Raw genomic sequence first — 55,685 nt, 5'->3', positions numbered from 1 at the left:
AGTTCCGACCAACTGAAGGTGGTCATCATCGCCTCGGCTCTCGACTGTGCTGAGCTGCTCGGTGTCGCCGACGGCCGGCCCCGGGACATCGGTGACGCGCGGAGCGGGGTCGAGCCGGGCCAGGTGGGCCGGCACGGCGAAGGATACCAACCCGGCGACCGCCCGCCCCGACGTCGAGCGGCGTCGCGCCCCGGGGGCATCGCGCCCGCGCCCCGGGACCGTCGCGCCGGCCCTCGGCCCGTGCGGGTGACGGCCACGAGCCGCATGCCGGCGCACCGTGGGATCACCAAATCCGGGTCGACCACACCATCTCCGTACGTCGCCGCACGGAGCGGACCAATGGCGAGGCCAGCATTTTGAAAGAAATATGACGGGTTGTCGGACTCTACCGTGAAAACGGCACATGGGGGTCGAGGCAGACCCGCGCGGAAAGCGCGGTCCGGACCTGGGAGGAATCCAACCGTGACCCAGTACGTGGAGGAGGCCGGCAGCCCGACGCGGCAGGCCGAAGAGTCTCGACCGCCGGCGAGAAGGGCGGGTGCCGGAGGATCGTCCGTACGGTGGTGGAGACGACCGTGGATCGTGCCACTGGTCGCGCTGAACGGGGCCTTCCTGCTGTTCGTCCTGCCGCCGTACCTCGGTCTCGACCCGAGCCAGTCACGGGTGGTGCTGAACGACGGCTTCGCGTCGCACTACGCCGTCCTGGTGGTGCACATCCTCTTCGGCACCATCGCGCTGGTGACGTTGTGCCTCCAGGCCTGGCCGTGGCTGCGCCTGCGGTACCCGAGGGTGCACCGGCTCAGCGGGCGGCTGTACGTCTTCGCCGGCGCCATCCCGTCCGCGCTGCTCGCGCTCGTCCTCATGCCGTTCGCCGCGGCGCCGAACGGGCTGCTCGGCAGCGCGCTGGCCTCCGTGGGATGGATCGCCACGACGGTGCTCGGATTCCGCGCGGCCCGTCAGCGCCGCTACGCCGAGCACCGGAAGTGGATGGTCTACAGCTTCGCCTTCGCCCTGCAGACCATGTGGGGACGGGTGATCTTCCTGTTCAGCGCGCTGACCGGGCTGTCCATGAACCCGGTCGTCGCCGCCGAGGCGGGCGGGTGGCTCAGCGTGCTGGTGAACCTCGCCATCGCCTACTGGTGGCTGCACCGCACCCCCCGCCCGGCACGCCTCGGCGCTCAGCTGACACCCCCGGCCGGCGTGCTCAGTCGAACCGCCACCGGGTCGCGCTGAAGCCGGAACCCTTGTCCATGCCGATGACCTTGGCCGGGGTCACCTCGTACACGAGGTACGGCGATGGACCGATCCCGTCGCCGTCGATCCCACCGTCGACCGGAGTCACCTCCCAGCCGTACTTCTCCCCGTACGCCTCGGCGACGCGCTTGAGCGTCGCCGAGTCGCTGACCCGGGACGCCGTGCCCTCGATCGAGAGGTCCAGCTCCGGACTGGCGACGGTGAGGACGCAGTGCGGGTTGGTGGCCAGGTTGTCGACCTTGTGGGCGGTCTCGCTGGAGCAGAAGTACATGCTCTGGTCGAGCCACATGGCCAGCAGCGGCACGGCGTGCGGCCGGCCGTCCGGCCGGACCGTGCACAGGAAGAACTCTCCCGCCTCCGTCAGCCGCTCACGCGCCTGCGACCAGGGCATCGGCTTGGAGCCTTCGCTGGCAAAGGACGGTTCCGCGACCGGCTCACGGTTCACCATGGGTTCCCCTTCGAACGACGACATCGTGACTGAAGCAGCACGGAGAGTATCTCAGTGTGGCGGCGTCCGCGAGCGGACGGACACCGCCGCCGCGGAGTGTCGGAGGGACGCGCCCCTCCGACCGTCCCGCGCTCCCGCATTCCACAGGGGACGAATTCGCTTGACCTCAACCGCGCTGCAGGTCCTAGGTTCGCGGCATGAGCATGGAAGTCACCGCGTGGATGTCCCTGCACCACGCGATGCATCAGCGTGACCAGCGGCCCTTCTCCAAGGCGACCCTGAGGCGGATCTGCGGCTTCGCCCGCCCGCACCGCCGCCTGCTCGCGTGGTTCCTGGCGGGCAGCGTCGTGGCCGCGGTGCTGACCGTCGCGCCGGTGCTGGCCGGGCGGGTGGTCGACGCGATCGTCTCCGGCACCGATACGGCGACGGTGGTGCGGCTGGCCGTGGCGATCGCCCTGATCGCGCTCGCCGAGGCCGGGCTGGGGCTGCTCACCCGCTACCAGTCGGCGCGGATCGGCGAGGGCCTGATCCTCGACCTGCGGACCGCCGTCTTCGACCACGTGCAGCGGATGCCCGTCGCGTTCTTCACCCGGACCCGCACCGGCGCCCTGGTCTCGCGCCTCAACAACGACGTGATCGGGGCGCAGCAGGCGTTCAGCGACACGCTCTCGGGCGTGGTCGGCAACGCCGTGACGCTGCTGCTGACGCTCGCGGTGATGCTGACCTTCTCCTGGCAGATCACCCTGCTGGCGCTGGTGCTGCTGCCGATCTTCGTGCTGCCCGCGCGGCGGATGGGCCGGAAGCTCGCCCGGCTCGAACGGGAGGCGGCCGACCTGAACGCGGCGATGAGCACCCGGATGACCGAGAAGTTCTCGGCGCCCGGCGCCACCCTGGTGAAGCTCTACGGGCGGCCGGCGGAGGAGTCCGCCGAGTTCGCCGCCCGCGCCCGGCGCGTGCGCGACATCGGCGTGCGTACCGCCATGTTGCAGACCGTCTTCATCACGGCCCTCACGGTGGTCGGTTCCCTCGCGCTGGCCCTGGTGTACGGCCTGGGCGGCGTGTACGCCATCGGCGGGCAGCTCGACGCCGGCGCGGTCGTCGCGCTCGCCCTGCTGCTGTCGCGCCTGTACGCGCCGCTGACCTCGCTCGCCAGCGCGCGGGTGGAGATCATGAGCGCGCTGGTCAGCTTCGAGCGGGTCTTCGAGATCCTGGACCTCAAGCCGATGATCGAGGACAAGCCGGACGCCCGGCCGCTGCCCGACGGACCGGTGGCGGTGGAGTTCGACGACGTCCGCTTCGGGTACCCGTCGGCCGACAAGGTCTCCCTGGCCTCGCTCGAGGACGTGGCGAAGCTCGACACCCGCGGCGGCGAGGAGGTGCTGCACGGGATCTCGTTCCGCGCCGAGCCCGGACAGATGGTCGCCCTGGTCGGCTCGTCGGGCGCGGGCAAGTCCACCATCGCGCAACTGCTGCCGCGCCTGTACGACGTGGAGGACGGCGCCGTCCGGCTCGCCGGGCGCGACGTCCGCGACCTGACCGGCGACTCGGTAAGAGACGCCCTCGGGGTGGTCACCCAGGACGGTCACCTGCTGCACGACACGATCCGCGCCAACCTGCTCTATGCCCGACCGGACGCCAACGAGGACGACCTGTGGGACGTGCTGCGTCGCGCGCGGCTGGCCGACCTGATCCGCTCGCTGCCGGACGGCCTGGAGACGGTCGTGGGCGAGCGGGGATACCGCCTCTCCGGCGGCGAACGTCAGCGGCTCACCATCGCCCGGCTGCTGCTCTCCCGCCCGCGTGTGGTGATCCTCGACGAGGCCACCGCACACCTCGACTCGACGTCCGAGGCGGCGGTGCAGGCGGCGCTGGGTGAGGCGTTGACCGGGCGGACCAGCGTGGTCATCGCGCACCGGCTCTCCACGATCCGCTCCGCCGACCAGATCCTGGTGCTCGAACAGGGCCGGATCGTGGAACGCGGCCGGCACCCCGACCTGCTGGCCCGGGGCGGCCGGTACGCCGAGCTGTACCGCACCCAGTTCGATCAACCGGTGCCGGCCTGACGTGTCGCCCGTGGTCGCGCGACCGGCCCCCGCCCGGGTCTGGGTGTGCCGTCACCGGGCGGGGGCTGAGGCCGCCGCACCGCGTCGGGCCGCTCAGCGCCGGTCGCGCGACCGGCGGGTCGCCAGGATCCCGCCGACGATCGCCGCCACGGCCGGCAGGAGGCAGCAGATCGTCAGGACGAACACGTGCCACGGCTTGACAGCTCCCATGGCCGCGAGGATAGGCAGCGCGCGCCAGTGTCGTTACCCATGGTCACGCACCGTGGCACCCCTGAGGTCCGGGCGCGAGCGCGGCGCGTGCCGGGGGCGATGAGCGAGCGCGCGGACGGGCCGCCGGGGTGCGTGTCGCACCCCGACGGCCCGCCGTCAGTCGTCGTCAGCCGTTGTTGTCGATCAGGCTGGCGATCTGGTTGTAGATCAGGTGCGCCTTCGCGCCCTGGTTCGACGGGCAGCCGCCGAGGTGGTGCAGGGCGATCACCCGGTGGCTGGCGTTCAGCACCGGCGAGCCCGAGTTGCCGCCGGAGGTGTCGCAGCTGTAGCTGATGTTCGAGGCGTTGTAGTTCGCGTTCTTCACGGTGCAGTTCGCACCGTTCTGGGTGTCCTCGAAGATCGACAGTCGCTTCGGGCTGCCGTCGCCGTGCCCTGGGATGTACATCCGCGTGCCGGTGGTGGTGGCGGTCGTCGCCAGGTACAGCGTGCCGAAGCTCTGGATGCTGGTGAAGTTGTTCACCGAGTACAGGGCGTAGTCCAGTTCGCTGGAGCCGCCGCTGCTCACCTTGTAGAGGGTCGCCCCGCTCACCTTGGTGCCGGCGCCGGGGTTCGAGCCGCCGCAGGTGGCGCACTGGTAGTTGAACTGCATCTCGCTGCCGGTGACGGCGGCCTGCGTCGAGAAGCAGTGTTTGTTGGTCAGCATGCGGTTGGTGTTGCCGACCCGCCAGGTGGTGCACATACCGCCGCCGCTGATCAGCAGCCGCGCCACCGCCCTGCCGCGGGCGTACTCGGTGGGGTGGCTGTTCTGGTAGCAGACCACGTCGCGGCGGGCGTCGGTGCTGCACACGGACTGCGTGGAGAAGTTGTGCTGCGCGATCTCCGCGCGGTCGTAGCCGCGCCAGAACCGGTCGATGGTCGCGACGTTGCCACGGGAGGCGCGGCTGCTGTGCATCGTCACCACCGCGGTGTCGCCCTCCACCGACATCGCCCAGAAGCCCGGCTGTCCGTCGGTGGTGTAGTCCGCGCCGGTCGCTCGGTTCAGGTAGCGGTCGTACCGGTAGCTCTCCCGGCCGTCGGGGCTCGCCACGGTGACGTAGTCGCCGTGGGCCAGCCGCAGCGCGCTGAAGTGCACCTTGACGTACGACGCGCCGGGGTGCCGGATGACCTGCGTCCGGCCGTCGCCGGCGGAGGAGAGCGTGCCGGCGACGGTGCGGAGTTCACCGACCGTGGTGACGCCCTCGGCCGAGAACTGCTCCGATTCGGGTGCCCGTTCGGATTGCGGCGCGAGAGGTTGCACCGAGTACGCCTCGGCGGCGGGTGCCGACATCAGACTCAGCCCGAGTGTGCAGGCGCCCAGCGCGACCGCCGCCGTTCGTAGGCGGCGCATGGCATGTTTCATCGTCGCTCCTCCCGAGGAACCAGCACCCAGACGTGCTTGCAGCCTTCATACACGAATTGATGAAGGCATGTAAACATATCGATGCCTACCTACCGGCACGGTGTCGTCGGTCGCGCCGACGGGTTCCTGGCGGGGACCACCCGCACGACACACTCCCCCGGTCGAGCCCGGCCACGGCCGGGCCGCACCGGACGGAACGCCGGCGTCACCGCTGCGGTGACGCCGGCGTCGTACCGTTCGTTACGGCGTGACGACCCTGCCGCCGAAGGTCACCACGAGGCGACCGTCGGACGCGAAGGACCAGCCCAGGGCGCCGGAGTACTGGGCGCACCGGGATCCGTTGCTGCCGGACCAGAACTGGTTCGAGCTGTCGGAGTTGCCGACGATCTTGTCGTTCGAGCCGCTGTCGCACGAGGTGTTGTTCCGGAACACCGAGGAGCCGCCGTCGAAGGTGAAGTTGCGCTCGGTGTTGCCGATGCTGGCGTTGTTCGACACCTGCATGCTGCCCAGATTGCGGTTGTAGGTGAAACCGTGCTTGCCGTTGTCGTAGGCGATGTTGCCCCGGACGATGTGGTTCACCCCGATGTCCTCGCCACCGAGCTTGTAGCCGTTGCGGTCGCCGGCCCCGGCCTGGCCACCGTTGCTCAGGGTGCCGTTGTTGTAGGCGAGAGAGGACTCGATGGTCACCGCGCCGATGGCCCCGGTGTCGCTCTTCGTGTAGAGGTCGTAGCCGTCGTCGATGTTGTTGTGGGCCACGGTGTAGCGGAAGACGTTGCCGGGGCCGACGGTGAGCTTCGGGGCGAAACCGTCGGCGTCCTCACCGTCGGAGTCGACGTTGTCGTGCGACACGGTGCTGACCACGAGGTTGTTGGACGGCCACTGGTCGCGGGGCGCGTTGGCCACCAGCCGCGAGAGCTGGAGCCCCGAGTCCCGGTTGTGGCGGGTCACCGTACGCTCGATGATGTTGTTGTTTCCGGCGAGCAGGATGCCGTTGTCCCCGGCCCGCTCGACGACGATGCCGCGGATGTGCCAGTACGATCCGCCCAACGCGAGGCCACGGTTCGCCGGGTCCTCACTCTGGGCCGAGAAGTTCAGGATCGGGGTCTCGCCCGGGTAGGCGAAGATGTTCTTGCGCGCGCTCGACGTGCCGTTGTTGCCCTGGCCGATGGTGATGGTCTGCGAGTAGCGGTAGGTGCCGCCGCGCAGGTAGATCGTGCCGCCGGCGGCGATCCGGGTGATCGCGGAGGTGAGCGTCGTCGGGTTCGCCTCCGTGCCGGACGCGCTGTCGGTGCCGGTCGGTGCCACGTACAGCGTGCCGCTCGACGGCGGCGGGGTGGTCGGCGGGGGTGTGGTCGGCGGCGGCGTGGTCGGCGGGGGTGTGGTGGGCGGCGGCGTGGTCGGCGGCGGAGTCGTCGGCGGCGGGGTGGTCCCGCCCGAGGCGTACGTCTCGAACTCGGCGATCCTCGGCGTACCGGTCGCACCGGTGATCTCAAAATTGATCTTGCGCAGCGACGTGGCGGCGAAGTTGATGACCCCGGCCCCGTTGCCGCTGGCCAGGGTGGCGCCGGTGTCGTTGTTGACGACCCTCCAGGAGCCGATGACCCCGACGGCGCCGGCCGCCTCCCGAATGTTGATCGAGGCCACCGTGGTGGCGGTGCCCCACTTGATCGAGACGCGGCCGGTCGAGCCGGCAGGTGACCAGTAGGTGCTCATGCTGCCGTCGAGCACGTTGCCGTAGCTGGTGCCGCTGGCCTTGCTGGAGCCGTCGGAGCCGGCTCCGAGGCTGAGGTTGGTCGCGTTGGCGCCGACCGATGCGGGACTGGGGTCGCCAGTCGCACCCGACGCCTGGGTCATCGGCAGCGCCGCGGCGAGCGCGGCTGCGGCAGCCACGGCGGTGCCGCCGGCAAGAAGCTTGTGTCGCACTGTGGTTCGCACTGTTGGACTCCTCAGGAGTGAGCACGGTGCGGGGCACTGCCTGCACAGCCCGACACCGCATGCGGCTTCGTGTCCGTACCCTCAGCCCGGCCAGGGATCGAAACATCGATGAAACACAGGCTAGGAAAGCGCTTGCCCGCGAGGCAAGTGCGGAGACGTGCAGGTTTGTTGCATACGGCAACGCCGGACGCTGGCGGCCCCTACATCAAGAACGTGGATCGAACCGCGCACCAGCCCAGCATCGTCTGGCCTGCTAGAGCCTGGCGTCGAACCTCGGCCACCCTGGTTGCGCCCGGCTGATCGCCTGGGCCGTCGCGGCAGGCTCGGTGAACTGGTGCGTGTGCAGGCCGAGGCGTTCGGCGGCGGTGGCAGGCGATGACGCCGAACAGATCGAACAGGATGACGTCGGGCATGACGGTCACGCCTGGTGGACGATCGTGCCGGCGGCAACGAGTGCGTTCGCGTCGTCCTCGGCCACGTCGTCGGTGGTGACGACCATGCTGATCGCGGATATGGGCGCCACGAACGCCAGGGCCGTACGTGCGAACTTGGCGGGGTCGGCGACCACGATGACGCGATGGGCCGAGGCGATGATCGCCCGTTTCATGGCGGCGTCGGCGAGGTCGTAGGCGGTCAGCCCGTCGGCGGTCAGGCCGCAACAGCCGAGGATCGCGGTGTCGAGACGCAGCGCGGCCAGGGACGCCTCGGCGGACGCGACGGGGTAGGGATCGCTCGTCGGACGAGCAGACACCGAGCAGCCAAATGTCCGCGAAGGACAGACAAACAATTGACGTTCGTGAATTGTGGGTCAGTCGACGATACCGAATCCGCCGGACCAGGGGACCTTCTCATTTGACGCCAGGCCTATCTGCAGGAAGCCGAGAGCCTCCATCTCCCGAGCGCGCTTGAGCGAGCCGGCGTCGATCGCCTTCAGGCCACTGGCGGTGACCACGCCAGCGAGGGTCGCCTTGGCGTCTGCGTCGTCACCGGCGATCAGAACCGTGGTGGTCAGCGGGCCGACGGTTCCCTCGGCGAGGGTACCGGCGAACGTGGTGTTGAATGCCTTGAGCAGTCGGGAGTTCGGCAGCTTGGCGGCGATCTCCTCGGCCGCCGAGGAGTCGGCAGGGACGGTCAGGGAGTCGAAGGTTTCGAAGTTCAGCGGGTTGGTGATGTCGACGACGATCTTGTTGTCGAATTGGCCGGGGCGCTGGGCCAGCACCTGATCCACGGCTGGGTAGGGCACCGCGAGCACGACGATGTCGCCGTCGACCGGCTTGTCGGCATCCTCCTTGCCGAGCAGATCGACCACGTTGTCGTCCCTGGTGAGAGCGGCGGTGATGGCCTGTCCCATGTTGCCGGCACCGATGATCGAGATGTGCGCCATGAAGCTTCCTCAACAAATGGTCGGTGATTCAGAAAGAAGCTGCGCCCGCAGCGCATCGCGTCGCCATCCTCCCACGGCCCTCGCACGTGACGCGGCGAATTGGCGATCCGACGACGCTTTCCGTGGATCGCTGTAGCCTCGCCTGAAGACGTTATCGCCACTCGTGGAGGGGGTCGTGTCATGACCGACGACCAAGTCACCCGCAACCTGAAGGGAATGGACGATCTCGACTTCAAGGGTTGGAATTCGGCGGACTGGAACGGCGTTTTCGCCCACCATCACACTGACGACGTGCTGGTGGACATGAAAGGACAACCGCAGACCCGGGGCGTCCAGGAGCACATCGACGCGATGGTGGCGTTCACCCAGCAGAACGGTGGCGAGCCACCGCAGATCAAGTCGCACCCCATCGGTTTCGGATCGGGGGAGTGGACCTGCGTGGTGGGCGAGTTCGAAGACGGCGGCCGGATGGTGACGGTGGCAAAGTGGCGGGACGGGGCCATTGCTGAGGAGTACATCTGGATGTAGTGCCGTACGCGGCTCGCCACGCGCCACCGTCACCGTCGCCGATCCGCGTCCGTCGTTCGGAGCGGCATCAGGCCGAAGCGGTGGACGGGCACTTCTCCCGCGTCCCGGTGGCCTCCGGCCCGCGCGGCCGATCAGGCCGGTTCGCGGACCCCGCCGGACTGGTCACCGTCGTCCGGAAGCGGTTCGGCGGGTGCTTCCGGCAGCTCGTCGGGCGTATCGGGAAGTAGTTGCGCCGCGTCGTCGGGCACGGGCTCCCGAGGATCGAGCGGTGGATACAGCTCCGGGTCGAGATCAGGGTTGGTCATCGACCAAGTATCGGTCGCGACGGCCGTCACCGCCCGTCGACCGCTCATCGGGCGTACGCGGCACAGGGCCGCACCGGCCAACGACGGCCTACGACGAGAGGCTCCGGGGCGGCCACCCGAGACCTGCCCTGCTTCCTGCCGCCAGCCGCTGCGGATAATGCCGACGTGCGTTCGGACGTGGATCGTGGGGATGACGCGGCTGGAGTGGATGTCGCTGGTGGCGCCGCAGGCAAGCGGACGCTGATCCGCAGCCCACTGCGGTCCCGGACAGGTGTGGCCGCAGGCGACGGGTCGGCGTGGCGGGTCGTCGTCGGGTTCGGCGTGGTGAGCCTGGCCGCCGACATGGTGTACGAAGGCGCCCGCTCGGTGTACGGGCCGCTGCTGGCCTCACTGGGCGCGTCCGCTGTCGTCGTCGGGCTGGTCACCGGCGCCGGTGAGGCGGCGGCACTGCTGCTGCGGCTGGTGTCCGGGCCGCTTGCGGACCGGACCCGCCGGTACTGGTCGTTGACCCTTTTCGGGTACGGCCTGACCGCGGTCTGCGTACCGCTGCTCGCCTTCACGCCGCTGTTGGGCGGCGCTGGCCTGGCCGTCGCCGCCGTGTTGATCCTCGCCGAACGGTTGGGCAAGGCGGTCCGCAGTCCGGCCAAGTCGGCGCTGTTGGCCGACGCCGCCAGCCGCGTCGGGTTGGGTCGAGGGCTGGGCGTCCACAAGGCACTCGACCAGGTCGGCGCTTTCGCCGGCCCGCTGCTCGTCGCCGCGGTCGTCGCGATGGCCGCGGGGACCCTCTGGCCGGCGCTGGCCGTCCTTGCCCTGCCAGGCATCGTCGCGATGCTGTTGCTGCTCGCCGTTCGGGCGCGTACCGACGTGCCGGCCGCGAGCAACGCACCGGCCGACGGCACCCCCTCGGCGTCATCCGATCCGCCCGCCACCCGGGCGGTACGGCGGACGCCGTTGCCGGCGATGTTCCACTGGTTCGCGGCGGCGATGGCGCTGTGCACAGCCGGCCTGGTGACCTTCGGGCTGATCGGCTTCCACCTCGTCCGCGCGGGCGTCGTCGCGACCGCGACGGTGCCGCTGATGTACGCGGCGGCGATGGCCGCCGGCGCGATTGCCGCCCTCCTCACCGGCGCTCTCTACGACCGGATCGGCCCACGGGTGCTGATCGCGCTCCCGGCGCTGATCGCCGCCGTGCCCGCCCTGCTGTTCGGCGGTGGGCTGCCGCTGGCAGCGGCCGGGGTCCTGCTGTGGGGTGCCGCCGTGGGTGTGCAGGACTCCACCGTCAAGGCACTGGTCGCCGATCTCGTGCCACGGGAACGCAGAGCGACCGCGTACGGGGTGTTCGCCGCAGTACAGGGCGCGGGGGCGCTGGCCGGCGGTGCCGCAGCCGGGTTCCTGTACGAATTCTCGCCGGCAAGTCTGACGACTGCGGTGGCCATCACGCAGGTCATCGCCCTGGTCACGCTCGTGGGCGTCCTGACGAGGTTGGCCACGCGGTGACCGGTGGACGCGCGGGGTACCGGGCTAGTCGACCGCGATGCGCAGGCCACGCACCGGTGAGGCGACGACCAGGGCGAGGCTGAGCACGACGGGCACAGCCAGCATCAGGTACGCGACCCGGACCCCGTAGGTGTCCCCGGCCAGCCCGCCGATCAGGGCGCCGAACGGAGTGCCGCCCCAGGCCAGCATGCGCCCGGTGGTGTTGACGCGGCCCTGCAACGCATCGGGGGTGAGCAGTTGGCGCACGGTGATGCCGTTCGCGTTCACGGTCAGGCGCGCCACGGCCCAGATCGCCCATCCGGCCAGCGCCAGGGTGAACGCCGAGGTGCCGGCCAGGCCGATGAGGGCCGCGACGAAGATGACGAGCCCCACGATGGACACCGTTCCCTGGCCGGCCCACCGGCTGGCTCGGGGCAGAAGGACGGCGGCGATCAGCGAGCCGACCGCGGCGGCGGCGTAGAGCAGGCCGAGGCGCTGGTCCTCCGGGCGCAGGCCGAGAGCCTGGTCGGCGTGGACGACGAGCAGACCCAGCACGCCGCCGGCGGCGACGTTGAGGCCGAAGCCCGCGGCGGTCAGCGTACGCAGGACCGGCGTTCGCCAGAGGTGTTGCACTCCTTCGGCGATCTCGGCCCTCAGCCTGCGGGCCACCGTCGGCCCCGATTCCAACCCGGTCCGGATCTGGGCGAGCAGCGCGGCGGACACCAGATAGGTGGCGGCGTCGACGGCCAGCACCAGGGTGGGGTCGGCGATCGCGGCCAGGAGCCCGGCGGCGGCGGGTGCGGCGATCTCCAGCACGATCTCGGTGGACCAGATGAGGCTGTTCGCCCGGGTGAGCGCTGGCTTGCCGACGATGCGTACGAAGGTGCCCCAGGCTGCCGCGTCGAACCAGCAGAAGGCGCAGCCCACGCCGAACGCCACGATGAGCAGGTACCAGGAGGGCAGCGCATCGAACAGCGCGGCGACCGGCACGGTGGCGAGCAGGAGAGCGCAGCACACGTCGGCGGTGATCATCATGCGCTTGCGCGGCAGGCGGTCCGCGGCGGCGCCGGCGAAGAGCCCGAACAACAGGTACGGCAGGGCTTCGAGGCCGACCACCGCCGCCGTCAGCGTCGGGGAGGCGCTCGTACGGTAGACCAGCAGCGGCAGGGCGACGGCGCTGGCAGCGGTCCCGGCGACCGAGATCGATCGGGCGACGTACCAGAAGGAGAAGTCACGGTGGAACAGCCGGCGTCCTTCGACGCCGGCTGCCTCGGTGCGCTGTGTCACGGCCTGCGTCAGCCCAGCAGGGCGAGTTGCCGATCGTCGATGCCGGTCAGCGCGAGGTGCAGGTCCGCCGCCAGATCGTCGGCGAGGCGAGCCGTCGGCGCACCGTCCCCGTCGCCCGGGTGGAAGCACGCGGCGCCGCCACCACCGCCGGGCCAGACGTTACGGGCCACCGGCTCGTCGCCCTTGTCAGCGGGGTGGAAGCACAGGGTGCCGCCCGGGGGAGACTGACGAGCCTTCAGCTCACCGTTCTCGTCGGCGGGGTGGAAGCACAGAGTGCCGCCGCCCGGGGAAGAATGACGAGCCATCAGCTCACCGTCCTCGTCACCGGTGCGGAAGCAGGAGCCGCCAGCAGACATGTTGTCCCTCATCTCGTTCGAACTGGATCTGGTCGGGTGACCGTCGCCCTATCCGGCGACGGCCACAGGTGCCACCCCCGCCCGGTCGGGATGACGGGCACCCCGTGCCGCACCAGGCTGAAGCGCTCCAGCCCTGGGGCGATCGTGGTGGCCACCGCGATCGGTGAGCCGACTGGCGCGACCTCGCACACGTGGTAGCCGATGCCGTGTCGGGCCAGAGCCCGCCCGACGTGCTCCAGCCCCCAACCCGGGCTGCCGTCGCCGGCCATGTCCGCGCGTAGCGGCGCCGCCCGCACGGGGCCGGAGAGCAGCTCGTCGAGTGGCATCAGGGCACACCGTTGCAGTGCCGGCCAGGCCGCCAGACGCTGGACCGCGGGCGAGTCGGCGGTGGATGCGGAGAGCGCACAGACCTGGATCAGCTCGCCGAGGGCACGCGACGCGGCGTCGGAGGCCCAGAGCGACGCGCCGGCCCCGAGCCGGGTCGGCCCGCCGCTGGCCGCCGGGCTGACCGCCACGTACACCGGCACGTCCAGGTCCGTCGTGATGTCGAGCAGGTGTACGGGTGCGCCGGCCGCCCGTACGGCATCCGCGTGCAGCGAACGCAATCCGTCCGGCAGTTCGCCGACGGGTACGAGGTCGACGTCCGGGACTCCGGCGACGTACCAGCGCAGAAGCGCCTGACCGAGCCCGTCGTGTTCGATCAGCTCGCAGAGGCCGTGGTAGACGGCCTCTGCCAGGTCGACGCCTGCGGCGGTGCCCAGGCTGGACGAGTACCGCAGCAGACTGCGGTACGGCCGGACGTCGTCACCCGCCACCGGCCACCGGTAGTAGCGCGGATCGGTGAGGAACGTGGGATAACGGACCCCGCCGTAGGAGGCACACGCCGCGACGGAGTCCGGAAACTCCGCCGCCCACCGCTGCACGACCAGGTCGGGCTCCAGGGCGGACTGCCCGGCCACGACGCTCGCCGGCACCAGCCTGGTGGCGTCCGCGGTCCATCGGCGGTTGTCCCGGGCCGACATGAGATAGCGCTCCAGGGCCTCGAAGTACGCGCTCGCCTCGCCCTGGGGACCAGCTCCCTTTCCCACACCGATGGCGACCTGTGCTCCGTCCCGGAACAGCGTGACGCGCATGATCGGCGACGCGGCCGGGCCGAGAACCGCCGCCCGCGCCGTGAGGCCGAGCCGGGCGATCTCCGCTGAGGCCGTCGCGAGGGCGCACTCGGCGGGCACGGATCGGAACGACACCGCAGCCTCCCCCGGGACCATCCATCGGCCCGGACTGTGTCAACGAAATGCTTCGATGTCAACGGCTGGCAGCGGAATCGGGGGTTACGCGGACGTACCGCGTTCTGAGGTCGCCGCCGGGACAGGGAAGGGGCCCGAGCCGCGTTTCCGCAGCTCGGCCCCTCGTGAGCCTGGGCGCCCGAAGGAACTCGAACCCCTAACCCCTGACCTGCTCGGCTCGTCGGTGGCCGTCGCCCATCACCCACGTATGTCGGCCGCTTGGCTGTACGGATGGCTGTGCAGCCGTCAGTCCTCGCGCGTCGCTTCTGGCGTGGCCGCGCCCAGGACGAGGCCGCCTGCGGCCTCGCAGGCAGCAGCAGCCGAGGCCCCGGAAGCAGCCCTGATACATCGAGCCAGGACTCTTCTCACTCCCCGCCGAAAAAGACATCCATCAATTGGATTCATAGATTCCACGATGGAATGCGGCCGTAAATCGACTGTACGATCCAGCAAACCATTCGGACCATTCAATCGGCGCGTCGTACGCCCGCCGGAATGGCCGGAACAAAGGGAGGCTGGGAGATGAGGCTCCACCGCGACACGATCTTCGCCCGCGAGCGTCGAGCCGGAACGGCCGCCATGGCCACGCTCGCCACCACGGTCCTGCTCCTGACCGTGGCTGCCGGACCGGCCACTGCGGCACCCGCCACCGAGGCGCCGTCCGGGACGACGACCGGCGAGATCCTCGGCACCGGCAACGCCACCGCCGTGCCCGGCAGCTATGTGGTCACCCTCAAGGACAGCGGCGGCACGGTCGGCGATCGGCAGGCTGGCGTGTCCCGCCTCGCCGACCGGTACGGCTTCCGCCCGGACCAGGTCTGGCGCGACGCGCTGAACGGCTTCTCCGTGCGGACCTCCGAGCTGGTGGCCCGCCGGCTGGCCGCCGACCCGGCGGTAGCGGTCGTGGAGCAGGACCGCCTGACCAGCTTGGCCACCACCCAGACGAACGCGCCGTGGAACCTCGACCGGATCGACGCACCGCTGGGACTCAGTGGCACCTACAACTTCACCAGTGTCGGGACCGGCGTCCGGGCGTACATCGTGGACAGCGGGATCCAGATCGGCCATGCCGACTTCGGCGGCCAGGCGGTGTACGGCTACGACGCCGTCGACGGCACGCTCCCGGCCAACGACTGCAGCGGGCACGGCACCCACGTCGCCGGCACCGTCGGCGGGACGACCTACGGGGCGGCCAAGAACGTTGTGCCGGTCGCGGTCAAGGTGTTCGACTGCGCCCTGCCGAGCACGCTGTCAATGTTGATCAACGGGATCAACTGGATGATCGCCAACCACCTCGCCGGGCAGCCGGCTGTGGCGAACATCGGCGTGCTGACCAGCCCCACCGTCGCGCTCAACACCGCAGTGACGAACGCGGTCGCCGACGGCATCACGGTAACGGTTCCGGCCGGCAACTCGAACGTGAGCGCCTGCACCGTCTCACCCGCGTCGGTGCCGGCCGCGCTGACCGTAGGCGCGACGTTGACGAACGACAACCGGGCAAGCTGGTCGAACTTCGGTCCCTGCCTGGACATCTTCGCTCCCGGCGATCGCATCACGTCGGCCTGGTGGAACTCGACCACCGCGACCCAGACGATCAGCGGCACGTCACACGCCGCGCCGCTCGTCGCCGGCGTCGCCGCTCGGGTGCTCAGCAACAACCCGACCTGGACACCGGCCCAGGTGGCCAGCTACCTGTTCAGCGTCGCCAGCCCGGTCGTGATCAACCCGGGGGCCGGCTCGCCCAACCGTCTCCTGCACCTGTCCCCGACGCTCTGAACTGGCCCTGTCTTTCCGACCCCCGCTCGCCCCCCTGCGCCAGCCCAGGTCGACCGCGACTGACATCCGGGGCCTCCACCTCGGCACACAGGATCCACAACGCTGGGCCACAGTGGATATCGGTTCCCCCTGAGGCACCGGCGCCCCGACCATGATCCAGGCCAGCCGACAGGCAAACGCACTGGCCAACACCGATCGGCACGAGACCCCCGCCGGACAGCGCGGCGACAAGGGAGCACCAGATCCAACTCCTGGGACGCTCCGCCCCAACCCGCAGAATCGATCAAGGCCGTGACCGGCGTTTCCGCTGGTCACGGCCTTGATCGTGAAGTGCGCCCGAAGGGACTCGAACCCCTAACCTTCTGATCCGTAGTCAGATGCTCTATCCGTTGAGCTACGGGCGCTCGGTGCTTGGCCAGTCTACACACCCGGCTTTCGCGCGGAGACTCCGGGATTCGAACCCGGGAGGGGCTTTAAGACCCCAACCGCATTAGCAGTGCGGCGCCATAGACCAGACTAGGCGAAGTCTCCCTGGTGGCCCTGCAGACCACCGCGCCCGAGGATACAGGGCCTCACCCATCAGGAGCAAAGCGACTTCCCCGGTGCGCCCCTCCGCCCACGCAACGGGCTGTCCCGAACCAGGCCGGGACTCGCCCCGGCCTCGGCTTTCCCTGCTGTGCACGGGCGTGATCAGGACTACGCTCCATCGATATGCAGGAGCAGCCGCCGCGCGAGCCGACCCGCCGAGAGCCTGCTGAGGGAGCGCGCCGACGCTCCCCGAAGGCGACCTTCAGTCCGCCCCCCGCGCCGCCGGAGCCGGCCGGGCCGGAGGATCCCGGGAAGCGCCCTCGGCGGGCGAAGCCGGCGCCTGCGGTGCTCTTCCAACCGCCCTCGGCCGATCCGCCGCTGCCCCGCCAGGCCGACCGCACGGCCGAACAGGCACCGCAAAAGCAGCCCGACCAGGCCGACCGTACGGTGGAACAGGCACCACGGAAGCAGCCCGGCCAAGCCGGCCGCGCTGCCGAAAAGGCACCACGGGAGCGGCTCGGCCAGGCGGACGAGACCGGCAGGAGTGACGTCGCGCACACCGGCGACGGCGTGCCCACCGCTGCCGGCGATCAGCCGGGGTCCGCCACCGCTGCGGGCCCGCCCGGCTCCGGCACGCAGACCTCTGGCGGTAACGCCGCCCCAATGCGCAAGGCGCCCGGGAACAGGGCGGTCGCGAAGAAGGCCGCGCCAACGCGACCGCCCACAGCAAAGGAGGCGGCAGACCAGGTCGACGCGACGACGCTGGCGGAGGCCGCAGAGCCGGGAACGGCGGCGAAGGAGGCCGCAGTGCCGGGGACGGCGGCGAAGGAGGCCGCAGAGCCGGCCACGACGGCGGCGGAAGCCACAGAGCCGGGAACGGCGGAAGGCGCGGCGCCCCCGGCGGCAACGAAGGGCGCACCCGCTCGGAAGACCACAGCCGCCCGGAAGGCCGCGCCCGCGAAGAGGGCGACACCCGCGAAGAAGGCCACACCGGCCGCGAGGGCCGAGCCTGCCCGGAAGACGACGCCCGCGAAGAAGGCCGTCCCGGCGACGCTCACCCCGGCGACGGTCGCTGCCGAGGCTCCGGTCCAAGCCCCCGTCGAGGCCCCGACCGCCGCGCCCCCGCAGGTGGTCGAGCGGCATGCCGGCGACGGGGCGGCGGGGACCCCGCCGGGGCGTACGCCGGAAACGGTCCTTCGGCTGGCCGCCGCGCGGGTGCTGGAGCATCCCGCGTTCGCGCCGGAGTTGCTGGCCCTGGCCGCCGTCGAGGCGTTCGGGCCGCGTGCCCGCGACTGGGCGCAGCGGCTGCGCGACGCGTACCCCGATGCGGGAGCGGACGGCTTGGCGCGGCTCGCGACCCGGCGGTTCGTCCGGCAGGCCGGGGTGGGCGGGGCGACCGCCGCGCTGGCGGGGCTCTTCGCGCCGGTGGCCGAGCTGGCGGCCGTGCTGTGGGCGCAGGCCAACCTGGTGCTGCACCTGGCGGCGGCGTACGGCCGGGACCCGGCGCATCCGGACCGGGCGGTGGAGTTGCTGGTGCTGACCCGCGTGCACCCGGACGCGGAGAGCGCGCGGGCGGCGCTGGCGGCGGCCCGGTCGGCGGAGGAGCCCGACGAGGCGGGCTGGCCCCGGGCGGCCGAGGCGGCGTGGCGGCTGGCGGCGCCGTTGGCCGCCCAGGCGGGCGGCTGGCTGGCGCTGCGGGTGGCGTCCCGGGTGCTGCCCGGCGCGGCGGTGCTCGTGGCCGCGGCCGGGGACGCGGCGGCGGCCGAGCGGCTCGCCGCCCGCGCGATCACCGCCTACCGGCGGCCCACGCCCCGCTGATCGCCGGCGGCCGGCGCTCGGCCGAGCGGAACGCGGCGGGGAAGGACGCGGGCCGCTGGTAGATCTTGGTGAGAAATGGCCCCCGGAGGGGCGCTTTCCGACCAAGATCTGCCGAGCGGCAGCCGACGGCGGCAGCCGACGGCGGCAACGGCGGGGACGAGGCCCGGAGGGAGAAGGGGCTGGTGGGCGTCAGAGCCAGTCGAACCATTCCTTCGGCAGCAGGGCGTAGCCGAGGAAGGCGACGATGTCGAGCAGCGTGTGCGCGACGACCAGCGGCATGACCCGGCGGGTGCGCAGGTAGAAGAGGCTGAACACGACGCCCATCACCACGTTGCCGAGGAAGGCGCCGAAGCCCTGGTAGAGGTGGTACGAGCCGCGCAGCAGGGCGCTCGTCGCCACGATCGCGCCGACCCGCCACTGGAGCTGGCGCAGCCGGGTCGTCAGGTAGCCGACGACGATCACCTCCTCCAGCACCGAGTTCTGCACGGCGGCGAGGATCAGCACCGGCACCGTCCACCAGAGGTCGGGCAGCGCGGCCGGCACCAGGGTGGCGTTGACGCCGAGCTGGGCCGCCGCCCAGAACAGCGCCAGGCCGGGCAGGCCGATCAGCGCGGCCAGGCCGGCGCCGCGGGGCAGGTCCTGACCGGGCCGCCGGGCGTCCAGGCCGAGCGTCCGCGCCGGATCGCCGGGGTCCCGCGCCAGCAGGTGTACGGCGAGCAGCACCGGCAGCAGCGCGAAGACGATCCCGAGCAGCTGGTACGTCAGGTCCAGCCACGGCCGGGGTGACACCGACGTGTTGAGCGCGGCGGTCTGCTTCGACAGCGGCCCGTCGGCGGTCAGCTTCGCCACGATCGACACCGTCGCGTAGACGGCGGACTGGCCGAGCGAGAGGCCGAGCACGAGCAGCGTCTCGGTGCCGAGCATCCGGCGGGTCGCCGGGCGTTGCAGCTCAACGGTCACCGCACCACTCTGCCCGACGCCGAGGGCCGACGTCACCGGCCGGCGGCACCGCCCGAACGAGCCTCACGAGCCGGTCGCACATTCTGTGCGACCGGTCGGCACGCTCCGTGGACATTCTATGGATGCCCGATCCGCCGTCAGGAGAAGGAGCGCGCCCCGTGGACGACTTCGCAAGGCTGCTGAAGGAGAGCTGGACCCTGGTCGAGGAGCACCGGGAGCGGCTGAGCGGTCACTTCTACGCCCGGCTCTTCCTGCTCGACCCCGAGCTGCGCAAGCTCTTCCCGGTGGAGATGACCGGGCAGGGCGACCGGATCCTGGAGGCGATCGTCACCGCCGCCCAGACGGTCGGCGACCCGGAGAGCTTCGACGAGTACCTGCGCTCGCTGGGCCGGGACCACCGCAAGTACCACGTCGAGGCGGCGCACTACGAGACCATGGGCGTCGCGCTGCTGGACGCGCTGCGCAGCATCGCCGGCGACGGCTGGAACCTGGAGTACGACCAGGCGTGGCGGGACGCGTACGCGGCGATCACGGAGAAGATGCTGGCCGGGGCGGCGGCCGACGACAACCCGCCGTTCTGGCACGCGGAGGTGCTGACCCACGAGCGGTACGGCAGGGACACGGCGGTGCTGACCTGTCGGGCGTTGCAGCATCCGCTGCCGTGGCGGGCCGGCCAGTACGTCAGCGTGGAGGTGCCCCGCCACCTTCCCCGGGTGTGGCGCACCTACTCGGTGGCGAACGCCCCGAACGACGACAACCTGCTGGAGTTCCACGTTCGTACGCCGGAGGGCGCCGGCTGGGTGTCCGGGGCGCTGGTCCGCCGGGTCAAGCCCGGCGACCTGCTCCGGGTGGCGGCGCCGATGGGGTCGATGACGCTGGACCGCTCCTCGGAGCGGGACATCCTCTGCGTGGCGGGCGGCGTCGGCCTGGCTCCGATCAAGGCGCTGGTGGAGGAGTTGGCCGGCTACAACCGGACCCGCTGGGTGCACGTCTTCTACGGCGCCCGTACGGCGGCGGACCTGTACGGCCTGGCCGGGCTCCAGGAGTTGGTGGCCGCGCACCCGTGGCTGTCGGTCACTCCGGCGTGCAGCGAGGATCCCGACTTCGACGGCGAGCTGGGTGACATCCCCGACGTGGTCAGCCGGTACGGCCCGTGGACGGCGCACGACTGTTACGTCTCCGGTTCCGCCCGCATGGTCCGGGCCACCCTCCGGGTGCTCGCCGAGGACGGCGTCCCGCCGGAGAACACCCGCTACGACACCTTCGGCAACCTCTAGAAGCGTTCCTCCCCCCATACCGGGGCGCGTGCTCCTGCCCCCTGGGGCACGCGCCCCGGTCCCCCAATCGGGCGGACCGGCACCGCCCCGCACGATCACGTCCGCCCGGCCGTCCTTCCACCCGGGCGGACGTGGTCGTGCCGCCGGGGCGGATGCGCGCAGGTCAGTAGCGCCAGGGCCGGCCGGTCTCGCGGTACTCCTCGACCGGCACCAGCGGCACCCCCGGCGCCATCCGGTCGACGTAGAGCCGCCCCTCCAGGTGGTCGATCTCGTGGGCGACGAGCCGGGCCATGCCGAACTCGAACGAGGTGATGATCCGGCTGCCGTCGTACTGGGCGTGCTCCACGTCGAGCCGGAGCGGCCGGGGCACGAGGCCACGGTGGTCGAAGAAGGAGAGGCACCCCTCGTACTGCTCGTCGCTGTCGGGAGAGGCGTCCACGATGCGGGGGTTGAGCAGCACGACGGGGTCGGCCGACCGGTCGGGGGGCCGGACCACCGCCACCGCCCGGCCGAGGCCGAGCTGCGGGGCGGCGATGCCCACCCCCTTGCGGAACGGGTGCAGCTCGTCGAGGCGGACCAGGGTCGCCGCGAGGCGGTCGGCGACGTCCCGGGCCTCCCGTTCCTCGCGGGGCAGGTCGAACGGCCGGGCCGGTTGGCGGAGCAGGTCGGCGCCGCGCTGCACGATGCCGATGCCGCGCATCCGGTCGCTGGGCCGGATCCGCCCGGCTTCCTCGGGCTCGACGTCGGGCCGGCCGCGGAACCGCCACTGCAACCGGTACCGCGCGTTGAGCGGCGGGTCCTCGGTCGCCCAGTCGAAGATCACCCGGTCGGCGTCCTCGCGCCTGGTCACGGGCGTGCGCAGCGGGCCCTCCTCCGCCGAGAGCGAGGTCTCCGCGCCCCACACCTGCGGGTCGACCGCGGCCGGGAGGTCCAGGCGTACGGCCATCTGCCGGGTGGGCAGCCGGACCGCCCGCTGGAACCAGGGGCCCCACTTGTCGTGCCCGACGCAGTACGCGTACTCGATGGTGGTCCGGTCCCCCGGGTAGAGGGGGAAGCGCCGGTCGGCGTTCTCGAAGAGCAGCCACAGCTCCTTGAAGGCGTCGCGGTCGTGCTTGGCCCGCCAGTGCATCGCCTCCCGCTCGTCCCCGTCCTCCCGGTACGCCCGCAGCCGCAGCTCGGCGAAGGTCAGCGGGTGTTCGCGGTGGTGCAGGTTGGAGCGCCCCGGGTCGTTGGGGTAGCGGTCGACGGCGATCCGCACCAGGTAGCGGGTGACCGGCTCGGTGCCGGCGTTGTACAGCTCGCGCCGGATGACGCAGCGGTAGGCGTCGCCGAGGTGGGTGAGGGTGGCGAGTTCCCGCTCGACGATCAGTCCGGTGCCGGGCGGCATCCACTGCCCAGGGACGGGTGGGTCCCGGTGTGCCCGCTCGGCCCGGGCGTGGCGCAGCTCGTCGTACTCCTTGAAGCGCTGCCAGATCGCGCCGCCGGCCTCCAGTACGGCCTCGGCGCGGCGCGCGAAGTCCTCGGTGGGGCGGTGCCGGCGCCCCTCGACGTGGCTGACGTACGACGGGTCGAAGCCCATCAGGGTGGCGAGCTGCTTCTTGGACAGCCCCCGCCCCGTGCGGTGCCGGGCGATCTCGGCGGCGAAGGAGTCGGCAGCCCGATCGAGCGGTGAGGTCATCAGCTTCCTCGTGGCCGGGAGTATCAGTTTCACGTTCTGTGGCGACGCGCACACGGAACTGGCACCTTGCCGACACGAGCCTTGACAGATAGCGATGGCTGTCGATACTGGGGCGACGTTTTCCGCCCCGATGACCGGGTAGTACGGCCGCACGGGCGGAGTGACCGGCCCCTCCGGATCCGACGCAGGCGAGCCTTCCCTTATCTCGCGGGATGTGGTTAGGCTAGCCTTAGCTCAGCGACGGGCGGATTGCCCGCCGACGGCGACGACGGGGTGGGTGAGTCCAGTGACAGCGGTGATGCCGAAGCGCGACACCGCCGCCGCGCCGCTGGCCCCGGTCACCGCCGCCATGCGCGCGATGTTCGGCACCGACGACGTGCCCGGTCTCGCGCCCGGCCTGCTGGTGCACGACGAGTTCGGCTGGCGCCCGGCGACCACCCTGGTCGACGGCACCCTCCTGCCGGAGTTCCTGCGCTCGGCCAGCTCGCGCTGGGGCGGCACCCCGCACGCCTGCGCCGCGCTGGCCTGGAAGTCGTACAGCTACTGGACGGCGCTGCCCGTGGCGCTCGGCTGGGCCTCGGCCCGACGGGTGCCGCTGCTCGACCCGGCCGACGTGCTGATCCACTTCGAGGACCACCGACCGCTGCTCACCATGGGCCTGCGCCGCTCGACCACGGTCGCGGTGCTGCCGAGCGACCCGCTGGCGCTCGCCGGGCTGCCCGAGGTGCGGGTCGTCGCGGACGAGGCGGAACTGCTCCAGGCGCTCCGGGCCTCGCTGCTCGACGCCCACCTGGCCCCGATGGTCGCCGCGATCCAGGCCGAGGTCCGGATCGGCGCGCGCACCCTGCTCGGGTCGGTGGCCTCGGGCATCGCCCACGGCGTCCTCCGGGCCGCCGACGGCCTGCCCGGCTCGTCGGTCGAGACGATCGAGACGCTGCTCGGCGCGCTCGACCTCGCCGACCTGGTGGAGCTGGTCCCGGGCCCCAACGGCGAGCCGACCGTGCAGCGGCGCACCTGCTGCCTGGCCTTCACCCTCCCCAAGCCCAAGATCTGCCAGGGCTGCTGCGTCCGCCAGTCCTGACGGCCGCCTCCGGGCCGCCCGGCGTCAGTCGGTGAGCGGGCGGACGTCCCAGAGCCAGACCCCACCGGTGTACGTGGGGCGGACGCCGGTCAGCTCGGTCATGCCCCGGCGCAGCGCGTCGGCCTGCCGGTGCGGCCCGAGGACGACCGCGCCCGCCCGCCAGTACCGCAGGTCCCCGACCGCGTCGACCCGCGCCTGCGGGGTGATCGGTGGCACCGCGCCGGTCCGCCGGATCTCGGCGAAGAACTCGCTGGTGGGGCGGGGCGGCGCGGAGAACAGGGCGATCCGGTCCCGACCGGGGCGGGTGTCCGGGCCGAGGAAGTAGCCGCGGGCGATGGGCATGTCCAGCCCGGTCCGCGCCGACCAGCGCAGCGGATCGGCGTAGTGGGTGTCGGGCAGCGGGAGGGTCACGATGCTCCGCCCGCCGTCCGCGTACGGCCGCCAGGCGCCCGAGGTGACGAAGGCGGGCACGGGGTCGAGCCGGGTGGTGGGCAGCGGGGTCGGCAGGATCGGCAGCAGGGCCATGACCAGCACCGTGGCGGTGGCGAAGCGGATCTGCGGGCGTGCCCGCGGGTGCCGGGCGGCCAGGGCGCGCGCGTGGTCCGCCCCGTAGGCGAGCAGCACCCCGACGATCGGGGTGATCGCCAGCGCCCACCGGGTCGGCACCACCGAGTGCAGGACGGGCAGGTTCTCCAGCGCCGCCCACGGGCCGGGTATCCCGGTCCCCCTGCCGTTGAGCTGCACCTCCCGCCCGAGGGAGAGCAGGCCGAAGAAGAGCGCGAGGACGGCGAGGCCGCGTACCACGACGTGCCGGCGCAGCCACCAGACCAGGGCGACGACGAGCACCACCAGCGGCCAGCCGAAGAAGGCGTTCTCCTCGGTGGGGTTCTTCGCCAGCCCCTGCGCGCTGCGGGCGTCACCGGCCAGGGACTCCCGCGAGTACGCCACAAACGACCCGAGGTCCGTCGAGTAGCCCCGGATCAGCCAGGACAGCCCGTTGTACGCCCCCGGGCCGAAGAACTGGACGTGGAGCGGGTACGCGAGCACCACCAGCGCCACGACGGCGGCCACCGCCAGGCCCGCGAGGAACGGCCGGGCCCGCCGGCGCAGCTCGGGCCGGCCGAGGGCGAGCGCCCCGACCACCACGCCCAGCCCGATGGCGGTCATCAGCAGCACCTCGAGGTTGAGGAAGGCCTGCCACACGATGACAACCGCGAGCAGCAGCCCGTTGCGCAGCCAGCGCCCCGGCTCGGCGAGTCGCAGGGTGCGCCAGACGATCAGGGGCACCACGTACTGCGAGACGATGTTGGGGTGCGCGTTGGCGTGCGAGATCATCGCCGGGGCGTACGCGCAGAACGCGGCGCCGAGCCAGGCCGGCCCGCGGGCGCCGACGACCACCCGGGAGAGCAGGAAGTACCAGGCCGTCGCCGTGGCGATCATGCCCAGGGTGAGAAAGAGCAGAAACGACGCGCGGGTGCCGAGCAGGAGTGTGACGGGCGTCATTGGCAGAGATACGGATAATACGGACGTATTTGCCATCAGATTGACGGTCTCCGGCACGTTCATCCGGTCCGAGGTGAATGGATCAACATAATCGGTCACCACGCGCGCGCCGTGCGCCATCATCCACTCGAACTGCGACTGGTCGGTGCGGTTGTCCCGGATGCCGTGCGACGGGCGCAGCCAGAGCCGCGCGGTCACCCAGAAGCCCAGCGCGACGAAACTCGCCACCGCGGCGGCGTCCGTCCACCACCCCTTCCAGGGCCGTACGCCCCGGTCGGGCCCGTCCACCGACGCCCCGGGCCCTGACTCGCCAGCAGGGAGGCCCGATTCAGGAGTAGTCATGACGATTCGTAGAGTAGTCAGGCTATGACGCCAAGGTGACATGTTTCGGGGTACTGGCGTACCATGTGCCGGGTTCGCCGACCGCCGATCACGTGCCCACCCCCGACCGCATTTCGGCCACCACGGGTGCCCCGATTTTTCTGTTGCCAGTGCGGATGATTCACTCTGTCGGTCCAGGCGCGGGTCGAGTTCATATCGTGAGGAATCGACGCATGGCAGAAATCACTGGGGATCAGCGCGTGCAGTCCGAGGTCCTGGAGGGTCTCGCGACGGCGGTCAACCACCGTCGCTGGTTCGTCGAGCTGGCCCTGCCGTACCTCGGTGACAACCCGATCGAGATCGGCAGCGGGCTCGGCGACTACGCGCTGGAGTGGGCGGAGCACCTGCCGCGCTTCACCGCCACCGAGGCCGACCCGGACCGGCTCGTCCTGCTGAAGGAGCGGCTGGCCGACCAGCCCCACATCGAGGTCCGGCAGATGCTGCTGCCGCACCCCGACCGGGGCGACTACAGCGCCGCCGTGTCGTACAACGTGCTGGAGCACATCGAGGACCACGTGGGCGCGCTGCGCAGCATGCGCGACCTGGTCCGGCCGGGCGGCAACGTCATCATCATCGTGCCCGCCTTCCAGTTCGCGATGAGTCCGGCGGACATCGCCACCGGCCACGTGCGGCGCTACACGAAGAAGACCCTGGCCGCCGCGATGACCGACGCCGGCCTGACGGTGGAGAAGATCCACTACGCGAACGCGCTCGGCCTGATCGGCTACTTCATGGCGACCAAGGTCTTCCGGCTGATGCCGAAGGAGGGCCCGATGGTCAAGGTCTACGACACCCTCGTGCTCCCCGCCACCAAGGCGGCGGAACAGCGCGTCCTCCCCCCGTTCGGCCAGTCGGTCTTCGCGGTGGCCCGGGTCCCCTCCTGAGGCCGGGCCCGCTCCGGGTTACTCCTTGACCTGGTAGGTGGGGCGGATCACGGCGCGGGCCAGGGTGTGGAAGGCCAGGTTGAAGCCGACCACGGCGGGGGTCGCGGCAGGGGTGACGTCGAGGCGCTCCACGTCCAGGGCGTGCACCGCGAACACGTAGCGGTGCGGCCGGTCGCCGGCCGGTGGGGCGGCGCCGCCGTAGCCCCGGTCGCCGTAGTCGTTGCGGACCGTGAAGGCGCCGCCGAGGTCGTCGCCGGCCGCGCCGCGCGGCAGCCGCGTCACGTCGGCCGGCAGGTTGACCAGGACCCAGTGCCAGAAGCCGCTGCCCGTCGGCGCGTCCGGGTCGAGGCAGGTCACCACGAAGCCCTTGGTCTCGGCCGGGAAGCCGGACCAGGCGAGCTGCGGCGAGATGTTGTCGCCCCCGACGCTGCCGTGGGCGTACGCGGCGTCCATCGGCTCGCCGTTCTGCACGTCGTCACTGGTCAGCGTGAACGACGCAACGGTCGGCAGCAGCTCGTACGGGTCCGGGGCGATCGGTCGTTCCAGGGTCATCGGGGGGGTCCTTCCGGTGAGCGGTTGTTCCTCCGCACCTTCTTACCCCGTCGGCACCCGCGATCGAACCGGCAGCGCCGGGCGCGCAGGGGTCAGCTCCCGTACAGGCCGTGCCGTTCCCAGCGGCGCAACATCTCGTAGCTCCGCTCGACCTCGGCCGGATCCTCCGCGGCGAGATAGAGGTAGCCGGGCGAGCTGAACAGGTCGACGGTCTGCGGCAGTTCGGCCCCGGGGGAGCAGCGCGCGGCGATCGCCACGGCCGCCGGCAGCTTCGACAGCCGGGCGTACCAGTCCCCCGCCTGCGCGGCGACGGGGACCGGGTTGATCAGCGACACGTTCCGAACGGCGGCGGCCCAGCCCGGCGTACGGTCGTCGAACTGGTCGAGCGACGCCGGATCGACGAGGTGCTGGGCCTGTAGGAAGGTCTGCGACACACCGCAGAACTTCGCCACCACGTCGGGCAGGGTCGCTCCCCCGAGTCGGGCCCCGGCCTCGATCAGCACCGGCCCCCGGTCGGTGAGCATGAGCTCGGTGTGTGCCGCCGAGGACCGGACACCGAGCGCGTCGAGCACCCCGAAGACGAACTCACGGAGCTGCCGGGCCAGGGCCGAGCCCCGGTCGACCGGCTCCTCGTAGTCGTAGATGGGACCGCCGCCCGGGCCCGGCCGTTTCGTGTACCGCCAGATCTCGGCGACCCGGTGCCTGCCCGCGTACGAGACCGTGTTGACGTAGAACTCGGTCCCGACGAGCCGCTCCTGGACCAGCACCCGTCGATTCGGTACGCCGTACAGGTTGACCGAGGCCAGGACCGTCGCGCAGGCGAGGCGCACCTCGTCGAGACTCTCGCAGAACCGCACGTTGTCGGTGCCCGCGCCGTCCACGGGCTTGACGACGGCCGGGCCGGACAGGCTGGTCGCGTACCAGGCGACCGCCTGGTCCACGGACTCGAAGCACCGGCCGGCGGGCACGGCGAGACCGGCGGCGGCCACGGTCGCCGCCATCGCCGACTTGTCGCGCCGCGCGGTGACCGTGGCGATGTCGTTGCCGGGCGTACCGAGCAGGTGGTTGAGCGTGTCGGCGAGGACCACCCCCGGCTCGGTGCCCGCGACGACCCGGTCGACGCCGAGCGCCCGCAGCCGGTCGACGAGGCGGTCCTCGTCGGCGACGAAGCCGAGGTCGACCGCGTAGTCGCCGGGGCGGAACGTCTTCAGGTAGTAGTCGTACAGGGACTCGCCGCTGCGTACGTGGACGCAGGTCACCCCTCGCTCGGCCAGCGCCCGGCTCAGCGCGCTGCCTGTTGAGTATCCGTCGACGATGGCTATGGTCGGCACGCTCTCCTCATCTCCGTACGGCCCGCCGGAGGGTGGCGGGCATCAGAAGACCTTGCCGGGGTTGAGCAGGCCGGCCGGGTCCAGGGCGGCCTTGATCGCCTGGTGCACCCGCAGGCTCACCGGGCCGATCTCGCGGGCCAGCCAGTCGCGCTTGAGCAGGCCCACGCCGTGCTCGCCGGTGCAGGTGCCGCCCAGTTCGAGGCCGAGGCGCATGATCTCGTCGAACGCGCGCCGGCCGCGTTCGAGGCTCGCCGGGTCGGCCCGGTCCACCACGATGTTCGGGTGCATGTTGCCGTCGCCGGCATGGCCGACCACGCCGATGGTCACGTCGCACTCCGCCGCGATCCGGGCCACCCCGTCGAGCAGCGCCGCCAACGCCGCCCGGGGCACCGCCACGTCGTCGATCACCATCCCACCGTTGCCGGCGGGGAACGACTCCCTGGCGAACTTCTCCATCGCCGCGTGCCCCAGCCGGCGGGCCTGCAACAGGGCCGCCGCCTCCACGGCGTCGGTGGCCGTGTGGATCTCGTCGGCGCCGGCCGCCTCGCACAGCTCGGCGAGCCGCGCCAGGTCCCCGGCGGCCTGGGGTCCGGTGTCCGCCGACGCCAGCAGCAGCGCCTCGACGTCGGTACGCAGGCCCATCGGCCGGTACGCCTCGATCGCCCGCAGGTACGTGCGGTCGATCAGTTCCAGCAGGCTGGGGGTGAGTCCGTGTTCAGCGATCCGGGCGACCGCCCGACCGGCGGCGGCGGTGGTCGGGAAGACCGCCACCATGGTCAGCGACTCTGCCGGCGCGGGCCGCAGCGCCACAGTCACCTCCGTGATCACCCCGAGGGTGCCCTCGGAACCCACGAAGAGCCGGGTGAGGTCGTACCCCGCCACCCCCTTGGCGGTACGCCGACCAGTACGCAACACCTCCCCGGAAGCCAACACGACCTCCAGACCCAACACGTACTCGGTGGTCACGCCGTACTTGACGCAGCACATGCCACCCGCGTTGGTGGAGACGTTCCCACCGATCGTCGACATCTCCCACGATCCCGGATCCGGCGGATACCACAACCCCTGTTTCGCCACCTCCGCCGACAACGCCGCGTTGACCACCCCGGGCTGCACCACGGCGATCCGGCTGACCGGGTCGATCTCCAGCACCGCGTCCATCGCGACCATGCTGATCACCACCGCGCCGTCGACCGCGTTCGCCGCGCCCGCCAGCCCAGTACGCGCCCCCTGCGGCACCACCGGCACGCCGTACCGCCCGGCGATCGTCACCGCCTCGACCACATCGGCCGTGCGACGTGGACGGACGACGACCAGCGGGGTGCCGGCCTCGCACAGATCGGCCTCGTCCTTGCGGTGCATCCGGAGCAGGTCGGGGTCGGTCAGCACGGCGTCGCCGAGCGCCGCACGCAGGTCGTTGACGAGGGGGGAACCAGACATGGCAGAGAGGGTACAGATCGGCGTCATCCGCTCCGGAGCGCGAACGTGGGCGCCCCCCGATCCGGCATCGGCGCTGGTGAGAGCGGTGTGAGCGGGCCCGGTCGCTCGAACCCCTGTCCTATCGGAAGATCCTTCCGGGGTTGATCGAAGTTTGTTACCGTCTACCGCCAACGAGGGCACCCCTCCTCCAGCCAACGTCCCCCGGCCTGCCACCTCACCGCTCTTCCACCCCAAGATCCGCAGCAGGACGCGCTGTCCGGCCGGGCACGGTGTCGAAACCGGGACCTGGTTCAGCTCGTGTTGCGGCAAAGGATCGTTGCCCATGACAGAGGGATTGACAGAGTGAAGCGAACCGAGCTGCACATCGTGATCGGCGGAGGTATCGCGGGCTGCCTGACCGCGATCATGCGTAGCCGCGCGGGATACCGGGTCCTTCTGCTGGAGCGGGCCGAGGCCCGCTCGCCCGAGGCCCACCCGATCTGCACGGGGGCCAGCAACATCGTCAGCGAGAACCACAGCGGTGCCGAGTATCCGTTCGATCCGCAGAGCGCCCGGGACTGCTTCGACGGGCGCCTGGTCAACGAACGCTTCTTCCCCGACCTCGTCTTCGGTGGCAAGGACCACAGCCGGGTCATCGCCTCCCAGGCCATGCAGGACAGCGGCACCGACATCATCGGCCAGTGCCGGGAGAACATGCGGGTCATCCAGGACCGTTACGCGCAGCTCTGCGCCGAGGACCCGGCCAACTCGTTGTTCGGCGCGCCGGAGCAGGTCTGCCGCGAGATCCCCGCGCCGGACGGGGTCGCCGACGTCGGCGCCGCCTTCGTCACTCCGCAGCGGGGCATCAACCCGGTCGTGGTCACCGCGCTGCTCGACCAGGAGCTGCGCCGCAGCGGCGTCGAGGTACGCGGTGGCGCCGACGTGACCGGGGTGAGCCGCCGAGCCGACGGCACCTACGAGGTGGAGTACGTCGAGGACGGCGCGCGGCAGACGATCGTCGGCGACCAGGTCGCCCTCTGTGCCGCCACCGAGACCCCGGCGATCGCGCGCCGTCTCAACCCGTCGCTCGCGCTGCCCCCCATCTACATGGCGCTGCGCCAGATCCTCTTCGTCGAGCTGCCCGAGCGCACCACGAAGAACTACACGTGCCTGAAGCTCGAGGACGAGTACGGCGGCATGTTCAGTCCCTTCAGCCAGGACACCGCGCTCGTCTACTACCCGCCGGCGGCGCACATCGCGGTGCACCGCGTCGACCCGACGACCTACGCGCTGCCCGACGACTTCCGGCACTTCCTGCGCAACGGTCACCCCGAGGCGGCCGAGCGCGCTCAGCTGGCGCTCCGTCAGCTCAGCCAGTGGTATCCGGAGGTGCGCGGCGCGGAGGTGGTGTCCGCCCACCTCAAGGTGGCGATCAACACCACCGACTCGTCGCGGCTGCGGCGCAACGCCGGGGTGCTCGACGTCGCACCCGGTTGCACCGCGACCGTCCTGCTCAAGTGGACGATGTGTGTCGTCAACGCCCAGCGCGACCTGGAGGCGGCCCTCCGGCACTCGATCACCACCGGCAACGCGGATCGCGACGAGTACGCCGAGCTGGTCGCCCGCGGCACCGTGCCGATCGCGCCACCGACCGATGTGCCCGCCTGGCAGCGCCGGCTCGGGATCTTCGCGCGCAACATGGGGGTGCCGGAGCGACTGGCGGCGCCGTTCGTGGACGCCGACGAGCCGGACAGCGGTCTGGCCCGCGCCGTACCGTCGCTCGCGTCGAGTTGACGCTGGTCACGCTTAACTGGCGGGAACTACTACCCGCTCCTGAGGCAACGCACGAGGGGTCGCCACCCGCTTAGGGGGCAGCACAGGGGTTCGGCCGTCTTCCCGTTGCGCGATACACCAGATTCGATGATCATAGGCCCGCGTCGACTCGATGACCTTCGTCGACATCGGCCTGTCCTGGCGGGCTTCGGGGAGCACTCCGCCTGGTCCCTACAAGCGAGGAGGGCACGATGACCACCGCACTCGACCTGACCGACCTCCGTGTGCAGGCCGACGCCACCATCGATCGACTGATCGACGAGGCAGGCCTCACCCGACGCAACAACCGGTTCTTCGCGGGCGCGAAGGAGGCCACCTCGGTGAGCCCCGCCGGTGCGCTGCGCATCGCGGAGAAGTGGCAGCGGACCACTCAGGCGTTCATGTTCACCACCATCTCCAGCCTCGGTGCCCACGGGCGACGCCTGGCTCGCGACTACACAGTGAGTCGAGAGGTACTCGGAGCGTATCAGATGGCGTACCGAGTCATCGGGGACGATCTGGACAATCGGGCGGCGGCCTTCGCGGAGGTCGCGCCGGAGGGTGTGGACGGTGTCCACTACCTGTGGTGGGCGGACACGATCTGCGCGCCGCTGCGCTCGGCCCTGGGCAGCGCGGACGCGCCCGCCGAATCCGCCGCGCTGACCCGCATCCTCGACGTCATGGACTCCATGGCGGCCGAGGAGCTGGGTGGCGCGGTCCAGCTCCGTGTCGTGGAGACCATCGCCCTCGACATCGCGGTCGCGTTCCGGCGCCTGTACGGCAAGGTCACCGTGGATGGTCGCCAGGTCCTTCCCGAGCAGCGCGACTACGCCTGGATCGACTCGCACATCCGGGCGGAGACGGGCCACGCCGCGTCCGTCAGCGACGACGAGGCCGGTATGAGTCACCTGGTCTCCACCCCGGCCGAGGCGGAGCACTTCGTCGCGCTCGCGGAGTCGTACGTCCCGGCGTGGGCGGACCTGCTGGACGACTTCGCCCGGGACCTGTCGTAGCGCGACCAACCGAGAACGGCACTGACGGCCGCCACCGACGACGCCCCGGGCCCGTGGTGGCGACCGCCGGAGTCATCCGGTTCCGAGGAAAGGAGCTGCCATGCGATCGTCCCTGCCAACAGTGGAAACAGACGCCGTCGTCAACGAAGTGAACGAGCTGCGTGCCCGCTACCAGCGCGAGACCGAGCCCGGATCGCCGGAGGCGCTGCGCCGGCTGGCCGGTTGGATCGCCGACTCGGCGTCGCTCGGTGCCCAGCCCGTGGCCAGGGCACTCGTCGAGGACCTGTCCGGCGCACACGACACGCCGCAGCTCACGGCCACGAAGCGGCACATCAACTCGCGGGCCGACAACAGGCTCCTGTCCGTGTTCTCGGCCGCGTACTTCCCGACCCTCGGTCTGGACTACCTGGAGTACGAGCCCATCCCGTCCGACCCCGTGCTGGTGGACCGCTACCCGAGCCCGACGATGCCGGTCAACCTGCTCCGGCACAGCGCCGGCTTCGACAGTCGGGTCGTCGTGGCGCTCTTCCCGGAGAACCACATCGACGGGCGCCAGGAACCGGACGACCTGATCTTCTACTTCATCGACAAGTTCGTCGCCCGGCACCGCCTCACCCGCCGGCTCATCGACGCCGCCATGGTCCCGGGCTCGTTCCCGCTGCTGTCCGGCGTCGACGACTCCGGCGTCGAGCGGGCCGCCGGTTCCTGGGTACGGCTGCACGAGTTCCACCACCGCACGGGCAGCATGCCGATCCCGCAGTTCCTGTCCGCGAAGAGCTACAAGCCGCTGGCCGGCCTGGAGGAGATGCGGGTCGACGTCAAGTCGATGCTGGTCTGCCTCGACGACGCCGACATCGATCGTGAGCTCGCCGCGCTGACCTTCGAGTTCGTCCTGGCCGAGCGGCTGCTCCGGTACTCGGTCGAGGGGATCCCGAAGCCGAACTACGACGCGATCGCGTCGCAGCTGCTCTTCAACTACCTGCGCGGGCAGGGCGCCCTGACTATCGACGAGGGGCGCATCCGGCTCCTGCCGAGCCTGCCCGAGGCGCTGAGCACGCTCGTCACCGAGATCACCGAGCTGGAGGACGTCGTCCTGACCGAGGGGGTCGAGGCCGCCCGCGCGGGACTGATCGACTTCACCCGCCGGTACACCCGGTACGACGAGGAGAAGCGGGAGTTCCTCCACGTGCCCTTCTTCGCCGAGCTCAAGGAGCGACTCGGCGTGTGAGTCACGCCGGCCGCCCTCCCGACGACGTGCGGCTCCGCCCCTCACCCCGCTGGAAGGTACCGACCATGACCACCGTTATGAACTCGACCGAAACCGGCATCCTCGGCACGTGCGACATCGACGCCGACAGCCTCGCCACGGACCTCGACACCATGGCGTCGTTTCCCTACACGGACAAGTACAGCGACTTCGTCTGCGGCGCCTGGAAGAGTTGCGCGGTGTGGAACGGCACGGGCCTCGGCCTCGACGCGGGACTCGACCCGTTCGAGGGCCCGGCCGTCGTCACCGACCTGGGCCAGCGCCTGCCGTACGTGCGGCACCTGGTGGGTGAGCTGTTCGACATGTCCCGCCTCAAGTACGGCCGGCTCGCCCGGCTGACCCCCGGCAGCGCGCTCGTGCCGCACCGGGACTACCTCGAACTCGACAGCAACCTGATCCGGATCCACCTTCCGCTGGAGACCCACGAGTCCTGCGTCAGCTCGCACAACTCGACGCTCTACCACATGAACGTCGGTGAGATCTGGTTCCTCGACGCCACCCAGGCCCACAGCGCGGTCTCCGGGTGGACGAAGGACCGCACCCACCTCGTGCTCGACTTCGAGGCCGACTCGCTCGCCGCCTGCTTCACCGGCGAGGTCCAGTCGCCCAGCATCCCGAGCACCCACCAGGTCGCGCGGCAGCCGGTCGACCAGGAGGAACTCGCCGCGTTCGAGCGCGCCGGGGTGCTCATGGACACCACCAACTACCGGGACTTCCTGAAGATCGCCATCAAGACGATGTTCACCCGGGACATCACCCCGGACAACGTGTTCGACCTGCTGGAGGGGGCGGCCCGGCACTCGCCCGTGGCCGCGCGGCTCGACATGATCCCCCCGATGCGGACGTACTTCCTGCTGGCCCGAGAGTCCTGAGGCGGATCATGCGACACGCCAGCCAAGTCTGTGTCGTCGTGGACGGGTACTCGACGGCCAACGCGCTCGCGCCGGCCCTCGCCGGTTACGGCTTCGGCGCGGTGCACGTGCAGAGCGACCCGGACCTGCCGCAGTTCCTCCTGCGTACCGGCGTCGACCACGCCTATCTCGACAACTACCTCCACGACGGCGACGTCAGCACCATCGTCGACCGGCTCGACCGGGCGGGCCTGCGCGCGCGCAGCGTGGTGGCCGGCGCCGAGACCGGGGTCGAGCTGGGTGACCAGCTGGCCAGGGCGCTCGGCGTGCCCGGCAACGATCCGGCGACCACCCGGTGCCGCCGCGACAAGCACCACATGGCACGCGCCGCGGCGGCCGGGGGCGTCGCCGTCATCCCGCACCTGAGCACCGCCTCCCGCGACGAGGCGGCGGAGTGGCTGCGCGCGGGGGGCTGGCTCGGCGACGCCGTCGTCAAGCCCCGAGCCAGTTCCGGCAGCTTCGGCTTCCTGCGGTGCCGCTCCGAGGCGGACCTCGACACCGCGTTCAAGAGCTGGCTGGGCGCACCCGACGTGTTCGGCGACCCGATCGGGGAACTGCTCGTCCAGCCGTTCATGACCGGCGACGAGTACGCCGTCAACACCGTGTCGGCGGGGGGCGGGTACGTCGTCTCGGACATCTGGCACACCAGGAAGCGGCACGAGGGCGGGACGGCGCTCTACGACCTGGAACGGCTCGTCGATCCGCGCGATGCCGTCTTCGACCAGCTGCACGGCTTCGTCGGGACCGTGCTCGACGCCCTGGACATCCGCGAGGGGACGGCGCACACGGAGGTCATGATGATCGCCGGTGAGCCGGTGCTCGTCGAGACCGGCGCCCGGTTCATGGGCTCGATCGACATCTCGCAACTGACCGAGGCGACGGGCACCAACGCGGTGCAGTTGGTGGCCGAGACGATCGTGGCCCCGGACCGCTTCGCCGCCCGGGTCCGCGAGGGCTGGCGTCCCGTGCTCCGCCGGCACGCCGCCATGGTGCAGTTGCTGTCCCGCCACTCGGGGACCCTCGCCGGCTACGATCTGCGCCTGCTGCGCGGGCTGCCGTCCTTCCACACCGTCGACACCTACCTGGAGACCGGCGACCCGTTGCAGGTCACCGTCAACTCGTACACGACCCCGGGCCTGGTCTTCCTGGTCCACGAGAGCCCGGAGACGATCTCGGATGACTACCGCCAGCTACGCGAACTGGAGGCAGCGGGTGCCCTGTTCCTGTCGGCCTGACCAGCGCACGCCACGGCTGACCGTCGGCGGCACCGCACGCGCCCGCCGGCGGGCCGCCGCCACGCGGGAGGCAGCCGCATGAGCGCGCCGCACCGGTCGGCGTCGCAGGACCCGGCGACGGACTACCTGCGGGCGATACGCGACGGTGAGCTGCCACCGGATCTGCCGGCGCGCACCGCCGGACGGGTGCTGGGGCCCGACATCGAGGCACAGAGCTTCCACCGGGTGATGTTCGTCGACGAGCGGGAGCTCACGTCGTTCTACGCCGACTTCACGGTGCTGCTCGACGTCGTGGGGCGGCTGCCGCATCTGCTCGCGGGTGGCAGCACGGCCGCGTTCGGCGCGCTGACCGACGTGCCGGAGGTGCTGCGCCCGCTGTTGGCCGGAACCGACCTGCCCGCCCTGGTGCCGTACGGCCGCGCCGACCTGATCCACGACGGGACCGGCTTCAAGGTCCTGGAGCTGGGCCTGAGCCCCGCCGTCGGCGGTGCCGAACGCACCGCCTGGCTCCCCGCCGTCATGGCGGAGCCGGCCTTCCGGCCCTTCGCCGAGCGGCACGGACTGCGACACCTCGACCCCATCACCGCCCTGCTCGACCTGCTGCGCACGGTGGAGACCACGCGTACGGGGCACGACGCCGAGGCGCCCGGGCAGGCGGAGGTGCTGATGGTCGAGGCGACCGGCGCGCTCGCGGAGTGGGCCGGCGACTGGCGTCCCCTGGGCGAGTGCCTGGAGGCGTACTCCGATCGTCCGCTGCGGACCCGCCTGGCGGAGGTCGCGGACCTGCACGAGCCGGACGGCAGCGTCGCCGGCCACGTCGCCGGGGTGACCCACCTGCTGCGGTTGTTCAACCTGACGGAACTCGCGGAGGAGCCGGACCCCGTGGCGGCCTGGCAGCGGCTGCATCCGGAGCCGGGCTCCGCCCTGCCGCCGATGGCCACCTCGCCGGTGCACGACATGTACAACAGCAAGGCGTGCCTCGCCCTGGTGTGGCTCCCCGAGGTGCAGGACGCGCTGACCGACGGCGAACGCGCCGCGTTGCGGCGCGTCCTTCCCGAGACGACCCACGTCGACGCGGCCACCGACCTGACCGGCTTCGTCGGCGACCGGGCGGACACCATCCTGAAACCCACCACCCTGGCCCGTGGCGAGGGCACGGTGGCCGGCTGGACGGTCGACGACGAGACGTGGCGGGCGGCGCTCGCCGCGGCGGCCGAGAGCGGTCGCCACATCCTGCAACGGAGGGTCGTCCAGCGGGCGGAGCCGGGCTTCGACACCGACGGCGTCACGGAACGGGACTGGTACGCGGTTTGGGGGATGCACTACGGGCCCGGTGGGCACACCGGCTTCACCTGCCGCCTGACCACCGTGCCGGGGACCGTGGTCCGAGGCATCTCGAACGTCCTGCTGGCACCGGTGCTGCTGCACCCGGGGGCCTGAACATCGCCGCCGGTCACGGGTAGGAGATCACCCTGAAGAAGAACTTCCGCCTGCTGTGGAGCGCCGAGACCGTCAGCCAGTTCGGCTTCGAGGTGGCGACGGTCGTCATTCCGCTGTTCGCCGTGAAGACCCTGAACGCCACACCGGCGCAGGTCGGTTTCCTGGTGACCTGCGAGTTCCTGGGCTTCCTGCTCCTCGGACTACCGGCCGGCGCGTGGATCGACCGCCGGCGCGGGGAACGGGTCCTGGTGTTTTCCAGCCTGGGCCGTACGGCCGTGTTCGGGGTCGTCGCGGCACTGGCGCTGGCCGGCAACCTCACCATGCCCGCGCTGTACGCGTTGATGTTCGCGGGGAGCCTGTGCACGGTCTTCCTGGGGATCTCCTACCAGAGCGTCCTGCCGCGGATCGTCGACCGGCAGCTGCTGCCCGGCGCCAACTCGCGGGTGGAGTTCACCCTCTCGCTGGCGGAGATCACCGGCCCCGCCATCGCCGGCTTCCTGTTGGCGCTGGCCACGTCGTCGTACGTCCTCGGCGCGGCGGCCGTCTGCTTCGGCATCGCCACCGTGCTGCTCAGCCGGATCCGGGTGACCGGGGCGGCGGCGGCCCCGCCGGCACGCAACACCACGCTGGTCCGGGACGTGCGCGACGGCATCAGGTACGTGCTGCGGGTGCCGATGTTCCGGGTGATGGCGATCCGCAGCTCGACGTACAACTTCTGCAACATCGCGACCACCACCATGTTCCTGCTGCTGCTGGCGTCGGTGCTGCGGCTGCCGTCGGCGTACATCGGGATCATCTTCTCCGGCGCCGGTGCCGGCGCGACCCTCGGCGCCCTCTCGGCGGTCCGGCTGTCCCGGCGCTTCGGCGTCGGGCCGACGGTCCTCGGCGCGTGCGTGCTGGCGGGGATCGCCTCGATTCCGCTGCCGTTCGCGCGCAGCGGTGGCTGGCTGATCGTCGCCGGCATCGGCTACGGCATCGCCTCGGGATGCATCGTCGTCTCCAACATCCTGCAACTGTCGGTCCGGCAGGCCCTGTGCGCGCCGGGCATGCAGGCCCGGTTGAGCGCGACGATGCGGTTCCTGGTCTGGGGCGTCATCCCGCTGGGCGCGTCGGTCGCCGGGCTGGTCGCGAACGTGATCGGCGTCCGCCAGACCCTCGCGCTCGCGGTCGCGGGCGAACTCGTCTCCATCGTTCCGCTGTACTTCTCGCCGCTGCGTCGGGTGGTGGAGATGCCCACCGAGCCCGAGTCCGAGCCCGAGCCGGCCCCGGAGCCGCCGCCCGGAGGGGCGGCGGCCGACGGGGCACGGCCGGAGGCACGGCAGCTCAGCGACTGAGCCGGGCGACCTCGTCGTCGTCCAGCGTGATGACGCCGGCGAGGTACTGGCGCGTCGACCCGCCCAGGATGACCCGGTCGCCGCGCAGCTCGCAGTTGGCCTGGATGGTCAGCGTCTTGCCGAGCCGGGGAGAGAACTGCCGGGAGGTCAGGCTGGTCCTGCCCAGCGCCTCCGCCCAGTAGGGGACCAGCATGCAGTGGGCCGACCCGGTGAACTGGTCCTCCGGGATCGACTGCTTGGGGCCGAAGAAGCGGGCGACGAAGTCGGAGGAGATGCCGGGGGCCGTCACGACCACCGCGCGCCGGTCGAGGGTCCCGAGCATCCGCTGGTCGGGTTCGATCGCGCGCAGGTCCTCCTCGTTGTCGTAGACCGCCATGTAGTCCATGCCCCCGTACACCGCGGTGGGCGTGATCGACAGCCCGGCGAGCAGGGCCTCCGGCGGGTCGACCCGCTCGCGCGGCAACGCGGGGAAGGACATCACGAACTGTCCCTCCGGCGTACGGCTGACGACGAGGGGACCCGTGTTGGAGTGGAAGGTGACCTCGTCCCACTCGGGCCGCAGGTGGTTCAGCACCACGTGGGCCGCGGCGAGCGTGGCGTGCCCGCACAGGTCGACCTCCATCGACGGCGTGAACCAGCGCAGCGCGAAGCTGTCGCCCCGGTCGATGATGAACGCGGTCTCCGCGAGGTTGTTCTCCAGGCCGATCGCCTGCATCACCTCGTCGCTGAGCCACTCGTCCAGAGGGCAGACCGCGGCCGGATTGCCGAAGAACACCCGATCGGTGAACGCGTCGACCTGGTAAAGGGGAATTTCCATCGTGCCTCCAACTGGTGTCAGTGTCGTTCGCGGGCCGCCGGCCCGATCGCCCGCACGCGCTCGATGAGCTGTCGCCGTTCGTCGGCGTCCATGGGGATGGCCCAGCCGCTGGCCGCCGACTGGTGGATGTTGACCACGGCCGAGCCCCGGTCGGCGCGGATGTTCATGCCGGAGCACTCGCCGCCGAGCACGTAGAGCCCGAGCACCACGTGGTGGGGCACCGGCTCGGCATCGGCCTCGGGGGCGAACCGGCACTCGGCGAGCTGCACGCGGCGCTGGGCGAGCCAGCCGTCGGGGCCGCGCTCGGCCAGCCGGGCGGCGATCGTGTCCGCGTCGTGGTCGGCCCCGAGCAGGACGTCGTGCCCGCCGGACGAGTGCCCGAACTTGAACACGTACTCGGCGCGGTCCGCCAGCAGGCGGTCACGGTTCTCCGGGGTCACCGAGACGGTGTGGGGCACGTACCGGGCGACCATGTCGCGCACGCCTTCGGGCAGCAGGCTGGCGAAGCGCTCCTCCCAGAGCATCGCCAACCAGCGCTTGTGCGTGCGGATCTCGGCCTCGAAGAGGTTGATCACGGAGGCGCCGCTGCCGACCAGCCGGGTGATGAAGTCGTAGTCGTCGTCCATGTCCTCGTGCATGAAGCCGCGATAGACCAGGGTGCGCTTTCCGGCTGCCGGATCGAGCCACCGCTCCGGATAGTCGGCGTGGAAGACCAGCTCGACCGGCACGTCGGGCAGGCGCCGGCGCAGCGTCTCGGTCAGCAACTCGAAGCCGAAGTAGCCGACCCCGATGCGGCTCGACCAGTCACACACCACCACCCGGTCGAAACTGCCCTGGTGGAAAGCCCTGATGACGACGTCCGCGATCTGTTCCTCAGGCCGCGGCGTGCCGGCGAGCCACGGAATGTCGACCGCCTCACCCATCACCTGATAGCAGTCGTGGAACTCGAATCCGGAAATCGACGAGTCGATGTTGAATTCACAGAACTGATATCCGGACGGAGTCGGCAGGACGTCGACACGGGCGAAGACCTGCTCGACGGAATCCAGTTGTTCCCAATTGACGAAGGGCGCGATCTCGGCGGGCAGGCCGAATTCCGTCAACAGTTTCTCGGGAGGCCCCGACCGGAGGAACTCGCGGATCACCGCCGTCTGCGCCTCGATCATGGCGCAGGCCGCCTCCGCCATCCGGTCGAACTCGTCCCGGTCGATGACCAGCGGATAGGGGATGAACCGCATCCGGGTGGCACCGAGATCGTCCATGAAACGCCGTACCGACGGCGCGGCCGCGACGAGCGCGGACCGCGCCGGCTCGGCCTGAAGCGCGGCCACCAGCGGCGCGTTCAATTCCGCGAAATTGCAGTCCGAATTGTCGTGTCGCACCGTGAACCGCACCCCTTCGCCCGACTCGCTATTGAATCGGATGCGAGTGTACGGCACGAGCGGCTTGGCGGGCAGGGGCGAACTCGCGGTATTGATTGCAGACACGGTAAGTGTCGAACATTTCAGGGGTCGACCGGTCCGGGGTCGCCGAGTACAGTGACCGGCCGTCGGCTGGTCCCGCTTCACACGCGACGGCGACGACATCGGCCGTTGCAATCTCGATTTCGTCGCGTGACCCGTGGCGGACACGTGGCGGAGCCATTACGGAGAATCATCACCCCAGACCCGCACCCGGAATCGGCCCGGCACGCATCCGTCATCCCCGCAGAGACAGGATCACCGCCATGACCGCACTCCTGGACGCCGTCGCCGCGGGCGTCACCATCCACGACCTCGCCCAGCCGTTCGAGGAGGGGATGCCCTGCGCGCCGAACCACCCGGGGTTCCGCCTGGCCCTGCTCCGCCGGCACGGCGACGTGGTGCGTGCCGACGGCGGTTCGTCGGCCGGCGAGCTGATCGTCACCGGCGCGCACGTCGGGACGCACGTCGACGCGCTGTCGCACATCTCGCAGGACGGGTTGCTGCACGGTGGCCACGACGCCGCCGAGGCGCAGTCGGGTGGCCGGTTCGGCGTACACGGCGCCGAGACCATTCCGCCGCTCGTCCGGCGGGGGGTGCTGTTGGACGTCGCCGCGGCCCACGAAGCCGACGTCCTTCCCGGCGGGTACGGCGTGACCGCCGACGACCTCGAACGGTGCCTGCGGCGTACGGGTGTGCAGCTGGCCGAGGGCGACGTGGCGCTGGTGCGTACCGGCTGGGCCCGGCACTGGTCGGATCCGGCGGCCTACCTGGGTCTCGACACGGGGGTGCCCGGCGTCGACCCCTCCGGCGCGGGCTGGCTCGCGGAGCACGGGGTCGCCCTGACGGGCGCGGACACCACCGCCTACGAGCAGATCCCTGCCGGCGCCGGGTTCCGGGTGCTACCGGTCCACCGCCTGCTGCTGGTGGAGGCGGGCATCTACATCGTCGAGCACCTGCGGCTGGACTCGCTGGCGGAGGCCGGCGTGAGCGAGTTCCTGTTCGTCCTCGCCCCGCTGCCGATCGTCGGAGGCACGGGCTCGCCCGTACGCCCGCTGGCCGTCGTGTGACACGCGCCCGGCTGGCTCGCGCCCCTGCCCGTCGTCGCTCGGGCACGTAGTCTCGCCCGGTGCTCAAGATGCCGCTCACCGCCCGGCAGTGGCGCCGCCGGGCGACGGTCGCCGCCGCCGTCGCCTTCGCGATCGCCTGCATCGGCGCGCCGGTCAGGCAGGCGGTGACGAGGGCGATCGAGGCAGGCCGGGGCGAGAAGACGCCCGCTGCGGCGGCCGAGGCGTACCTCCTGGCGGTCTTCCAGCCGGACGAGAACCCCGACATCAACCGGTGCCTGTGCGGCGAAAATCAGGACGAGCTGTTTCGGCAGGCTCGCGACCTGCGCAAACAGGTCGAGTCGCAGGTCACGTTCGACGTGCGGGTCGAGACGACCAACTGGCAGACCGACCCGGACGGCACGGTCTCGGCGATGGTGGACCTCCGGTTCACGGAGGTCGACTCCACGGGAAACGTCACCTTCACCGGCGCCACCCACCGGTGGCGCTTCCACACCACGGAGGAGAAGGGCCTCGGCGGCGGCTGGAAGGTCTGCCGCGTCGACGCGCCGCCGCTGTGCGGCACCTACCTCCGCTGCTGACGACACCTGGTTGCCCAGGCTCTCTGCTGCTCAGGAAGCGGAGGGTGTGGGATTCGAACCCACGAAGACATCGCTGCCTTACCGGTTTTCAAGACCAGCGCCATCGGCCACTAGGCGAACCCTCCCGGGCCGCGCGCCCAAGGGGTGCGCGACGTGCCTAGTCTGCCACGGACCCGCTGCGGGCGAGCGGGCACCGCACCCGCGCTGGCATGATCGACGGCGTGTGGGAGAACCCGTCGGTGGTGCTGATCAGCGGAATCATGGCCGCCGGAAAGTCCACTGTGGCCGAGGCGCTGGCCCGGCGGCTGCCCCGCGCGGTGCACCTGCGCGGCGACGTCTTCCGGCGGATGGTGGTCAGCGGCCGGGAGGAGATGACCGCCGAGCCGTCGCCGGAGGCGTGGCGGCAGTTGCGGCTGCGCTACGACCTCGCCGCGTCGGCGGCGGACCGGTACGCCGCCGCCGGCTTCACCGTGCTGCTCCAGGACGTGGTCCTCGGCGCGGAGCTGCCGGCGATGGTCGACCGGATCCGGCACCGGCCGTTGGCGGTGGTGGTGCTCGCGCCGAGCCCCGAGGCCGTCGCCGCCCGCGAGGAGGCGCGGGAGAAGAAGGGGTACGGGGACTGGCCGGTCGCCGACCTGGACGCGGACTTCCGGGCGCAGACGCCCCGGATCGGGCTCTGGCTGGACACCTCGGCGCTGACCCCGGCGCGGACGGTGGACGAGATCCTGGCCCGGGCGTGGACCGACGGGCGGATGGGGTAGACACGGAACATGCGCGCGATGACTGTCCCGGAGCCCGGCGGACCCGACGCACTGGTCTGGAGCGAGGTGCCCGATCCCGAGCCCGGCCCGGGCGAGGTGGTCGTCGACGTGCGGGCCAGCGCGGTCAACCGGGCCGACCTGCTGCAACGGCAGGGGCACTACCCGCCGCCGCCGGGCGCGCCCGCGTACCCCGGGCTGGAGTGCTCCGGGGTGATCAGCGCGATCGGGCCCGACGTGGCCGGCTGGGAGGTGGGCCGGGAGGTCTGCGCGCTGCTGGCCGGCGGCGGCTACGCGGAGCGGGTCGCGGTGCCGGCCGGGCAGCTCCTGCCGGTGCCGGCCGGCGTCGATCTGGTCGACGCGGCGGCGCTGCCCGAGGTCGCCTGCACGGTCTGGTCGAACGTGGTGCAGGTGGCCCGGCTCGCCAAGGGCGAGACGCTGCTGCTGCACGGCGGCGGCAGCGGGATCGGCACCTTCGCGATCCAGCTCGCGGTGGCGCTGGGCGCCACTGTGGCGGTCACCGCCCGGGCCGCCAAGCACGAGCGGCTGCGTGAGTTGGGGGCGGCGCACACGATCGACTACCGGGAGCAGGACTTCGTCGAGGAGGTCCGGCGGGTCACCGGCGGCCGGGGCGCCGACGTCATCCTCGACATCATGGGCGCCGCCTACCTGCCCCGCAACGTGGCGGCGCTGGCCACGGGCGGCCGGCTGGTGGTCATCGGCATGCAGGGTGGCCGCAAGGGCGAGCTGGATCTCGGGGCGCTGCTGGCCAAGCGGGGCACGATCGCGGCCACCGCGCTGCGGTCCCGGCCGCTGGAGGAGAAGGCGGAGATCGTACGCGGCGTCCGCGAGCAGGTGTGGCCGCTGGTCGAGTCGGGGGCGGTCCGGCCGGTCGTGGACCGACGGGTGCCGATCACCGAGGCGGCGCGGGCGCACCGGCTGGTCGAGTCGAACGACCACGTCGGCAAGGTGCTGCTCACGACCGGCTGACGCGCGGTCCGCCCCGGCGGGGACGGGCCTGGCCCGGCGCGTCAGGGCGTCGGCGTCGGATCCGCGACCTCGCGGGGGAGCACCAGGCGGGCGCCGGGGCCCTCGCCGGCGAGCGAGTCGCCAGGGTTGTTGAGCGTGCAGCGTTGCAGGGACAGGCAGCCGCAGCCGATGCAGCCGTCGAGGTCGTCGCGGAGCTTCGTCATCAGCCGGATCTTCTCGTTCAGCCGCTCCCGCCAGGTCGCGGAGAGCCGCGCCCAGTCCTCCGCACTCGGCGTGCGGGACGCGGGCAGGGAGTCCAGCGCCTCCCGGATCTCCTCCAGCGAGATGCCGACCTGCTGGGAGATCCGGACGAAAGCCACCCGGCGCAGCTCGGTGCGGGCGTAGCGGCGCTGGTTGCCGCCCGTCCGCTCCGCCCGGATCAGCCCGAGCCGCTCGTAGTAGCGCAGCGCCGAGGGCGCGACGCCGCTGCGGACGGAGAGCTGGCCGATGGTCAGAGACTCGTGCATCACGTCGCCTTGAGTTGAAGTGGACTTCAACTTGCAGGCTAGCGGCATGACCACGACCACCGCCAGCGCGGGTCCTGCCCCGACCGCCGCGCCACTCCGTGACCCCACCGCCGCGCCCCGCCACCCGGGCGCCCCGCCGCTGCCGGGACCCGTCGCGCCGCTGTACGAGCGGGTGCGCGCGGGCCGGGAGTTCAGCGCGAACGTCCGCTCCACGGTCGACGTGCTCTGGGTGCTCTACGACCGGGTCCTCCGGGTCACCCCGGAGACCGTAGACGACCCCGGGCGCGACCGCTTCCTGCTCTCCAAGGGCCACGCCGTGGCCGGCTACTACGCCGTACTCGCCGCGAAGGGGTTCGTTCCCGCCGACTGGCTCGACGACCAGGGCGGGCCCGCCAGCCGGCTCGGCGACCACCCCGACCGGGTGCTGGTGCCCGGGGTGGAGATCGGCTCCGGCTCGCTGGGCCACGGGCTCGGGCTCGGCGTGGGCACCGCGCTCGGGCTGCGCGCCCAGGGCCTGCTGACGCCCCGGGTGCACGTACTGCTCGGCGACGCGGAGTTGGACGAGGGCTCCAACCACGAGGCGATCGCGTACGCGGGGGCGACCGGGCTGGGCAGCCTGACCGCGATCGTGGTCGACAACAGCTCCGCCACGCACGGCTGGGCGGGCGGCGCCGCGGCCCGGTTCACCGTCAACGGCTGGACCGCCACCACGGTCGACGGGCACGACCACGACGCCCTGCACACGGCCCTGACCGGGCACGACAACCACCGGCCGCACGTCGTCGTCGCGGTCGTCGACCAGGGGGAGTGACCGTGCGGGACCGTTTCATCGAGACCACCACCGCGCTGCTGGCGGAGGATCCGCGTACGGCCCTGGTGCTGGCCGACATCTCCGCCGACGCGTTCGAGCCGGCCGCGTACCGGCACCCGGACCGGGTGCTGAACGTCGGCATCCGGGAACAACTGCTGGTGGGTGTGGCCGGCGGGCTCGCCCTGACCGGGCTCCGGCCGATCGCGCACAGCTACGCCCCGTTCCTCGTCGAGCGGGCGTACGAGCAGCTCAAGCTCGACCTGGACCACCAGGGCGTGGGCGCGGTGCTGGTCAGCATCGGCGCGTCGTACGACCGGGCGGCCGCCGGCCGGACCCACCTGTCGCCGGCCGACGTCTCGCTGATCGACACCCTGCACGGCTGGACCGTGCACGTTCCCGGTCACCCCGACGAGGTGCCGGCGCTGCTGCGGGACGCGGTGGCCGCCGACGGCTCGGCGTACCTGCGGCTGTCGACGCTGCACAACGCCCGGCCGTACGGCGGCGGCGGCGCGCTGCGGGTCGTCCGGGACGCGGGGCCGGGCGCACCGCTGCTGGTCGCGGTGGGGCCGGTGCTGGACGCGGCGGTGGCTGCGGTGGCCGACCTGGGCGTGACGGTGGCCTACACCCACCGGCCGCGGCCGTTCGACACGGCGGGGCTGCGGGCGCTGGCCGGCGACGCGGTGATCCTGGTGGAGCCCTACCTGGTCGGTACGTCAGCCCGGGTGGTGTCGGCGGCCCTAGCCGACCGGCCGCGCCGGCTGCTGGCGCTCGGCGTGGGACGGGAGGAGCTGCGCCGCTACGGCTCGGCCGAGGACCACACCCGCTGGCACGGGCTGGACGCCACCGGGCTGCGCCGTTCGGTCGCCAACTTCCTGGACGCGGCGCCGGTGCCGGCCGGCCGCTGAGTCACGCCGGCCGCTGAGTCACGCCGGCCGACGGTGGCGTGGAGGCCGGCGGTGGCGGGGGGGTGACGCGGGAGGGCGGGAGGGGTCAGCGGGTCGGGGCGCCGAGGGGGCGGCGGCGGGTGCGCTCGCGGCCCAGGATCCAGATCGCCTCGACGCCGTCCTTCCAGGTGATCTTCTTGCCCTCTTCGCGGCCCCGCGCGCGGTAGCTGATCGGGACCTCGTAGGGGCGGATGCGCTGGCGCAGCAGCTTGCCGGTGACCTCGGCCTCCATGCCGAAGCCACGCGAGCGGATGTCGAGCGAGCGGTAGAGCGCCACCGGCATCAGCTTGAAGCAGGTCTCCAGGTCGCCGATGTAGGAGTTGAACAGGACGTTCGCCGCCATCGTGACGCCCTTGTTGCCCATCACATACCAGAAGCTGTAGGCGCTGTGGCTGCCGAAGGTGCGGTTGCCGTAGACCACCGTGGCCCGCCCGTCGAGCACCGGGTCGAGCAGCTTCGGGATGTCCAGCGGGTCGTATTCCAGGTCGGCGTCGAGAATGACCATGTAGTCGCCCTCGGCGTTGTCGACCGCCGTCTTGATGGCGGCACCCTTGCCGGCGTTACGCTGGTGGGTGATGACCCGCAGGCGCGCGTCGTCGGCCCGACCGAGGACCTCACCGGTGCCGTCCCGGCTGCCGTCGTCGACCACGACCAGCTCGATCTCACACGGGTAGTCGACCGCCAATGCCTGCTTGAGGGCATCCGCGATGCGTTCTTCCTCGTTGTAGACCGGCATGAGGATCGAGAGCTTCACGGGAATCTCCACGGTGGCGACGATATGTCGGCCCTAGCCTAACCTGGCGGTTGACGACGCGGTGTTCAGCACTGCGGGCATTGGGCGCGGCGACCTCAGGTTCATGGTGTTTACTGCCGCCATGTCGGCAGTCGGCTACCCGCTCGCCCTGGCGCCGGTCGCCGCGATCGGACTGCTCGCCGTCGCGCTCCGTCCGGTCGCGGCCGGGACCGTGGCGGGGCGGCGCCTCGCGCTGGTCCGGGCGGCTCTGGTGACCGGGGCGTTCGCGGTGCTCACGGTGGAACTGCTGGGCGTGCTGCGGCTGCTCACCCTGCCGGCGTTCGCCGTGGCCTGGCTGACGTTCCTCGCCGGCGCGCTCGCCGCCGTCGGCTGGCGACGCCGCCGGGACGAAGCGCGCGGCACGGCCGTGGTCGCCGCCGCACACCGCGCCGTCGAGGCCGTCGCCGCGCCCGAGCCCGCGCTGGTCGGCGCGACGGCCGGCCCGGCCGTCGGCGCTCCGCCCCCTCCTCCTCCGCCGCCGGCCGCCACGCGCCGCGTCGCACCCCGCCACGCCGGCTGGTGGACCCGGCTGGCTGACGCCTGGCGTACGGCGGGTCGGGGTGAACGGCTGCTCGCCGGCACGGTCGGCGGGCTGCTGCTGGTCGAGTTGCTGATCGCCCTGCTGGCCGAGCCGAACAACTTCGACTCGCAGACCTACCACCTGCCGAAGGTGGAGCACTGGGTGGCGCAGGGCGGCCTGGACTTCTGGCCCACCGCCATCCACCGGCAGGTGACCATCCCGCCCGGCGCCGAGTACCTGCTGCTGCACCTGCGCCTGTTCACCGGCGGGGACGCGCTGCACCACCTGGTGCAGTGGGCGGCCGGTGTCGGCGTACTGCTGGCGGCCACCCGGATCACCGCGCAGCTCGGCGGGGGGCGGCGGGCCCAACTGCTGACCGCGTTCGTGCTCGCCACCACTCCGATGGTGGCGCTCCAGGCGACCAGCACCCAGACGGACCTGGTCTGCGCCGCCTGGGTGGCCTGCGCGGCGACGGTGGCGCTGGACGGGCTGCGCCGGCGCGCCGGGGCCGGGGCGATGCTGGCGCTGGGGGCGGCCACCGGGCTGACCGCGCTGACCAAGACCAGCGGCCTGGTCGCGGTCGGGCCGCTGCTGCTGCTCTGGGGGCTGGCCCAGCTCCGGCTGGCCCGGACCGGTGGCGTCCGGTCGCGGCGGCAGGTGCGTCGGACGGTCGCCGGGTCGGCGCTGATCCTGCTGGTGGCGGTGGCGGTGGTCGGGCCGTTCCTGGCCCGGGTGACCGCCGAGTTCGGGCATCCGCTCGGGCCGCCCCGGCTGCGCGAGTCCATTCCGATGGAACGGCACGACCCACCGTCGCTGCTGGTCAACGCGCTGCGGATCGCGCACACCGCGTTCGACACGCCGCTCGCGCCGCTGCGTCGAGCGGGTGCCGAGGCGATCGTCGGCGCTGCCGGGATCATCGGGGTGGATCCGCAGGACCGGGCCACCACCTTCGGGCGGGAACGGTTCCCGGTGCCGTCGTGGTACCCGGACGAGGACCGGGTGGCCTTCCCGCTGGCCGGGGCGCTGGCGGCGATCGGGGCGGCGTACGCGCTGGCCCGGCCCGGTCGGGTCGCCCCGGCGCAGGCGGGTCCGCTGCGCGCGTACGCCGTGGTCGTGGCGGCGGCCGTGCTGCTGCACACCGCCATGATCAAGTGGCAGCCGTGGGGCAACCGCCTGCTGCTCTACGCGCTGGCGCTGGCCGTACCGCTGGCGGGGCTCTGGCTGGACGCGCTGTTCCGGCGCCGAGCCGGCGGCGGGGGTGGACGGCGGCCGGTGGCGGCCGGGCTCGCGGTGAGCGTGCTGGCCGGCTGCGCGCTGGCCGGGGTGCTGGCGGTGTCGTACGGCTTCCCGCGCCGGCTGGTCGGGGCGGGCTCGGTCTTCACCACCTCCGACTGGGACACCCGGTTCCTGCGGCGTCCCCAGTGGGCGGAGGAGTTCCGCTGGGCCGCCGGGGCGGTACGCGCGGCGGACGCCCGCCGGATCGGCCTGGTGCAGCAGAACGACAACTGGGAGTACCCCTGGTGGCTGCTGCTGCGCGGCGCGGACGGCCGCCCGCCGGAGCTGGTGGCACTCCAGTCGGCGCTGCCCGGGCGCCCGCCGGCCGACCCGGCCTCGGTGGACGCCATCGTCTGCACGGGCAGCCGGCCGGCGTGCACGGCGCTGGTGCCGGCGGGCTGGCGCGTGCAGTTCCGGGGCTACGTGGGCTACGCCCTCCCGCCGGGGAGCTGACCCGTCGGGAAGCCGACCACCGCGCGATTCGACCGGATCGCCCGGTTCTGCACTCTGCGCGCAACGATTACGAGATGCATTCACATACTTCGAAGCCGACGCTACCTTCTGGTAACTCGATCGACGTCCCGCGATCGAGCCGAAAGGAGTGCGTCGATGCTTGGTTCCTCTGCCAGGCGCGAACGCGCGACCCGACGACGGGCCCTCACCGTCGTCGCCGCCGCCGCTCTCGTCCTGCCGATGCTCGCCGGAGCGGCCTCCCCCGCCACCGCGGCCGACCGTCCGGCCGTCCAGCCGCTTCCCGCCAACCTGGAGACGATCCGCGCCGCCGAGGCCACCGCGCTCTACGGCACGCCCGCCGTCCGCCCCATCGAGCAGCGCCGCACCGCGCTGATCACCATGGGCGACAGCGAGATCTCGGGCGAGGGGGTAGGCAACTACGTGCCCGGCACCCACGAGCCCGGCAACTGGTGCGACCGCTCGTACGACCAGGCGGTGTTCCGCACCGGCCTCACCGCCGACGAGAAGTACAACATCGCCTGCTCCGGCGCGACCCCGTGGAACCTGATCCGGGGCGGGCCCACCCAGCACAACGAGCTGAACCAGGGCGACCATCTGGCCGTCAAGGCGCGCAACACGCACATCAAGCTGATCTGGGTGGTGGTCGGCGCCAACGGCGACGGCACGATCCAGTTCGGCCCGGTCGCCACCGACTGCGCCGTCCGCCGGGTCCTCCTCCAGGGTGCCTGCCACCCCACCTACACCGACCAGTGGAGCGTCCGCACCGACGGCAGCCGGCGGGCGGTCGAGGACGCGCTCACCGACATCCGGCAGACCATGACCGGCGCCGGCTACCTGCGCTCGGACTACGAGCTGGTGCTGATGTCGTACCCGAGCCCGGGCAGCCCGGACGTCGAGGACAACCCGAACTTCCCCGGCTGGTACGCGGGCGGCTGCCTGCTCTACCTGGCCGACGCCGCGTTCGCGCGGAACAAGGCGGTGCCGATGTTCGAGTCGGCGCTGCGGGCGGCGGCGACCAACACGGGCACCCGCTACCTGGACGCCAGCCGGCTCTTCCACGGCCACGAGGTGTGCACCGACAGCACCTCCGTACGCGGCCTGTTCATCGAGATCGGCGTCTGGGACGAGAACGCGGCCCGGCAGTCGTTCCACCCGAACAAGCGGGGACACGGCATGTTCGCCCAGTGCGTCACCCAGTTCGTCAACTCCGGGCGGCAGCGGGCGACCTGCGTGGACCCGGCCAGCACCGGCAACGGCGTGCTCTACGACGGGCTCTTCGAGTTCAAGCAGCTGCGCAACGCAGCCACGGGCACCTGCGTCGACGGCAAGGGCTACGACTCGCGCAACGGCACCCCCCAGCAGTCGTACGGCTGTCACGGCGGGCGCAACCAGGGCTTCTGGTACGACCCGACCCGCCAGTCGCTGCACTCGGAGCTCTCCCACGACCGCTGCCTGGACGTCTCGGGCGGATCACTGAGCGCCGGCACGGCGGTCAACATCCACGACTGCCACGGCGGCGCCAACCAGAAGTTCGTGCTGGCCGGCAACCAGATCCGGACGGCCGGCAACGCCAACCTCTGCCTGGCGTTCGACAACCCGCTGCTGGGCACCCCCCGGCTGCGCCTGGCCGCTTGCTCCACCAGCAGCCGCCAGCAGTGGTCCTTCGAGTCCCGCAACTTCGCCAACCCGGTCGGCTACGGGCACGACGACTTCATCGGCTCCCGCGTCTACTGAGTCGCCCGCGTGAGCGGTGCCGCCCTCCCCGGGTGGCACCGCCCGCGCTGACCGGCGTGGCGTGGCCCGCCGTCACCGACGGGCCACATGCACACCTACTTCTGCCGGGCCGGCACGACGACCAGGCGGGCGACCCCGCCGTCACCCTCCTTGGCACCGGCCACGCCGACCGTCGTGCCGACCTTCACGTCGGCGGACCGGATCGTCGTGCGACGCTCCACGACGCGCAGCTTGTCGCCGAAGGTCCAGGTCATGGTGAAGCCGTCGGCGGACTTCACGGTCATCGAGTCGCCGTCGACGGCGGTCACCTCGCCCCGCTGCACGGCGACGGTCCGCGTACCGCCGTCCTTCGTCCGCACCACGGCCTCGCCGTGCAGGGCGTCCCGCCGCAGCAGCACCCGGGCCTGCCGGCGCTCGCGGCGCTCCTGGGCGCGTTCCCGCCGCTTCTCCCCGGCCGCGCCCGGCGACGCCTCCGGCGAGGCGGGTGCGGCCAGCGGCTCGACGTCCAGGTCGCCGGCGTCGAAGCCCAGCGCGGCCAGCGCCTGCCCCTCCGCGCCCAGCGCCGCGGCGACCTCGACGGCGGTCTCCCGGGCCGGCTGACCGGCCGGTCCGGCGGCACCGCATCCGCCGACGCCGAGCGCGACCGCCGCGAGCAGCGTGGTGGTGGCGATTCCCCAACGTGCCATGGGTCTCCCTCTCGTCCGTGGAATCCCAGCCTCCCGCCCACCGGCGAGCGGAGGGTCAGAGCGATGTTCGGATCCGGTAAGGATCCGGGGGCAGCCGGACGGTGAACGCGGCGCCGCCCTCCGGCGCGTGCCCGGCCGCGACGTCCCCGCCGAGCCGGCGGACCAGGCCGGCGGCGAGCGCCAGCCCCAACCCGCTGCCGACCTTGCGCACCCCCCGGTAGCGCTGGTGCAGGGCGCCGCGCTCGAAGGCGACCGCCAGGTCGTCGTCGGTGAGGCCCGGTCCGCCGTCGCGGACCTCGACGACGCCGCCCGCCAGCGGGTCCGCGCCGGCCGCCCGGACCGCGAGCACGATCGGCGCCCCCGGCGGTACGACCCGCAGCGCGTTCTCCAGCAGCCCGTCCACCACCTGCCGGATCCGGCCCGGATCGGTGTGGACCGGCACCGGCGCGTCCGGGACCTCCGCGCGGAACGGCACCCCCACCTTCGCGCACCGGTCGGCCCAGGTCCGGCCCGCGTCGGCGGCCAGCCGGGCGAGGTCCACCGCCACCGGTTCGAGCGGGAAGTCGGCGGCCTCCAGGCGGGCCAACGCCAGCAGGTCGCTGACCAGCCGGTCCAGGCGCTGCGCCTCCGCGAGCACGGTACGACCCGCGTCGGGCGCGTCCGCCGGCCCGATCACCCCGTCGGCCAGTGCCTCGGCGTAACCCCGGATCGCGGTCAACGGGGTGCGCAGCTCGTGCGAGACGGAGAGCAGGAACTCCCGCTGCCGGCCCTCGCTCGTGGCCAGCGCGGCGGCCAGCCCGTTCAGCGCGTACGCCAGGTCGGCCACCTCGTCGGGCGGCTCCACCGGCACGCGTACCGCCCGGTCCCCGGCGCGCAGCCGGGCGGCGGCGTCGGCGGCGCGCCGGATCGGTCGGGCCAGCCGACGGGCGAGGAGCAGCCCGGCGGCCACCCCGGCGGCGAGCCCGGCCAGCAGCGGCAGCCAGAGGCTGGGCACCACCTGCCGCCACGGCGCGGTGGGCCGGGAGCGGATCAGCACCACCCCGTTGCCGCCGGGCAGGGCGCGTCCCTCGATCAGCGTGCGCCGGCCGTCGAGCGGGCGGCGGGTCGACACGTTGCGCCCCTCGGCGACGCGCCGCACCACCCTCGGCGGCAGGCCGGGGCGCTCGGCCACCCCGCCCCGCACGAGGTACGCGTCGACGCCCTGGGAGTTCAGCTGCCGGACGATCCGCTCCTCGTCGGCGGTGCGCCCGGTCTCCAGCCTGGGACGCAGCACCGCGGCCGCGAGCCGGGCCTGGGCGGCCAGCGCCTCCTGGTCGCGTCGTTCCACGCCGCGTACCGCCAGGGGCACCGCGACGATCGCGGTGACCAGCACCGAGACCAGGGCGACCGCGCAGGTGACCAGCACCGCGCGGGAGGTCAGCGTCCGGCCGGGACGGTGCCGCGGCGCCGGCGGCGCGACGGTCGGCTCAGCCATCGGCGGAGTACCCGACGCCCCGGTGGGTGCGGATCACGCCGGCCGCGCCCAGCTTCGCCCGGACCTGTGCGACGTGCACGTCGACGGTCCGGGTGCCGGCATGCGCCGCGTAGCCCCAGACCCCGGCGAGCAGCTCCTCCCTGGTGAAGACCCGGCCCGGCCGGGCCATCAGGTGCGCCAGCAGGTCGAACTCGGTGGAGGTGAGCTGGACCGGGGTGCCCGCGGCGGTCACCGTGCGGCGGGTCGGGTCGAGGGCCACCGCGCCGACGACCCGGGGCAGGCCCGTGCCCTCGGGCGTCCCGGCGGTGCGTCGCAGCACCGCCCGCACCCGGGCGACCAGTTCACGGGGGCTGAACGGCTTGGTGACGTAGTCGTCCGCCCCCAGCTCCAGCCCGACGACGCGGTCCACCTCGTCGTCGCGGGCGGTGAGGAAGATGACCGGCGTCCAGTCGCCGGCCTCGCGTAGGCGGCGGCAGACCTCGGTGCCGGTGAGGGCGGGCAGCGCGATGTCGAGGACGCAGGCCACCGGGCGCAGGCGGCGGGCGGCGGTTAGCCCCGCCGCCCCGTCCCGTTCCAGGTGTACGCCGAAGCCGTCCCGGGTCAGGTAGAGCCGGACCAGGTCGGCGATGGCCGGCTCGTCCTCCACCACGAGGACGAGCCCGCGAGGCGCGGCGTCGACGGTCACCGGCCCATGATTGCCGACCCGGTACCGCCGCGCGGGTCAGCGGATGTTCGGATTCGGTAAGAAGACGGTCAGCGCACCACGGCGGGCCGGAAGGCGACGGGCCGCGCGACCGGCGGCACCTCGCCGATGGTGGCGACGAGCCGCTCCCGGGGCGTCCGCAGCCGGGTCCGGAAGGCGTGGTTGAGCAGCGCGTCGAGCTGCCACACCTGCTTCGGGTGGCGGGTGCGGATGAGGAACCGCTCGCGGATCCCGTCGATCGCGGTGGCGGCCATCTCGACCGACTGCAGGCGCGGGTCGGGGCTCCAGGTGACGTTGCTGAGCTCCCGCAGTTCCGTGTTGAGGTGCAGGCGCAGCCGGTGCAGCACGCGGGTCTGCTGGGTGACGACCAGCCGTCGGTGGGTCAGCAGGAGCAGATACTCGCCGGCCATCGGGCGGTCCGGCCGGGCGCACCGGGTGACGAGGATGGTGGCGTCGCCGGAACCGACGCAGCGTCGGAAGACCGGCATGTGCCGGGTGACGGTCTGCACCGCCAGCCCGGCCTCGGAGGCGGCCGGGAGGAACGTTCGGGAGAAGACGTCCATGCCCTGCCCAACGAGGCGCGACCTGGGGTGACGTGGGTCACGCGGGATTTTTGGAACTTCCACGTGACGAGCCGGAGGCGGACCTGCTCGCGGTGTCGCTGCGCCCCGGCGACGTCTGGCTGCTCTGCACCGACGGCGTCAGCGACCAGGTCGACTATCACCTGATGCGGGAACTCCTGGCGGCACCGCGACCGGAGGAGGCGGTGCGGGACCTGCTCCACGGCACCCTGGAAGCCGGCGGCGACGACAACGCCACCGCCGTGATCGTCAGGGTCCACGCCACGGCTCCCCGCTGAAGGGGTCCACCCGCCGCAGACGCCGCTGGCCGGCACCCCGAGGTGGGGTGCCGGCCAGCGGCGATTCGGCTACTGCTGTCAGCTGTTCCAGTGCTCGGCCACCAGGTCAGCGGCCTGCTGCTCCCACTGGGCGTAGTGGTCCGGGTACGCCGACACCTGCACCGTCTGCGCGGCCTTCGTCAGCGGCATGTCCTGCCACCCGTCGACCTGCTTCAGACCCTTCAGGAACGCCATGGTCGAGTACTCCGGATCGGTGATCTGCTCGATCGTGCCCCAACCCGAGGACGGACGCTGCTGGAACAGGCCCTGCGAGTCGTGGTCGTTGCGGTCACCCAGATGACCCAGGTTCTCCAGCTTCGACTCCTGCAACGCGGTGGCGATGGAGACCACGGCGGCCCGCTCGTCCATGCCGGCCTTCTTCGTCGCCGCGATGATCGCCTTCACGTTCGCGACCTGCTCGTCCGACAGGTCAACGTGCGACTGGGCGCCCTGCACGCCGTGCGGGATCAGCTTGGCCTTGTCGACCGACGGCTTGTCGGCCTGCACGGCCACCGCCACCGCCGTGGCGTCCACGGACGGGGCACTGGTGTGGGCGGTGTCGGTCATCGGGCCGGCGAACACGCCACCAGCGAACGCGAGACCAGCAACACCAAGAACGCTCTTACGAATGATCGTGTTCATCAGAAACGCTCCATTCGGGGGTTGGCACCCACACCGAGGGGGATCGGCTTCACGCGGATGCAAGCACCGTCGGCGCTCATACGAACTCACGGGGATCTCCAGCGAAACCTGGAGAGGATCTCCGACGATCAAGCCGGAGGAAAGATCAGATCGGCCCTGCCGGCCGGATGTCCGACCCGTGCGGGGCGAAAGGGGGCCGGGCTGTTGCGCGGGGCGGGGGGACGCCCTCACGTCGGCCGGACCATGTGTAACCACCGCCGGCCCGCCATCATTCCGGGGGTCCCGGGCCCGCCAACCCATCGGGGCGGCGTGACCTCGGCGGTGGTCTTGCTCCGTCGTACGCAGGGTGTAACGACCCCGCCCCCGCCACGATTCCGCCCCCACGATGCCCCCGGTCACACCCACGAACCGCACACCCGGC

Annotated in this window: 50 protein-coding genes, 3 tRNA genes and 1 pseudogene (1 of these 54 running past the window's edge); 25 read left to right on the top strand and 29 right to left on the bottom strand. The window is 71.9% G+C overall.

The window, feature by feature from the left end; genetic code table 11:
- Positions 1 to 26: the 5' end (the start) of an RluA family pseudouridine synthase gene (locus ACLQ20_RS30930; RefSeq protein WP_192581406.1), read on the bottom strand. The gene continues 742 nt to the left of window position 1, outside the view; 26 of the gene's 768 nt are visible here — the first part of the coding sequence; it begins with the start codon at positions 24 to 26; its stop codon lies beyond the left edge, outside the window.
- A gap of 556 nt (positions 27 to 582) precedes the next feature.
- Here ACLQ20_RS30930 and ACLQ20_RS30925 point away from each other — a divergent pair.
- Positions 583 to 1,233: a DUF2306 domain-containing protein gene (locus ACLQ20_RS30925; protein ID WP_225852210.1), complete on the top strand. Its 651-nt coding sequence runs from the start codon at positions 583 to 585 to the stop codon at positions 1,231 to 1,233.
- Here ACLQ20_RS30925 and ACLQ20_RS30920 read toward each other — a convergent pair.
- Complete coding sequence (locus ACLQ20_RS30920) at positions 1,205 to 1,702, bottom strand: pyridoxamine 5'-phosphate oxidase family protein (protein ID WP_192581405.1); 498 nt, start codon at positions 1,700 to 1,702, stop codon at positions 1,205 to 1,207. The genes ACLQ20_RS30925 and ACLQ20_RS30920 overlap by 29 nt on opposite strands.
- Before the next feature lie 197 nt (positions 1,703 to 1,899).
- Here ACLQ20_RS30920 and ACLQ20_RS30915 point away from each other — a divergent pair, with 197 nt between their 5' ends.
- The gene (locus ACLQ20_RS30915) at positions 1,900 to 3,765 is read left to right on the top strand and encodes an ABC transporter ATP-binding protein (protein ID WP_425858322.1); all 1,866 of its coding nucleotides are present in this window, start codon (positions 1,900 to 1,902) and stop codon (positions 3,763 to 3,765) included.
- Positions 3,766 to 4,141: 376 nt separating this feature from the next.
- Here the strand turns inward: ACLQ20_RS30915 and ACLQ20_RS30910 are convergent, their stop codons facing one another.
- From ACLQ20_RS30910 to ACLQ20_RS30895, 4 genes and pseudogenes are all read right to left on the bottom strand, one after another.
- Positions 4,142 to 5,374 (bottom strand): trypsin-like serine peptidase, encoded by a 1,233-nt coding sequence (locus ACLQ20_RS30910; protein ID WP_151454813.1) that lies wholly within the window; start codon positions 5,372 to 5,374, stop codon positions 4,142 to 4,144.
- Positions 5,375 to 5,614: 240 nt separating this feature from the next.
- Complete coding sequence (locus ACLQ20_RS30905) at positions 5,615 to 7,309, bottom strand: cellulose-binding protein (protein WP_425858321.1); 1,695 nt, start codon at positions 7,307 to 7,309, stop codon at positions 5,615 to 5,617.
- A gap of 418 nt (positions 7,310 to 7,727) precedes the next feature.
- Positions 7,728 to 8,018 (bottom strand): annotated as a pseudogene (locus ACLQ20_RS30900) (decarboxylase); the annotation flags it as partial.
- A gap of 99 nt (positions 8,019 to 8,117) precedes the next feature.
- Positions 8,118 to 8,693 carry an NADPH-dependent F420 reductase gene (locus ACLQ20_RS30895; protein WP_151453794.1) on the bottom strand — a complete coding sequence of 192 codons (576 nt, stop codon included), beginning with the start codon at positions 8,691 to 8,693 and terminating at the stop codon, positions 8,118 to 8,120.
- 180 nt (positions 8,694 to 8,873) lie between these two features.
- On the opposite strand from ACLQ20_RS30895, the gene ACLQ20_RS30890 reads away from it, so the two are divergent.
- Positions 8,874 to 9,221, top strand: a complete 348-nt coding sequence (locus ACLQ20_RS30890) for a hypothetical protein (protein WP_151453793.1) — start codon at positions 8,874 to 8,876, stop codon at positions 9,219 to 9,221.
- Positions 9,222 to 9,352: 131 nt separating this feature from the next.
- Here the strand turns inward: ACLQ20_RS30890 and ACLQ20_RS30885 are convergent, their stop codons facing one another.
- Positions 9,353 to 9,574, bottom strand: coding sequence for a hypothetical protein (locus ACLQ20_RS30885; protein ID WP_425858320.1), 222 nt, complete (start codon positions 9,572 to 9,574; stop codon positions 9,353 to 9,355).
- 294 nt (positions 9,575 to 9,868) lie between these two features.
- Between ACLQ20_RS30885 and ACLQ20_RS30880 the strand changes: the two genes are divergently transcribed.
- Positions 9,869 to 11,023 (top strand): MFS transporter, encoded by a 1,155-nt coding sequence (locus tag ACLQ20_RS30880; RefSeq protein WP_151453799.1) that lies wholly within the window; start codon positions 9,869 to 9,871, stop codon positions 11,021 to 11,023.
- Between the two features lie 24 nt (positions 11,024 to 11,047).
- Here ACLQ20_RS30880 and ACLQ20_RS30875 read toward each other — a convergent pair whose 3' ends face one another.
- The 3 genes from ACLQ20_RS30875 to ACLQ20_RS30865 are packed head-to-tail and all read right to left on the bottom strand — an operon-like array spanning position 11,048 to position 13,892.
- Positions 11,048 to 12,289 (bottom strand): MFS transporter, encoded by a 1,242-nt coding sequence (locus ACLQ20_RS30875; protein WP_192581333.1) that lies wholly within the window; start codon positions 12,287 to 12,289, stop codon positions 11,048 to 11,050.
- An 8-nt stretch (positions 12,290 to 12,297) separates the two neighbouring features.
- On the bottom strand, positions 12,298 to 12,594 hold the full coding sequence (locus ACLQ20_RS30870; RefSeq protein ID WP_425858319.1) for a hypothetical protein: 297 nt from the start codon (positions 12,592 to 12,594) through the stop codon (positions 12,298 to 12,300).
- Between the two features lie 59 nt (positions 12,595 to 12,653).
- Positions 12,654 to 13,892 (bottom strand): YcaO-like family protein, encoded by a 1,239-nt coding sequence (locus ACLQ20_RS30865; protein WP_192581331.1) that lies wholly within the window; start codon positions 13,890 to 13,892, stop codon positions 12,654 to 12,656.
- 561 nt (positions 13,893 to 14,453) lie between these two features.
- Here ACLQ20_RS30865 and ACLQ20_RS30860 point away from each other — a divergent pair.
- On the top strand, positions 14,454 to 15,707 hold the full coding sequence (locus tag ACLQ20_RS30860) for a S8 family peptidase (RefSeq protein WP_327029951.1): 1,254 nt from the start codon (positions 14,454 to 14,456) through the stop codon (positions 15,705 to 15,707).
- A 331-nt stretch (positions 15,708 to 16,038) separates the two neighbouring features.
- On the opposite strand, the gene ACLQ20_RS30855 is transcribed toward ACLQ20_RS30860, so the two are convergent.
- The 3 genes from ACLQ20_RS30855 to ACLQ20_RS30845 all read right to left on the bottom strand — a co-directional run bounded on the left by ACLQ20_RS30855 (position 16,039) and on the right by ACLQ20_RS30845 (position 17,293).
- Positions 16,039 to 16,111, bottom strand: a tRNA-Arg gene (locus ACLQ20_RS30855).
- 36 nt (positions 16,112 to 16,147) lie between these two features.
- A tRNA-Ser gene (locus tag ACLQ20_RS30850) sits at positions 16,148 to 16,238 on the bottom strand.
- A gap of 587 nt (positions 16,239 to 16,825) precedes the next feature.
- Positions 16,826 to 17,293 carry a hypothetical protein gene (locus ACLQ20_RS30845; protein ID WP_425858318.1) on the bottom strand — a complete coding sequence of 156 codons (468 nt, stop codon included), beginning with the start codon at positions 17,291 to 17,293 and terminating at the stop codon, positions 16,826 to 16,828.
- Between the two features lie 70 nt (positions 17,294 to 17,363).
- On the opposite strand from ACLQ20_RS30845, the gene ACLQ20_RS30840 reads away from it, so the two are divergent.
- Positions 17,364 to 18,053 carry a hypothetical protein gene (locus ACLQ20_RS30840; protein WP_425858317.1) on the top strand — a complete coding sequence of 230 codons (690 nt, stop codon included), beginning with the start codon at positions 17,364 to 17,366 and terminating at the stop codon, positions 18,051 to 18,053.
- Between the two features lie 189 nt (positions 18,054 to 18,242).
- On the opposite strand, the gene ACLQ20_RS30835 is transcribed toward ACLQ20_RS30840, so the two are convergent.
- On the bottom strand, positions 18,243 to 19,013 hold the full coding sequence (locus tag ACLQ20_RS30835) for a CPBP family intramembrane glutamic endopeptidase (RefSeq protein ID WP_425858316.1): 771 nt from the start codon (positions 19,011 to 19,013) through the stop codon (positions 18,243 to 18,245).
- Positions 19,014 to 19,171: 158 nt separating this feature from the next.
- Here ACLQ20_RS30835 and ACLQ20_RS30830 point away from each other — a divergent pair, with 158 nt between their 5' ends.
- A complete protein-coding gene (locus ACLQ20_RS30830) occupies positions 19,172 to 20,290 on the top strand; it encodes a globin domain-containing protein (RefSeq protein ID WP_151453788.1) in 1,119 nt (372 codons plus the stop codon).
- A 163-nt stretch (positions 20,291 to 20,453) separates the two neighbouring features.
- On the opposite strand, the gene ACLQ20_RS30825 is transcribed toward ACLQ20_RS30830, so the two are convergent.
- The gene (locus ACLQ20_RS30825) at positions 20,454 to 21,971 is read right to left on the bottom strand and encodes a peptide deformylase (RefSeq protein ID WP_425858326.1); all 1,518 of its coding nucleotides are present in this window, start codon (positions 21,969 to 21,971) and stop codon (positions 20,454 to 20,456) included.
- Positions 21,972 to 22,266: 295 nt separating this feature from the next.
- On the opposite strand from ACLQ20_RS30825, the gene ACLQ20_RS30820 reads away from it, so the two are divergent.
- Positions 22,267 to 23,049, top strand: a complete 783-nt coding sequence (locus ACLQ20_RS30820; RefSeq protein ID WP_358122368.1) for an IucA/IucC family C-terminal-domain containing protein — start codon at positions 22,267 to 22,269, stop codon at positions 23,047 to 23,049.
- 24 nt (positions 23,050 to 23,073) lie between these two features.
- On the opposite strand, the gene ACLQ20_RS30815 is transcribed toward ACLQ20_RS30820, so the two are convergent.
- Positions 23,074 to 24,894 (bottom strand): hypothetical protein, encoded by a 1,821-nt coding sequence (locus ACLQ20_RS30815; protein ID WP_425858315.1) that lies wholly within the window; start codon positions 24,892 to 24,894, stop codon positions 23,074 to 23,076.
- A gap of 212 nt (positions 24,895 to 25,106) precedes the next feature.
- On the opposite strand from ACLQ20_RS30815, the gene ACLQ20_RS30810 reads away from it, so the two are divergent.
- Entirely contained in the window at positions 25,107 to 25,817 is a 711-nt protein-coding gene (locus ACLQ20_RS30810) for a class I SAM-dependent methyltransferase (RefSeq protein WP_121397542.1), read from the top strand.
- A gap of 18 nt (positions 25,818 to 25,835) precedes the next feature.
- On the opposite strand, the gene ACLQ20_RS30805 is transcribed toward ACLQ20_RS30810, so the two are convergent.
- The 3 genes from ACLQ20_RS30805 to ACLQ20_RS30795 form a co-directional block, all read right to left on the bottom strand.
- Positions 25,836 to 26,369, bottom strand: coding sequence for a YbhB/YbcL family Raf kinase inhibitor-like protein (locus tag ACLQ20_RS30805; RefSeq protein ID WP_327029958.1), 534 nt, complete (start codon positions 26,367 to 26,369; stop codon positions 25,836 to 25,838).
- Between the two features lie 92 nt (positions 26,370 to 26,461).
- The gene (locus ACLQ20_RS30800) at positions 26,462 to 27,700 is read right to left on the bottom strand and encodes an ATP-grasp domain-containing protein (protein ID WP_425858314.1); all 1,239 of its coding nucleotides are present in this window, start codon (positions 27,698 to 27,700) and stop codon (positions 26,462 to 26,464) included.
- A 42-nt stretch (positions 27,701 to 27,742) separates the two neighbouring features.
- A complete protein-coding gene (locus tag ACLQ20_RS30795) occupies positions 27,743 to 29,140 on the bottom strand; it encodes an FAD-binding oxidoreductase (protein WP_151453785.1) in 1,398 nt (465 codons plus the stop codon).
- 342 nt (positions 29,141 to 29,482) lie between these two features.
- Between ACLQ20_RS30795 and ACLQ20_RS30790 the strand changes: the two genes are divergently transcribed.
- From ACLQ20_RS30790 to ACLQ20_RS30760, 7 genes are all read left to right on the top strand, one after another.
- On the top strand, positions 29,483 to 30,913 hold the full coding sequence (locus tag ACLQ20_RS30790; RefSeq protein WP_425858313.1) for an FAD-dependent oxidoreductase: 1,431 nt from the start codon (positions 29,483 to 29,485) through the stop codon (positions 30,911 to 30,913).
- A 230-nt stretch (positions 30,914 to 31,143) separates the two neighbouring features.
- The gene (locus ACLQ20_RS30785; RefSeq protein WP_151453783.1) at positions 31,144 to 31,944 is read left to right on the top strand and encodes a DUF6202 family protein; all 801 of its coding nucleotides are present in this window, start codon (positions 31,144 to 31,146) and stop codon (positions 31,942 to 31,944) included.
- A gap of 148 nt (positions 31,945 to 32,092) precedes the next feature.
- On the top strand, positions 32,093 to 33,172 hold the full coding sequence (locus ACLQ20_RS30780) for a DUF6421 family protein (protein WP_358122752.1): 1,080 nt from the start codon (positions 32,093 to 32,095) through the stop codon (positions 33,170 to 33,172).
- 65 nt (positions 33,173 to 33,237) lie between these two features.
- Positions 33,238 to 34,083: an aspartyl/asparaginyl beta-hydroxylase domain-containing protein gene (locus ACLQ20_RS30775; protein ID WP_358122750.1), complete on the top strand. Its 846-nt coding sequence runs from the start codon at positions 33,238 to 33,240 to the stop codon at positions 34,081 to 34,083.
- Between the two features lie 8 nt (positions 34,084 to 34,091).
- Complete coding sequence (locus ACLQ20_RS30770) at positions 34,092 to 35,357, top strand: hypothetical protein (protein ID WP_151453780.1); 1,266 nt, start codon at positions 34,092 to 34,094, stop codon at positions 35,355 to 35,357.
- Positions 35,358 to 35,435: 78 nt separating this feature from the next.
- On the top strand, positions 35,436 to 36,797 hold the full coding sequence (locus ACLQ20_RS30765) for a hypothetical protein (protein WP_425858312.1): 1,362 nt from the start codon (positions 35,436 to 35,438) through the stop codon (positions 36,795 to 36,797).
- A 92-nt stretch (positions 36,798 to 36,889) separates the two neighbouring features.
- Entirely contained in the window at positions 36,890 to 38,131 is a 1,242-nt protein-coding gene (locus tag ACLQ20_RS30760) for an MFS transporter (RefSeq protein WP_425858311.1), read from the top strand.
- On the opposite strand, the gene ACLQ20_RS30755 is transcribed toward ACLQ20_RS30760, so the two are convergent.
- Positions 38,121 to 38,948: a PhzF family phenazine biosynthesis protein gene (locus tag ACLQ20_RS30755; RefSeq protein WP_425858310.1), complete on the bottom strand. Its 828-nt coding sequence runs from the start codon at positions 38,946 to 38,948 to the stop codon at positions 38,121 to 38,123. The genes ACLQ20_RS30760 and ACLQ20_RS30755 overlap by 11 nt on opposite strands.
- A gap of 17 nt (positions 38,949 to 38,965) precedes the next feature.
- Entirely contained in the window at positions 38,966 to 40,435 is a 1,470-nt protein-coding gene (locus ACLQ20_RS30750) for a circularly permuted type 2 ATP-grasp protein (RefSeq protein WP_151453776.1), read from the bottom strand.
- A 239-nt stretch (positions 40,436 to 40,674) separates the two neighbouring features.
- On the opposite strand from ACLQ20_RS30750, the gene ACLQ20_RS30745 reads away from it, so the two are divergent.
- Together ACLQ20_RS30745 and ACLQ20_RS30740 are read left to right on the top strand one after the other, a co-directional pair.
- Positions 40,675 to 41,478, top strand: coding sequence for a cyclase family protein (locus ACLQ20_RS30745; protein ID WP_425858309.1), 804 nt, complete (start codon positions 40,675 to 40,677; stop codon positions 41,476 to 41,478).
- A 59-nt stretch (positions 41,479 to 41,537) separates the two neighbouring features.
- Positions 41,538 to 42,056, top strand: a complete 519-nt coding sequence (locus tag ACLQ20_RS30740) for a hypothetical protein (RefSeq protein ID WP_425858308.1) — start codon at positions 41,538 to 41,540, stop codon at positions 42,054 to 42,056.
- A gap of 38 nt (positions 42,057 to 42,094) precedes the next feature.
- Here ACLQ20_RS30740 and ACLQ20_RS30735 read toward each other — a convergent pair.
- Positions 42,095 to 42,181 (bottom strand) — tRNA-Ser (locus ACLQ20_RS30735).
- 84 nt (positions 42,182 to 42,265) lie between these two features.
- On the opposite strand from ACLQ20_RS30735, the gene ACLQ20_RS30730 reads away from it, so the two are divergent.
- Positions 42,266 to 42,817, top strand: coding sequence for an AAA family ATPase (locus ACLQ20_RS30730; RefSeq protein WP_151453773.1), 552 nt, complete (start codon positions 42,266 to 42,268; stop codon positions 42,815 to 42,817).
- Positions 42,818 to 42,826: 9 nt separating this feature from the next.
- Complete coding sequence (locus tag ACLQ20_RS30725; RefSeq protein WP_425858307.1) at positions 42,827 to 43,804, top strand: NAD(P)H-quinone oxidoreductase; 978 nt, start codon at positions 42,827 to 42,829, stop codon at positions 43,802 to 43,804.
- Between the two features lie 41 nt (positions 43,805 to 43,845).
- Here the strand turns inward: ACLQ20_RS30725 and soxR are convergent, their stop codons facing one another.
- Positions 43,846 to 44,310, bottom strand: a complete 465-nt coding sequence (gene soxR / locus ACLQ20_RS30720; RefSeq protein ID WP_421456116.1) for a redox-sensitive transcriptional activator SoxR — start codon at positions 44,308 to 44,310, stop codon at positions 43,846 to 43,848.
- Positions 44,311 to 44,356: 46 nt separating this feature from the next.
- Here soxR and ACLQ20_RS30715 point away from each other — a divergent pair, with 46 nt between their 5' ends.
- Entirely contained in the window at positions 44,357 to 45,121 is a 765-nt protein-coding gene (locus ACLQ20_RS30715) for a transketolase (protein ID WP_425858306.1), read from the top strand.
- 2 nt (positions 45,122 to 45,123) lie between these two features.
- Entirely contained in the window at positions 45,124 to 46,026 is a 903-nt protein-coding gene (locus ACLQ20_RS30710; protein ID WP_425858305.1) for a transketolase family protein, read from the top strand.
- A gap of 85 nt (positions 46,027 to 46,111) precedes the next feature.
- On the opposite strand, the gene ACLQ20_RS30705 is transcribed toward ACLQ20_RS30710, so the two are convergent.
- Positions 46,112 to 46,819, bottom strand: a complete 708-nt coding sequence (locus tag ACLQ20_RS30705) for a glycosyltransferase family 2 protein (RefSeq protein ID WP_327031122.1) — start codon at positions 46,817 to 46,819, stop codon at positions 46,112 to 46,114.
- A gap of 121 nt (positions 46,820 to 46,940) precedes the next feature.
- Between ACLQ20_RS30705 and ACLQ20_RS30700 the strand changes: the two genes are divergently transcribed.
- Together ACLQ20_RS30700 and ACLQ20_RS30695 are read left to right on the top strand one after the other, a co-directional pair.
- On the top strand, positions 46,941 to 49,106 hold the full coding sequence (locus tag ACLQ20_RS30700) for a hypothetical protein (protein WP_425858304.1): 2,166 nt from the start codon (positions 46,941 to 46,943) through the stop codon (positions 49,104 to 49,106).
- A gap of 156 nt (positions 49,107 to 49,262) precedes the next feature.
- The gene (locus ACLQ20_RS30695) at positions 49,263 to 50,861 is read left to right on the top strand and encodes a ricin-type beta-trefoil lectin domain protein (RefSeq protein WP_425858303.1); all 1,599 of its coding nucleotides are present in this window, start codon (positions 49,263 to 49,265) and stop codon (positions 50,859 to 50,861) included.
- Positions 50,862 to 50,956: 95 nt separating this feature from the next.
- Here ACLQ20_RS30695 and ACLQ20_RS30690 read toward each other — a convergent pair whose 3' ends face one another.
- The 4 genes from ACLQ20_RS30690 to ACLQ20_RS30675 form a co-directional block, all read right to left on the bottom strand.
- Positions 50,957 to 51,547, bottom strand: coding sequence for a hypothetical protein (locus ACLQ20_RS30690; RefSeq protein WP_151456805.1), 591 nt, complete (start codon positions 51,545 to 51,547; stop codon positions 50,957 to 50,959).
- A gap of 55 nt (positions 51,548 to 51,602) precedes the next feature.
- Positions 51,603 to 53,021, bottom strand: a complete 1,419-nt coding sequence (locus ACLQ20_RS30685; protein WP_425858301.1) for a sensor histidine kinase — start codon at positions 53,019 to 53,021, stop codon at positions 51,603 to 51,605.
- Positions 53,014 to 53,706: a response regulator gene (locus ACLQ20_RS30680; protein ID WP_425858300.1), complete on the bottom strand. Its 693-nt coding sequence runs from the start codon at positions 53,704 to 53,706 to the stop codon at positions 53,014 to 53,016. The genes ACLQ20_RS30685 and ACLQ20_RS30680 overlap by 8 nt, the downstream gene beginning before the upstream one ends.
- Before the next feature lie 68 nt (positions 53,707 to 53,774).
- Positions 53,775 to 54,287, bottom strand: coding sequence for a hypothetical protein (locus tag ACLQ20_RS30675; protein WP_151456808.1), 513 nt, complete (start codon positions 54,285 to 54,287; stop codon positions 53,775 to 53,777).
- Positions 54,288 to 54,337: 50 nt separating this feature from the next.
- On the opposite strand from ACLQ20_RS30675, the gene ACLQ20_RS30670 reads away from it, so the two are divergent.
- Positions 54,338 to 54,583: a PP2C family protein-serine/threonine phosphatase gene (locus ACLQ20_RS30670; RefSeq protein ID WP_225852439.1), complete on the top strand. Its 246-nt coding sequence runs from the start codon at positions 54,338 to 54,340 to the stop codon at positions 54,581 to 54,583.
- 78 nt (positions 54,584 to 54,661) lie between these two features.
- On the opposite strand, the gene ACLQ20_RS30665 is transcribed toward ACLQ20_RS30670, so the two are convergent.
- Entirely contained in the window at positions 54,662 to 55,264 is a 603-nt protein-coding gene (locus ACLQ20_RS30665; RefSeq protein WP_151456810.1) for a hypothetical protein, read from the bottom strand.
- Between the last annotated feature and the right edge of the window lie 421 nt (positions 55,265 to 55,685).

The organism is Micromonospora sp. DT46 (genome assembly GCF_049841735.1).
In the GTDB taxonomy this organism is placed as follows: domain Bacteria; phylum Actinomycetota; class Actinomycetes; order Mycobacteriales; family Micromonosporaceae; genus Micromonospora; species Micromonospora reichwaldensis.
Note: the sequence above shows the minus strand (reverse complement) of the source record. Positions and strands in the feature narration are given on the sequence as shown.

What these genes read in the sequence shown, in the direction of transcription:
- ACLQ20_RS30745 (WP_425858309.1), top strand. Translation starts at nt 40,675, where the DNA reads ATGACCGCACTCCTGGACGCCGTCGCCGCGGGCGTCACCATCCACGAC.
- ACLQ20_RS30755 (WP_425858310.1), bottom strand. Translation starts at nt 38,948, where the DNA reads ATGGAAATTCCCCTTTACCAGGTCGACGCGTTCACCGATCGGGTGTTC.
- ACLQ20_RS30860 (WP_327029951.1), top strand. Translation starts at nt 14,454, where the DNA reads ATGAGGCTCCACCGCGACACGATCTTCGCCCGCGAGCGTCGAGCCGGA.
- ACLQ20_RS30895 (WP_151453794.1), bottom strand. Translation starts at nt 8,693, where the DNA reads ATGGCGCACATCTCGATCATCGGTGCCGGCAACATGGGACAGGCCATC.
- ACLQ20_RS30715 (WP_425858306.1), top strand. Translation starts at nt 44,357, where the DNA reads ATGACCACGACCACCGCCAGCGCGGGTCCTGCCCCGACCGCCGCGCCA.
- ACLQ20_RS30810 (WP_121397542.1), top strand. Translation starts at nt 25,107, where the DNA reads ATGGCAGAAATCACTGGGGATCAGCGCGTGCAGTCCGAGGTCCTGGAG.
- ACLQ20_RS30730 (WP_151453773.1), top strand. Translation starts at nt 42,266, where the DNA reads ATGATCGACGGCGTGTGGGAGAACCCGTCGGTGGTGCTGATCAGCGGA.
- ACLQ20_RS30870 (WP_425858319.1), bottom strand. Translation starts at nt 12,594, where the DNA reads ATGGCTCGTCATTCTTCCCCGGGCGGCGGCACTCTGTGCTTCCACCCC.
- ACLQ20_RS30765 (WP_425858312.1), top strand. Translation starts at nt 35,436, where the DNA reads ATGAGCGCGCCGCACCGGTCGGCGTCGCAGGACCCGGCGACGGACTAC.
- soxR (WP_421456116.1), bottom strand. Translation starts at nt 44,310, where the DNA reads ATGCACGAGTCTCTGACCATCGGCCAGCTCTCCGTCCGCAGCGGCGTC.
- ACLQ20_RS30885 (WP_425858320.1), bottom strand. Translation starts at nt 9,574, where the DNA reads ATGAGCGGTCGACGGGCGGTGACGGCCGTCGCGACCGATACTTGGTCG.
- ACLQ20_RS30815 (WP_425858315.1), bottom strand. Translation starts at nt 24,894, where the DNA reads ATGACTACTCCTGAATCGGGCCTCCCTGCTGGCGAGTCAGGGCCCGGG.
- ACLQ20_RS30920 (WP_192581405.1), bottom strand. Translation starts at nt 1,702, where the DNA reads ATGGTGAACCGTGAGCCGGTCGCGGAACCGTCCTTTGCCAGCGAAGGC.
- ACLQ20_RS30685 (WP_425858301.1), bottom strand. Translation starts at nt 53,021, where the DNA reads ATGGCTGAGCCGACCGTCGCGCCGCCGGCGCCGCGGCACCGTCCCGGC.
- ACLQ20_RS30880 (WP_151453799.1), top strand. Translation starts at nt 9,869, where the DNA reads ATGGTGTACGAAGGCGCCCGCTCGGTGTACGGGCCGCTGCTGGCCTCA.
- ACLQ20_RS30795 (WP_151453785.1), bottom strand. Translation starts at nt 29,140, where the DNA reads ATGTCTGGTTCCCCCCTCGTCAACGACCTGCGTGCGGCGCTCGGCGAC.
- ACLQ20_RS30915 (WP_425858322.1), top strand. Translation starts at nt 1,900, where the DNA reads ATGAGCATGGAAGTCACCGCGTGGATGTCCCTGCACCACGCGATGCAT.
- ACLQ20_RS30785 (WP_151453783.1), top strand. Translation starts at nt 31,144, where the DNA reads ATGACCACCGCACTCGACCTGACCGACCTCCGTGTGCAGGCCGACGCC.
- ACLQ20_RS30775 (WP_358122750.1), top strand. Translation starts at nt 33,238, where the DNA reads ATGACCACCGTTATGAACTCGACCGAAACCGGCATCCTCGGCACGTGC.
- ACLQ20_RS30910 (WP_151454813.1), bottom strand. Translation starts at nt 5,374, where the DNA reads ATGAAACATGCCATGCGCCGCCTACGAACGGCGGCGGTCGCGCTGGGC.
- ACLQ20_RS30890 (WP_151453793.1), top strand. Translation starts at nt 8,874, where the DNA reads ATGACCGACGACCAAGTCACCCGCAACCTGAAGGGAATGGACGATCTC.
- ACLQ20_RS30805 (WP_327029958.1), bottom strand. Translation starts at nt 26,369, where the DNA reads ATGACCCTGGAACGACCGATCGCCCCGGACCCGTACGAGCTGCTGCCG.
- ACLQ20_RS30675 (WP_151456808.1), bottom strand. Translation starts at nt 54,287, where the DNA reads ATGGACGTCTTCTCCCGAACGTTCCTCCCGGCCGCCTCCGAGGCCGGG.
- ACLQ20_RS30690 (WP_151456805.1), bottom strand. Translation starts at nt 51,547, where the DNA reads ATGGCACGTTGGGGAATCGCCACCACCACGCTGCTCGCGGCGGTCGCG.
- ACLQ20_RS30695 (WP_425858303.1), top strand. Translation starts at nt 49,263, where the DNA reads ATGCTTGGTTCCTCTGCCAGGCGCGAACGCGCGACCCGACGACGGGCC.
- ACLQ20_RS30700 (WP_425858304.1), top strand. Translation starts at nt 46,941, where the DNA reads ATGTCGGCAGTCGGCTACCCGCTCGCCCTGGCGCCGGTCGCCGCGATC.
- ACLQ20_RS30725 (WP_425858307.1), top strand. Translation starts at nt 42,827, where the DNA reads ATGCGCGCGATGACTGTCCCGGAGCCCGGCGGACCCGACGCACTGGTC.
- ACLQ20_RS30820 (WP_358122368.1), top strand. Translation starts at nt 22,267, where the DNA reads ATGCCGAAGCGCGACACCGCCGCCGCGCCGCTGGCCCCGGTCACCGCC.
- ACLQ20_RS30665 (WP_151456810.1), bottom strand. Translation starts at nt 55,264, where the DNA reads ATGAACACGATCATTCGTAAGAGCGTTCTTGGTGTTGCTGGTCTCGCG.
- ACLQ20_RS30770 (WP_151453780.1), top strand. Translation starts at nt 34,092, where the DNA reads ATGCGACACGCCAGCCAAGTCTGTGTCGTCGTGGACGGGTACTCGACG.